At 67.5% G+C, this 51,136-nt stretch carries 70 protein-coding genes, 1 tRNA gene and 1 pseudogene (2 of these 72 only partly in view); 41 read left to right on the top strand and 31 right to left on the bottom strand.

Annotated elements, in window-relative coordinates:
• From obgE to ACFFGH_RS10830, 10 genes are all read left to right on the top strand, one after another.
• On the top strand, positions 1-987 hold the 3' portion of the coding sequence (obgE, locus tag ACFFGH_RS10875) for a GTPase ObgE (protein ID WP_386668110.1). The gene continues 522 nt to the left of window position 1, outside the view; 987 of the gene's 1,509 nt are visible here — the last part of the coding sequence; the start codon falls outside the window, past its left edge; the stop codon is at positions 985-987.
• Complete coding sequence (gene proB, locus ACFFGH_RS10870; protein ID WP_386668108.1) at positions 980-1,810, top strand: glutamate 5-kinase; 831 nt, start codon at positions 980-982, stop codon at positions 1,808-1,810. Before obgE ends, proB begins: the two co-directional genes overlap by 8 nt.
• Positions 1,811-1,858: 48 nt before the next feature.
• Entirely contained in the window at positions 1,859-3,124 is a 1,266-nt protein-coding gene (locus tag ACFFGH_RS10865; RefSeq protein ID WP_386668106.1) for a glutamate-5-semialdehyde dehydrogenase, read from the top strand.
• Between the two features lie 46 nt (positions 3,125-3,170).
• On the top strand, positions 3,171-3,371 hold the full coding sequence (locus ACFFGH_RS10860) for a hypothetical protein (RefSeq protein WP_386668104.1): 201 nt from the start codon (positions 3,171-3,173) through the stop codon (positions 3,369-3,371).
• A gap of 9 nt (positions 3,372-3,380) precedes the next feature.
• Entirely contained in the window at positions 3,381-3,983 is a 603-nt protein-coding gene (gene nadD / locus ACFFGH_RS10855) for a nicotinate-nucleotide adenylyltransferase (protein WP_386668102.1), read from the top strand.
• Between the two features lies 1 nt (position 3,984).
• On the top strand, positions 3,985-5,514 hold the full coding sequence (locus ACFFGH_RS10850) for a hypothetical protein (RefSeq protein ID WP_386668100.1): 1,530 nt from the start codon (positions 3,985-3,987) through the stop codon (positions 5,512-5,514).
• 43 nt (positions 5,515-5,557) lie between these two features.
• Positions 5,558-5,932 carry a ribosome silencing factor gene (rsfS, locus tag ACFFGH_RS10845; protein WP_386668098.1) on the top strand — a complete coding sequence of 125 codons (375 nt, stop codon included), beginning with the start codon at positions 5,558-5,560 and terminating at the stop codon, positions 5,930-5,932.
• Between the two features lie 207 nt (positions 5,933-6,139).
• Positions 6,140-6,463, top strand: coding sequence for a TFIIB-type zinc ribbon-containing protein (locus ACFFGH_RS10840; protein ID WP_386668096.1), 324 nt, complete (start codon positions 6,140-6,142; stop codon positions 6,461-6,463).
• A gap of 79 nt (positions 6,464-6,542) precedes the next feature.
• Positions 6,543-6,618 (top strand) — tRNA-Ala (locus ACFFGH_RS10835).
• Positions 6,619-6,871: 253 nt separating this feature from the next.
• Positions 6,872-7,456, top strand: coding sequence for a hypothetical protein (locus tag ACFFGH_RS10830; protein ID WP_386668094.1), 585 nt, complete (start codon positions 6,872-6,874; stop codon positions 7,454-7,456).
• Positions 7,457-7,478: 22 nt separating this feature from the next.
• Here the strand turns inward: ACFFGH_RS10830 and ACFFGH_RS10825 are convergent, their stop codons facing one another.
• Together ACFFGH_RS10825 and ACFFGH_RS10820 are read right to left on the bottom strand one after the other, a co-directional pair.
• Complete coding sequence (locus tag ACFFGH_RS10825; RefSeq protein WP_386668092.1) at positions 7,479-8,702, bottom strand: tyrosine-type recombinase/integrase; 1,224 nt, start codon at positions 8,700-8,702, stop codon at positions 7,479-7,481.
• 14 nt (positions 8,703-8,716) lie between these two features.
• Positions 8,717-9,019, bottom strand: coding sequence for a helix-turn-helix transcriptional regulator (locus tag ACFFGH_RS10820; RefSeq protein WP_386668090.1), 303 nt, complete (start codon positions 9,017-9,019; stop codon positions 8,717-8,719).
• A gap of 184 nt (positions 9,020-9,203) precedes the next feature.
• On the opposite strand from ACFFGH_RS10820, the gene ACFFGH_RS10815 reads away from it, so the two are divergent.
• Both ACFFGH_RS10815 and ACFFGH_RS10810 read left to right on the top strand, forming a co-directional pair.
• The gene (locus ACFFGH_RS10815; protein ID WP_386668088.1) at positions 9,204-9,566 is read left to right on the top strand and encodes a hypothetical protein; all 363 of its coding nucleotides are present in this window, start codon (positions 9,204-9,206) and stop codon (positions 9,564-9,566) included.
• On the top strand, positions 9,563-10,018 hold the full coding sequence (locus tag ACFFGH_RS10810; protein ID WP_386668086.1) for a hypothetical protein: 456 nt from the start codon (positions 9,563-9,565) through the stop codon (positions 10,016-10,018). Before ACFFGH_RS10815 ends, ACFFGH_RS10810 begins: the two co-directional genes overlap by 4 nt.
• A gap of 54 nt (positions 10,019-10,072) precedes the next feature.
• Here the strand turns inward: ACFFGH_RS10810 and ACFFGH_RS10805 are convergent, their stop codons facing one another.
• Positions 10,073-10,489, bottom strand: a complete 417-nt coding sequence (locus tag ACFFGH_RS10805) for an HIT family protein (RefSeq protein ID WP_386668084.1) — start codon at positions 10,487-10,489, stop codon at positions 10,073-10,075.
• 247 nt (positions 10,490-10,736) lie between these two features.
• On the opposite strand from ACFFGH_RS10805, the gene ACFFGH_RS10800 reads away from it, so the two are divergent.
• Together ACFFGH_RS10800 and ACFFGH_RS10795 are read left to right on the top strand one after the other, a co-directional pair.
• Entirely contained in the window at positions 10,737-11,120 is a 384-nt protein-coding gene (locus tag ACFFGH_RS10800) for a hypothetical protein (RefSeq protein ID WP_386668082.1), read from the top strand.
• 219 nt (positions 11,121-11,339) lie between these two features.
• On the top strand, positions 11,340-11,684 hold the full coding sequence (locus ACFFGH_RS10795) for a hypothetical protein (RefSeq protein WP_386668080.1): 345 nt from the start codon (positions 11,340-11,342) through the stop codon (positions 11,682-11,684).
• Positions 11,685-11,786: 102 nt separating this feature from the next.
• On the opposite strand, the gene ACFFGH_RS10790 is transcribed toward ACFFGH_RS10795, so the two are convergent.
• Positions 11,787-11,969: a hypothetical protein gene (locus ACFFGH_RS10790; protein ID WP_386668078.1), complete on the bottom strand. Its 183-nt coding sequence runs from the start codon at positions 11,967-11,969 to the stop codon at positions 11,787-11,789.
• A 153-nt stretch (positions 11,970-12,122) separates the two neighbouring features.
• On the opposite strand from ACFFGH_RS10790, the gene ACFFGH_RS10785 reads away from it, so the two are divergent.
• Positions 12,123-12,662 (top strand): hypothetical protein, encoded by a 540-nt coding sequence (locus ACFFGH_RS10785; RefSeq protein ID WP_386668076.1) that lies wholly within the window; start codon positions 12,123-12,125, stop codon positions 12,660-12,662.
• 6 nt (positions 12,663-12,668) lie between these two features.
• Here ACFFGH_RS10785 and ACFFGH_RS10780 read toward each other — a convergent pair whose 3' ends face one another.
• Positions 12,669-13,067, bottom strand: a complete 399-nt coding sequence (locus ACFFGH_RS10780) for a hypothetical protein (RefSeq protein ID WP_386668074.1) — start codon at positions 13,065-13,067, stop codon at positions 12,669-12,671.
• A 347-nt stretch (positions 13,068-13,414) separates the two neighbouring features.
• On the opposite strand from ACFFGH_RS10780, the gene ACFFGH_RS10775 reads away from it, so the two are divergent.
• Entirely contained in the window at positions 13,415-13,639 is a 225-nt protein-coding gene (locus tag ACFFGH_RS10775) for a hypothetical protein (RefSeq protein WP_386668072.1), read from the top strand.
• A gap of 15 nt (positions 13,640-13,654) precedes the next feature.
• Here the strand turns inward: ACFFGH_RS10775 and ACFFGH_RS10770 are convergent, their stop codons facing one another.
• Both ACFFGH_RS10770 and ACFFGH_RS10765 read right to left on the bottom strand, forming a co-directional pair.
• Positions 13,655-14,152 (bottom strand): hypothetical protein, encoded by a 498-nt coding sequence (locus tag ACFFGH_RS10770; protein WP_386668070.1) that lies wholly within the window; start codon positions 14,150-14,152, stop codon positions 13,655-13,657.
• Between the two features lie 1,280 nt (positions 14,153-15,432).
• Positions 15,433-15,660, bottom strand: a complete 228-nt coding sequence (locus ACFFGH_RS10765) for a hypothetical protein (RefSeq protein WP_386668068.1) — start codon at positions 15,658-15,660, stop codon at positions 15,433-15,435.
• A 33-nt stretch (positions 15,661-15,693) separates the two neighbouring features.
• On the opposite strand from ACFFGH_RS10765, the gene ACFFGH_RS10760 reads away from it, so the two are divergent.
• Both ACFFGH_RS10760 and ACFFGH_RS10755 read left to right on the top strand, forming a co-directional pair.
• Positions 15,694-16,530 (top strand): hypothetical protein, encoded by an 837-nt coding sequence (locus ACFFGH_RS10760; protein ID WP_386668066.1) that lies wholly within the window; start codon positions 15,694-15,696, stop codon positions 16,528-16,530.
• A 127-nt stretch (positions 16,531-16,657) separates the two neighbouring features.
• Positions 16,658-17,083 (top strand): hypothetical protein, encoded by a 426-nt coding sequence (locus ACFFGH_RS10755; protein WP_386668064.1) that lies wholly within the window; start codon positions 16,658-16,660, stop codon positions 17,081-17,083.
• A gap of 12 nt (positions 17,084-17,095) precedes the next feature.
• On the opposite strand, the pseudogene ACFFGH_RS10750 reads toward ACFFGH_RS10755, so the two are convergent.
• Positions 17,096-17,329, bottom strand: a pseudogene (locus tag ACFFGH_RS10750) (HNH endonuclease); the annotation flags it as partial.
• 162 nt (positions 17,330-17,491) lie between these two features.
• On the opposite strand from ACFFGH_RS10750, the gene ACFFGH_RS10745 reads away from it, so the two are divergent.
• Entirely contained in the window at positions 17,492-17,707 is a 216-nt protein-coding gene (locus ACFFGH_RS10745) for a hypothetical protein (protein WP_386668062.1), read from the top strand.
• A 100-nt stretch (positions 17,708-17,807) separates the two neighbouring features.
• Here ACFFGH_RS10745 and ACFFGH_RS10740 read toward each other — a convergent pair whose 3' ends face one another.
• A complete protein-coding gene (locus ACFFGH_RS10740; RefSeq protein ID WP_386668060.1) occupies positions 17,808-18,359 on the bottom strand; it encodes an Rv1352/Rv1906c domain-containing protein in 552 nt (183 codons plus the stop codon).
• 460 nt (positions 18,360-18,819) lie between these two features.
• Positions 18,820-19,614, bottom strand: coding sequence for a hypothetical protein (locus tag ACFFGH_RS10735; RefSeq protein ID WP_386668058.1), 795 nt, complete (start codon positions 19,612-19,614; stop codon positions 18,820-18,822).
• 197 nt (positions 19,615-19,811) lie between these two features.
• Here ACFFGH_RS10735 and ACFFGH_RS10730 point away from each other — a divergent pair, with 197 nt between their 5' ends.
• From ACFFGH_RS10730 to ACFFGH_RS10715, 4 genes are all read left to right on the top strand, one after another.
• Positions 19,812-20,261 (top strand): hypothetical protein, encoded by a 450-nt coding sequence (locus ACFFGH_RS10730; RefSeq protein ID WP_386668056.1) that lies wholly within the window; start codon positions 19,812-19,814, stop codon positions 20,259-20,261.
• Positions 20,258-20,464, top strand: coding sequence for an NfeD family protein (locus tag ACFFGH_RS10725; RefSeq protein ID WP_386668054.1), 207 nt, complete (start codon positions 20,258-20,260; stop codon positions 20,462-20,464). The genes ACFFGH_RS10730 and ACFFGH_RS10725 overlap by 4 nt, the downstream gene beginning before the upstream one ends.
• A gap of 241 nt (positions 20,465-20,705) precedes the next feature.
• Complete coding sequence (locus ACFFGH_RS10720) at positions 20,706-21,158, top strand: hypothetical protein (protein ID WP_386668053.1); 453 nt, start codon at positions 20,706-20,708, stop codon at positions 21,156-21,158.
• A gap of 59 nt (positions 21,159-21,217) precedes the next feature.
• On the top strand, positions 21,218-21,385 hold the full coding sequence (locus ACFFGH_RS10715) for a hypothetical protein (RefSeq protein WP_386668051.1): 168 nt from the start codon (positions 21,218-21,220) through the stop codon (positions 21,383-21,385).
• 432 nt (positions 21,386-21,817) lie between these two features.
• On the opposite strand, the gene ACFFGH_RS10710 is transcribed toward ACFFGH_RS10715, so the two are convergent.
• The 5 genes from ACFFGH_RS10710 to ACFFGH_RS10690 all read right to left on the bottom strand — a co-directional run bounded on the left by ACFFGH_RS10710 (position 21,818) and on the right by ACFFGH_RS10690 (position 23,542).
• Positions 21,818-22,132: a hypothetical protein gene (locus tag ACFFGH_RS10710; protein ID WP_386668049.1), complete on the bottom strand. Its 315-nt coding sequence runs from the start codon at positions 22,130-22,132 to the stop codon at positions 21,818-21,820.
• Positions 22,129-22,314, bottom strand: coding sequence for a hypothetical protein (locus tag ACFFGH_RS10705; RefSeq protein WP_386668047.1), 186 nt, complete (start codon positions 22,312-22,314; stop codon positions 22,129-22,131). The genes ACFFGH_RS10710 and ACFFGH_RS10705 overlap by 4 nt, the downstream gene beginning before the upstream one ends.
• The gene (locus ACFFGH_RS10700; protein ID WP_386668045.1) at positions 22,311-22,709 is read right to left on the bottom strand and encodes a hypothetical protein; all 399 of its coding nucleotides are present in this window, start codon (positions 22,707-22,709) and stop codon (positions 22,311-22,313) included. Before ACFFGH_RS10700 ends, ACFFGH_RS10705 begins: the two co-directional genes overlap by 4 nt.
• Before the next feature lie 147 nt (positions 22,710-22,856).
• Entirely contained in the window at positions 22,857-23,141 is a 285-nt protein-coding gene (locus ACFFGH_RS10695) for a hypothetical protein (RefSeq protein WP_386668043.1), read from the bottom strand.
• Between the two features lie 251 nt (positions 23,142-23,392).
• Entirely contained in the window at positions 23,393-23,542 is a 150-nt protein-coding gene (locus ACFFGH_RS10690) for a hypothetical protein (protein ID WP_386668041.1), read from the bottom strand.
• A 216-nt stretch (positions 23,543-23,758) separates the two neighbouring features.
• Between ACFFGH_RS10690 and ACFFGH_RS10685 the strand changes: the two genes are divergently transcribed.
• Together ACFFGH_RS10685 and ACFFGH_RS10680 are read left to right on the top strand one after the other, a co-directional pair.
• Entirely contained in the window at positions 23,759-23,965 is a 207-nt protein-coding gene (locus ACFFGH_RS10685; protein ID WP_386668039.1) for a hypothetical protein, read from the top strand.
• Positions 23,962-24,381, top strand: coding sequence for a hypothetical protein (locus ACFFGH_RS10680; protein WP_386668037.1), 420 nt, complete (start codon positions 23,962-23,964; stop codon positions 24,379-24,381). Before ACFFGH_RS10685 ends, ACFFGH_RS10680 begins: the two co-directional genes overlap by 4 nt.
• Before the next feature lie 6 nt (positions 24,382-24,387).
• Here the strand turns inward: ACFFGH_RS10680 and ACFFGH_RS10675 are convergent, their stop codons facing one another.
• The 8 genes from ACFFGH_RS10675 to ACFFGH_RS10640 form a co-directional block, all read right to left on the bottom strand.
• Complete coding sequence (locus ACFFGH_RS10675; protein ID WP_386668035.1) at positions 24,388-25,020, bottom strand: hypothetical protein; 633 nt, start codon at positions 25,018-25,020, stop codon at positions 24,388-24,390.
• 25 nt (positions 25,021-25,045) lie between these two features.
• Positions 25,046-25,168 (bottom strand): hypothetical protein, encoded by a 123-nt coding sequence (locus ACFFGH_RS10670; RefSeq protein WP_386668033.1) that lies wholly within the window; start codon positions 25,166-25,168, stop codon positions 25,046-25,048.
• 395 nt (positions 25,169-25,563) lie between these two features.
• Complete coding sequence (locus ACFFGH_RS10665) at positions 25,564-25,824, bottom strand: hypothetical protein (protein ID WP_386668031.1); 261 nt, start codon at positions 25,822-25,824, stop codon at positions 25,564-25,566.
• Between the two features lie 112 nt (positions 25,825-25,936).
• The gene (locus ACFFGH_RS10660) at positions 25,937-26,212 is read right to left on the bottom strand and encodes a hypothetical protein (protein WP_386668029.1); all 276 of its coding nucleotides are present in this window, start codon (positions 26,210-26,212) and stop codon (positions 25,937-25,939) included.
• A 211-nt stretch (positions 26,213-26,423) separates the two neighbouring features.
• Positions 26,424-26,960 carry a hypothetical protein gene (locus tag ACFFGH_RS10655; protein ID WP_386668027.1) on the bottom strand — a complete coding sequence of 179 codons (537 nt, stop codon included), beginning with the start codon at positions 26,958-26,960 and terminating at the stop codon, positions 26,424-26,426.
• A 3-nt stretch (positions 26,961-26,963) separates the two neighbouring features.
• On the bottom strand, positions 26,964-27,563 hold the full coding sequence (locus ACFFGH_RS10650; protein WP_386668025.1) for an RNA polymerase sigma factor: 600 nt from the start codon (positions 27,561-27,563) through the stop codon (positions 26,964-26,966).
• 419 nt (positions 27,564-27,982) lie between these two features.
• On the bottom strand, positions 27,983-28,231 hold the full coding sequence (locus tag ACFFGH_RS10645) for a hypothetical protein (RefSeq protein ID WP_386668023.1): 249 nt from the start codon (positions 28,229-28,231) through the stop codon (positions 27,983-27,985).
• Positions 28,232-28,904: 673 nt separating this feature from the next.
• Positions 28,905-29,381 (bottom strand): hypothetical protein, encoded by a 477-nt coding sequence (locus tag ACFFGH_RS10640; protein WP_386668021.1) that lies wholly within the window; start codon positions 29,379-29,381, stop codon positions 28,905-28,907.
• A gap of 401 nt (positions 29,382-29,782) precedes the next feature.
• Between ACFFGH_RS10640 and ACFFGH_RS10635 the strand changes: the two genes are divergently transcribed.
• On the top strand, positions 29,783-30,832 hold the full coding sequence (locus ACFFGH_RS10635) for an alpha-hydroxy acid oxidase (RefSeq protein ID WP_386668019.1): 1,050 nt from the start codon (positions 29,783-29,785) through the stop codon (positions 30,830-30,832).
• A 147-nt stretch (positions 30,833-30,979) separates the two neighbouring features.
• Here ACFFGH_RS10635 and ACFFGH_RS10630 read toward each other — a convergent pair whose 3' ends face one another.
• Positions 30,980-31,435 (bottom strand): hypothetical protein, encoded by a 456-nt coding sequence (locus ACFFGH_RS10630; protein ID WP_386668017.1) that lies wholly within the window; start codon positions 31,433-31,435, stop codon positions 30,980-30,982.
• An 82-nt stretch (positions 31,436-31,517) separates the two neighbouring features.
• A complete protein-coding gene (locus tag ACFFGH_RS10625) occupies positions 31,518-32,162 on the bottom strand; it encodes a hypothetical protein (RefSeq protein WP_386668015.1) in 645 nt (214 codons plus the stop codon).
• A 181-nt stretch (positions 32,163-32,343) separates the two neighbouring features.
• Here ACFFGH_RS10625 and ACFFGH_RS10620 point away from each other — a divergent pair, with 181 nt between their 5' ends.
• The 3 genes from ACFFGH_RS10620 (at position 32,344) to ACFFGH_RS10610 (ending at position 34,854) form a co-directional block, all read left to right on the top strand.
• Positions 32,344-33,228, top strand: a complete 885-nt coding sequence (locus ACFFGH_RS10620) for a hypothetical protein (RefSeq protein WP_386668013.1) — start codon at positions 32,344-32,346, stop codon at positions 33,226-33,228.
• Positions 33,229-33,706: 478 nt separating this feature from the next.
• A complete protein-coding gene (locus ACFFGH_RS10615) occupies positions 33,707-34,414 on the top strand; it encodes a DUF4062 domain-containing protein (protein WP_386668011.1) in 708 nt (235 codons plus the stop codon).
• A gap of 5 nt (positions 34,415-34,419) precedes the next feature.
• Entirely contained in the window at positions 34,420-34,854 is a 435-nt protein-coding gene (locus tag ACFFGH_RS10610; protein ID WP_386668009.1) for a hypothetical protein, read from the top strand.
• 125 nt (positions 34,855-34,979) lie between these two features.
• Here the strand turns inward: ACFFGH_RS10610 and ACFFGH_RS10605 are convergent, their stop codons facing one another.
• Complete coding sequence (locus tag ACFFGH_RS10605; RefSeq protein WP_386668007.1) at positions 34,980-35,867, bottom strand: ATP-binding protein; 888 nt, start codon at positions 35,865-35,867, stop codon at positions 34,980-34,982.
• Positions 35,868-36,517: 650 nt separating this feature from the next.
• Between ACFFGH_RS10605 and ACFFGH_RS10600 the strand changes: the two genes are divergently transcribed.
• From ACFFGH_RS10600 to ACFFGH_RS10585, 4 genes are all read left to right on the top strand, one after another.
• Entirely contained in the window at positions 36,518-36,970 is a 453-nt protein-coding gene (locus ACFFGH_RS10600) for a hypothetical protein (RefSeq protein ID WP_386668005.1), read from the top strand.
• Positions 36,971-37,064: 94 nt separating this feature from the next.
• Positions 37,065-37,250 carry a hypothetical protein gene (locus tag ACFFGH_RS10595; RefSeq protein ID WP_386668003.1) on the top strand — a complete coding sequence of 62 codons (186 nt, stop codon included), beginning with the start codon at positions 37,065-37,067 and terminating at the stop codon, positions 37,248-37,250.
• Between the two features lie 105 nt (positions 37,251-37,355).
• The gene (locus ACFFGH_RS10590; RefSeq protein ID WP_386668001.1) at positions 37,356-37,685 is read left to right on the top strand and encodes a hypothetical protein; all 330 of its coding nucleotides are present in this window, start codon (positions 37,356-37,358) and stop codon (positions 37,683-37,685) included.
• A gap of 31 nt (positions 37,686-37,716) precedes the next feature.
• Positions 37,717-38,028: a nucleotidyltransferase family protein gene (locus ACFFGH_RS10585; RefSeq protein ID WP_386667999.1), complete on the top strand. Its 312-nt coding sequence runs from the start codon at positions 37,717-37,719 to the stop codon at positions 38,026-38,028.
• Between the two features lie 978 nt (positions 38,029-39,006).
• Here ACFFGH_RS10585 and ACFFGH_RS10580 read toward each other — a convergent pair.
• Positions 39,007-39,621, bottom strand: coding sequence for a hypothetical protein (locus ACFFGH_RS10580; protein ID WP_386667997.1), 615 nt, complete (start codon positions 39,619-39,621; stop codon positions 39,007-39,009).
• 222 nt (positions 39,622-39,843) lie between these two features.
• Between ACFFGH_RS10580 and ACFFGH_RS10575 the strand changes: the two genes are divergently transcribed.
• Together ACFFGH_RS10575 and ACFFGH_RS10570 are read left to right on the top strand one after the other, a co-directional pair.
• Entirely contained in the window at positions 39,844-40,614 is a 771-nt protein-coding gene (locus ACFFGH_RS10575) for a hypothetical protein (RefSeq protein WP_386667995.1), read from the top strand.
• An 18-nt stretch (positions 40,615-40,632) separates the two neighbouring features.
• Positions 40,633-41,307, top strand: coding sequence for a class F sortase (locus ACFFGH_RS10570; RefSeq protein ID WP_386667993.1), 675 nt, complete (start codon positions 40,633-40,635; stop codon positions 41,305-41,307).
• A gap of 6 nt (positions 41,308-41,313) precedes the next feature.
• On the opposite strand, the gene ACFFGH_RS10565 is transcribed toward ACFFGH_RS10570, so the two are convergent.
• The gene (locus ACFFGH_RS10565) at positions 41,314-41,871 is read right to left on the bottom strand and encodes a dihydrofolate reductase family protein (RefSeq protein WP_386667991.1); all 558 of its coding nucleotides are present in this window, start codon (positions 41,869-41,871) and stop codon (positions 41,314-41,316) included.
• Positions 41,872-42,051: 180 nt separating this feature from the next.
• On the opposite strand from ACFFGH_RS10565, the gene ACFFGH_RS10560 reads away from it, so the two are divergent.
• Positions 42,052-43,632, top strand: a complete 1,581-nt coding sequence (locus ACFFGH_RS10560) for a sodium-dependent transporter (RefSeq protein WP_386667989.1) — start codon at positions 42,052-42,054, stop codon at positions 43,630-43,632.
• A complete protein-coding gene (locus ACFFGH_RS10555) occupies positions 43,629-43,796 on the top strand; it encodes a methionine/alanine import family NSS transporter small subunit (protein WP_386667987.1) in 168 nt (55 codons plus the stop codon). Before ACFFGH_RS10560 ends, ACFFGH_RS10555 begins: the two co-directional genes overlap by 4 nt.
• Positions 43,797-43,804: 8 nt before the next feature.
• Here the strand turns inward: ACFFGH_RS10555 and ACFFGH_RS10550 are convergent, their stop codons facing one another.
• Entirely contained in the window at positions 43,805-46,078 is a 2,274-nt protein-coding gene (locus tag ACFFGH_RS10550; protein WP_386667985.1) for an ATP-binding cassette domain-containing protein, read from the bottom strand.
• Between the two features lie 257 nt (positions 46,079-46,335).
• On the opposite strand from ACFFGH_RS10550, the gene ACFFGH_RS10545 reads away from it, so the two are divergent.
• On the top strand, positions 46,336-46,635 hold the full coding sequence (locus tag ACFFGH_RS10545; protein ID WP_386667983.1) for a DUF4190 domain-containing protein: 300 nt from the start codon (positions 46,336-46,338) through the stop codon (positions 46,633-46,635).
• Between the two features lie 99 nt (positions 46,636-46,734).
• Positions 46,735-47,127, top strand: a complete 393-nt coding sequence (locus tag ACFFGH_RS10540) for a VOC family protein (protein ID WP_386667981.1) — start codon at positions 46,735-46,737, stop codon at positions 47,125-47,127.
• Between the two features lie 29 nt (positions 47,128-47,156).
• Here the strand turns inward: ACFFGH_RS10540 and ACFFGH_RS10535 are convergent, their stop codons facing one another.
• Positions 47,157-47,540, bottom strand: a complete 384-nt coding sequence (locus ACFFGH_RS10535) for a hypothetical protein (RefSeq protein ID WP_386667979.1) — start codon at positions 47,538-47,540, stop codon at positions 47,157-47,159.
• Positions 47,541-47,625: 85 nt separating this feature from the next.
• On the bottom strand, positions 47,626-48,315 hold the full coding sequence (locus ACFFGH_RS10530; protein ID WP_386667977.1) for an RraA family protein: 690 nt from the start codon (positions 48,313-48,315) through the stop codon (positions 47,626-47,628).
• Between the two features lie 169 nt (positions 48,316-48,484).
• Here ACFFGH_RS10530 and ACFFGH_RS10525 point away from each other — a divergent pair, with 169 nt between their 5' ends.
• Both ACFFGH_RS10525 and ACFFGH_RS10520 read left to right on the top strand, forming a co-directional pair.
• Positions 48,485-50,398 carry an Hsp70 family protein gene (locus tag ACFFGH_RS10525; RefSeq protein WP_386667975.1) on the top strand — a complete coding sequence of 638 codons (1,914 nt, stop codon included), beginning with the start codon at positions 48,485-48,487 and terminating at the stop codon, positions 50,396-50,398.
• A gap of 24 nt (positions 50,399-50,422) precedes the next feature.
• Positions 50,423-51,136 carry the start of a LuxR C-terminal-related transcriptional regulator gene (locus tag ACFFGH_RS10520; protein WP_386667974.1) on the top strand. The gene runs 1,815 nt beyond the window's last position, so only the first 714 of its 2,529 coding nucleotides appear in the window; it begins with the start codon at positions 50,423-50,425; its stop codon lies beyond the right edge, outside the window.

Here is a 51,136-nt window from a genome sequence, read left to right as displayed (position 1 = left end):
CTCATCGCGGCGATGTCGGCAGCACGACCCAAGATCGCCGACTACCCGTTCACCACGCTGCACCCGAACCTCGGCGTGGTGGAAGCGGGCTCCGTGCGGTACACGGTCGCAGATGTGCCCGGTCTCATCGAGGGCGCCAGTGAGGGCAAGGGTCTCGGGCTGGAGTTCCTCCGCCACGTGGAGCGGTGCACCGCCCTCCTGCACGTTCTCGACTGCGCGACCCTCGACCCCGGGCGCGACCCGCTGAGCGACCTCGACGTGATCCTCGGCGAGCTCGCCGCCTACCCGGTCCCGGATGGGCAGACTCCGCTGCTGGAGCGCCCGCAGCTGATCGCGCTCAACAAGGTGGATGTGCCCGATGCGCGCGACCTCGCCGCCATGGTCCGCGGCGAGCTCGAAGGGCGCGGGTATCGGGTGTTCGAGATCAGCGCGGTGAGTCGCGAGGGGCTCCGCGAGCTGTCCTTCGCGCTGGCCGAGCTGGTCGAGGCGGATCGTGCACGGAAAGCCGCCGAGCCGGCCGCTCCGCGGATCGTGCTCCGGCCGAAGCCGGTCGACGCGCGGGACTTCACGATCCGGGTCGAGGGCGGCAGCGACGGGCCCGTCTACCGCATCCTGGGCGCGAAGCCCGAGCGCTGGGTCGCTCAGACCGATTTCACCAACGACGAGGCCGTCGGATACCTCGCCGACCGGCTGGCGAAGCTCGGCACAGAGGAGGAGCTGTTCCGTGTCGGAGCGGTGCCCGGCTCGACCGTGGTGATCGGCGAGGGCAACGCGATCGTCTTCGACTGGGAGCCGACCCTCACCTCCGCCGCGGAGCTCATCACCAGCCCCCGCGGCGCCGACGAGCGGCTGCACCCGAACCTCCGTCCGACGCGCAACCAGCGTCGTGAGGAGTACTTCGATCGGATGGACGCGAAGGCCGAGGCGCGCGCCGAGCTGCTGCGTGAGAAGGAGGCCGGTCTGTGGCGGGAGGACGACGGTGGGTGATCTGGGCCGCAATCGAACCGAGGTCGTGGCGTCGGCGCGACGCATCGTCGTGAAGGTCGGCTCGTCGTCGATCAGCGGTGAGAACGTCGGGCAGATCACCCCGCTCGTCGACGCCCTCGCGTCGGTGCACGGCAGAGGCGTCGAGGTCACCCTGGTCTCGTCCGGCGCGATCGCCACTGGAATGCCGCACCTGCAGCTGGACTCCCGGCCCGCCGACCTCGCGACCCAGCAGGCGGCGGCGGCCGTCGGTCAGAACCTGCTCATCTTCCGCTACCAGGAGAGTCTGGACCGGTACGGCATCGTCGCCGGACAGGTGCTGCTCACCGCCGGTGACCTGGAGCATCCGACGCCCAGAAGCAACGCCCAGCGTGCGATGGAGCGGCTGCTGTCGCTGCGCATCCTGCCGATCGTCAACGAGAACGACACGGTCGCCACGCAGGAGATCCGCTTCGGCGACAACGACCATCTGGCGGCGCTCGTCAGCAAGCTGCTGCACGCGGACCTGCTGGTGCTGCTCTCGGATGTGGATGCGCTGTACACGCGTCCGCCGCACGAGCCGGGCGCCGAGCGCATCGAGCACGTTCCACTCGGGGACGACCTCGCCGGCGTGAAGCTCGGCGACATCGGCAGTGCCGGCGTCGGCACCGGGGGAGCCGGCACGAAGATCGCGGCCGCGAGGCTCGCCACGCAGAGCGGCACCGCCGTGCTGCTCACCTCGGCGGCGCAGGTCGGCGCGGCGTTGTCGGGCGCGCACATCGGCACCTGGTTCGACGCAGCACCCCGCACCCACACCGGCTCCCTGTCGACGGTGCCCGCGCACTGACCACGCCCACCCGAGCAGGGGTGCGGGGGCATCGGTAGCATTGACGGCATGCCTGATGCCGCCGTCCAGACGTCGCTGATCGAGAAGCTCGAGCGCTCCCGGATCGCGGCACGCGCACTCGCCACGCTCGCCGCAGACCGCAAGAACGCGGCACTCGAGGCCATCGCCGGTGCGATCCTCGAAGGAGCGGATCGCATCTTCGCCGCCAACGCACTCGACCTCGCCAATGGCCGCGAGAACTCGCTGAGCAGCGGGCTGCTCGACCGGCTCAGCCTCGATGCCCGCCGGCTCCATGGCCTCGCGGACGCGGTCCGGCAGGTCGCCGCACTCGTCGACCCCGTCGGGGAGGTCGTGCGCGGCAAGGTGCTGCCGAACGGGCTGAAGCTCACGCAGATTCGCGTGCCGTTCGGTGTGGTCGGCGTCATCTACGAGGCGCGCCCCAACGTCACCATCGACATCGCGGCGCTTGCCCTGAAGAGCGGCAACGCGGTCGTGCTCCGTGGCGGCAGCGCAGCCGAGAACACGAACCGGGTGCTCGTGGAGCTGATCCGGGAGGCGCTGGAGTCGGCAGGGCTCCCCGCCGACGCGGTGCAGACGATCGACGAGTTCGGGCGTCAGGGCGCCACGGAGCTGATGCAGGCCCGCGGCTACGTCGACGTGCTCATCCCGCGGGGGAGCGCCGGCCTCATCGACACGGTGGTGCAGGAGTCGAAGGTGCCGGTCATCGAGACGGGCGCCGGTGTCGTGCACATGTTCCTCGACGCCTCCGCGGACGACGCGATGGCGATCGACCTCGCCGTGAACGCGAAGACGCAGCGGGTGAGCGTGTGCAACACGCTCGAGACACTCCTGGTGCATGCCGATGCGGCGGATCGGCTGCTGCCCCCGGTGCTCTCCGGGCTTCGCGCCAAGGGCGTCACGATCCACGCCGATGACCGCACCGCGAAGATATTCCCGGACTCCGTGCCGGCAACCGATGAGGACTGGGCTGCCGAATACCTCGACCACGACCTCGCGGTGCGCGTGGTGGACGACCTCGACGGCGCCCTGGAGCACATCCGGCGCTGGTCGACCAGCCACACCGAGTCCATCGTCACGGCGGATCTCGCCAACGCGGAGCGCTTCCTCGCCGAGGTCGACTCAGCTGTGGTGATGGTGAACGCATCCACCCGCTTCACCGACGGCGGGGAGTTCGGGTTCGGCGCCGAGGTCGGCATCTCCACGCAGAAGCTGCACGCCCGCGGACCCATGGGACTCAGCGAGCTGACCAGCAGCAAGTGGACCGTTCGCGGCACGGGTCAGGTGCGGGGCTGAGCGCTGAAGCGCCATTAGACTCGAACCCGTCTGAAACGGAGAATCCATGACGCAGCTCGCCCTGTTCCTCACCGCAGCCGCTGAGCACGAGTCCGCGCCGCTCATCGCGCCGCCGCTCGTCATCGCTCTGGTCATGGCGATCTTCTTCACGGTCATCGCGCTCATCACCTACAGCTACCGGGATGTCGCGAACCGCCACGCGGGCAAGTCGCGCGGCGCGTCCCAGAGCCAGGACACCGCCCACTAGGCGGCGCGCGTGACCGACACCGGCGTCACTCGCCGTCCTCGCGTCGGGATCATGGGTGGCACCTTCGATCCCATCCATCACGGGCACCTCGTCGCCGCCAGCGAGGTGGCGCAGAACTACGACCTCGACGAGGTCATCTTCGTGCCCACCGGCCAGCCGTGGATGAAGACCGGCGTCAGCTCGGGCGAGCACCGGTACCTGATGACCGTCATCGCGACGGCCGCGAACCCCCGCTTCACCGTGAGCCGCGTGGACCTGGAGCGCGGTGGCCCCACCTATACGATCGACACCCTCCGCGACATCCAGGCCGAGCGACCGGACGCGCAGCTGTACTTCATCTCCGGAGCGGATGCGATCGCCCAGATCCTGGAGTGGAAAGACCACGAAGAGCTCTGGAAGCTCGCGAAATTCGTCGCGGTCTCTCGTCCGGGACACGCGCTGTCTATTCGCGGATTGCCAGAGCAGAGCGTAAGCTCAATGGAAGTCCCCGCGCTGGCGATCTCTTCATCGGATTGCCGCGCGCGGGTCAACGGGGGGTATCCAGTTTGGTATTTGGTGCCGGACGGCGTCGTCCAGTACATCACCAAGCACCATCTTTATCGGGGAGCGTGAGATGACGACCTATCAGGACCCGCCACCTCTCTCGAGGCGGGCGGCGCGGCAGAGTGAACGCGCACAGGCCGAGGCCCGCGAGACCGCTGAACGGTCCGCCGAGGAGCACGTGCTCCGCCCGGCGAGCGGTCGCCGCGCGCTCACCCCGGAGCCGAACGCTCCGGCCGAGCCGCTCACCTACGTCACCCAGTCCCGCCCGAACCTGCCGACGTATGCCGGCCGCGCCCGCTCGCTCACTCCCGTCGATGCCGGTGATGCGATGCCGCCGACGCAGGCGCTCGCAAAGCAGGATCACCCCTCGTACCGCTCCCGCGACTACAGCCCGGAGGCACGACCGTCGTCGGCGTTCTCCGCGCCCCAGCCCCGCACCGGGACCGACCTCGACTACTTCACCCAGGGCGGCCCAGGGCAGCTCACCATGGAGCGCCCGCAGGTGAAGACGGAGGCCGCACCCGCACCCGCTCAGCTTCCGGTGGCGCCCGGTGCGGCGGCGACCGACCCGGTGCCGAACGCCACCCTCACCCGCCGCGAGCTCCGCGCCCTGCGCGCCGCCGCGCAGTCGAAGATCCAGGCGGCGCAGACACCTGAGCAGCCGCCCGCCACGGAGGCAGTCGACTTCCTCCTCCGCTCCGGACCGATCGATCTGCCCCGCCCGGCGCGCGCCACGTCGAGCACGCCCGTGTCGGCGCTCGATGCCCTCTCCGCTCACGGCGTCGCGCTCACGGCCGACGCCGTGGCCGCCGCGACCTCGGGCGGGTCGGCCACGCCGCCGCCGCTCGTCGAACCGGAGCCGGCGCAGAAGTACCCGTCGTTCACCGACCTCATCGGCATTCAGCGCAGCGCGCGGGCCGAGAAGGACCGCGCCGCCGAGAGCGCGTCCAAAGCGGAGGCTGCCGCAGACGTTGCCGACCAGCAGGGCATCGAGTCGTTCTTCGACGACACGAACACGCCGACCGCGGTCGCGCCGGTCGTCCCGCAGAGCCCGGCACCGAGCGTCCGTGCCAAGAAGCCCGCCGAGAAGCCCGAGCCGCCGGTTGCGGACCGGGAACCGCTCCGCAGCGGATCCGCCTTCCCGCACTGGAGCCAGTCCGAAGTCGAGGACGACGCGTTCCCATCCGGGATGTCACGCGGGTTCGCCAGCGGATCTACCGGGTCCACGCCCGCGTCGCTCGTGCTCCCCTCCGTGCCGAACCCGAGCGAGCTCAGCTACTCGCTGAGCACCGGCGAGATCCTGGTCACGGGCTCGATCGACCTGCCGCGGAGCCTCGGCGCAACCGGTGCCCACCCCGACACGCTCGACGACGCCATCGACCACCTGCTCGACGCGGACGACGAGGAGATGAAGACCACCGGTTCCACCCCGGTGCGCGCCATCCGTGCCGTGAGCTCCCACACGTCCACCCGCGGCATGATCGCCGCACGCAAGCCGAAGAGCAACCGCCTCCCGACGGTCCTGGCGATCTCGGCGTCGGCGATGGCCGCGGTCGTGCTCACCCTCGGCATCGTCAGCGTCGCCACCGGGAGCTTGTGAGATCCTGGGCGCTCGCTCAGTGGCACCGGGTACAAAGGACACCGTGACAGCATCGCAACGCGCCCTCGAGCTTCTGAGCACCGCGGCCAACGCAGCCGACGCGAAGCAGGGCGCGGATCTCGTCGCGCTGGACGTCTCGGAGCCGTTGCCGCTCGCCGACATCTTCCTGCTGGTCACCGGCCGGAACGAGCGCAACGTCGTGGCCATCGCCGAGGAGATCGAGGACAAGCTCCTCGAGACCGGCGTGAAGGCGCTGCGGCGCGAGGGCCGCGCCGAGGGTCGCTGGGTGCTCCTCGACTTCGGCGACCTGGTCGTGCACGTCTTCCACGAAGAGGACCGCATGTACTACTCGCTCGAACGCCTCTGGCGGGACTGCCCCGTCATCCCGCTCGAGCTCGCGAACGAGCGCACCGCCTGACGCAGGTCGGTCGCTGATCCGGTCGAAGCGTCCGCGCCCCGCCGACGGTGCCGATCGGCGGACTTCCGTCGCGACACGCCGTACTCAGGCGGTCGCTCTCCCGGCGTGTCGCGCCGGAAGTCCGACGACTCGGACCGCATCGGACTGCCAGCGCGGTCAAAGTGCGCTCTTCAGCGCGCCCATGGCCGCATCTGATTTGCTTGACGCATGAAGTGTCCCAATGATGGCGCCACCCTCGTGATGAGCGAGCGGAGTGGCGTCGAGATCGACTACTGCCCGGAGTGCCGCGGGGTGTGGCTGGACCGCGGAGAGCTCGACAAAATCATCGACCGGGCGGACGCCGCACCGGCTGCGGCCGGGGGATACCCGTCGCAGGTCCCGCCCGCGCAGGTTCCGCCGATGCCGCCGACCCAGCCGTACGGGGCACCGCAGTTCCCGACACCGAGCTACGGCGACCAGCGCTACGGCAGCTCCGACGGCTACTACCGCAAGAAGAAGAAGGACAACTGGCTGAGCGAGCTGTTCGACTGACCTCTCGCGGAGGCCTCCGGCGTTCCGACTCATCCCCACGGATGTAGTAGCCTGTACTGGTTGCCCGCGAGGGTGACGGGGGCCTGTGGCGCAGCTGGTAGCGCACCTGCATGGCATGCAGGGGGTCAGGGGTTCGAATCCCCTCAGGTCCACCAATGAAACCCCCGGTTCGCCGGGGGTTTCGGCGTTTGTTCGGGTGCCATTCGCGGAGCGATTTCCGTCGCGATCACACATTCGTCACACACTCCTTGTTGAGACCTGCTCCCTGCCGGGCGTTTGAGCCCACTCCGACGACGGACTCGCCGAGCGCAACCGGACGATGTCGGCGGAGCACCGCATCATGGTTTACGGGGTGAAGGCACGATGACTGACCGGAGGGCGCGGCGTCGACGGAGTCGAGTGGCGGCAGTGATCACGCCTGACTTGCGGCGACTGCGAATGGCTCTAGGGCTACAGGTCCAGTCGGCGGCCGCGTTGCTCGGTGAGCCGGCGAGTCTGTTGGAGAACCAAGAGAGTGCGCGCTCCGCAGATCCGGTGTTCGTGGCGTCGGTTCTCTCGAAGTACCTGGACTATGGGAGCGCGCTCAGTCGGGAAGGAACGATGCCACTGATGGCAACCGTTCGCCGCACGACAGCCGTGTACGAGCTCCGGCTCTCACTCGGCTTACGGCCAGATCGCGCGGCGCTGATTCTCGGTATCTCGGTGTCGGAGCTGGATGCGATCGAGTCAGCCGGCGCGGAGACGCCCAAGAGCCGGCGCGACCGAGCTTGGTCCACCTACATTGACTGGGCGATCAGGCGCCGTCGACGGCTTGATCGTCGTGCAAGAGTTCAGCGCCGCGTCGTTCGGCGGGGAAACAGCAGCGAGCGAAACATGCTGGTTGACCCCACGGCCGAGCTTCGAGAGATGCACAAGTTGGCGTACGCGCCGCGGCTGTCACCCGCCCAGGCGGAGGCGGAGGTCTGGAAGTATCTGGACTCCGGCACCGTTTAGGCGGTTCTCGGAGCGCCACGTCTCACATCCCGGCGGCTTCCTCGTCGCCCTCAACCTCAGGGTGCGCGGCCCCAGCGAGGTGCGTGACAGTCCCGAGCTGTTCCAGGATGTGGGACGTGTCTGGCGCGAGGTTGCTCGGTGCGACGTAGTAGCGGCGGGTGATTTCCTCCGATGCGTGGCCGAGCTGCTTCGCCGCTGTGGCGGTGTCGACGTTGGCGTCGAGGAGTGTCGCGACGGTCTTGCGGAATGTGTGAGGGGTCACCCACTCCCACTCGGTGCCCTTGCGCATGCTGCGCCATGCCCGGTGGACATTCTGCGTCTGACGCAGATTCCCGTTGGCGGCGGGGAACACCCACTCCGAGCTGGCTCGGTTCTTCCCGCGGCGGCGAAGCACCTCGACGAGGAACGGCGGGAGCGAGACAGTCCGCTCGCCTGCGGAGCTCTTCGTGAACTCCTGGCGGAAGTAGCCCTTACGCTTCACGTAGACCACGGTGCCGTTGAACTCGGCGGTGGGGAGCGGCCCGGTCAGGACGAGGTCGCGCCAGCGGATGGCGAGGGCTTCCCCGATTCTCGCGCCGGTTCCCAGCATGAAGTCGATGATGTCGGGCAGTTCGGACGTCGGCGGCGGTCCCATGACGCCCGGGCCGGTCCGGAACGCACGAGAGTGCCCGCGGAGCCGGAGGGCATCTTCGATGGAGAGAGCCTTCGGCTCTTTCTTGGCCGGCGTTTCGGGGAGCGTTCCCGCTACTGGATTGACCGGATAGAGACCGTACCTGACGGCAACGGCCAAGATTCGCGACATGAGGGACCGGATGTTCCGGGTCTCGTTCCGGGCTTCCGGCCGAATCCTGTCGAAGTACTGCGCGAGTCGGTCTGCCGTGATCTGCCGCAGCGTGAGCTCCTCGAAGGCAGGCATCAGCCACTTCCGAAGCTGCCGTTCCTGCTCGGCGACGTACTGCTCCTTCACCTTGCCGGTCGCAACCCGCTGCTCCGACTCACGACGCCACCGTTCTACGAGCAGCGGGAACTTCGAGTCCACCGTCAGGTCGAGCTGGGAAGGGTTCGTGCGCTCGCGGAGCTTCTGCAACAGCCGCTGCTCCTGGGCACGCTTGCCGGGACCGTAGGCGTTGACGGGACGCAGCTTGCCGTCGACATCGCGGTAGCGGGTGGAATACCGCCACGAGCCGTCCGGCTGCTGCTTTCCGCTGATGGCGCCGTGCCCGCCGATGGGAATCTTGCTGGTCATGGTCTTTCCTTCGTTCAGTTGGCGATGAGGTTGGCGAGGTACGTGCGAACGTCGGATTCACGCCAGCGGAGGAGCCGGCCGAGTTTCACGGCGGCGATTCCGCGGCCCTTGTATCGCCAGTCGTAGATGGTGAGGACGCTGACACGGAGAATCTCGGCGACCTCGTTGATGTCGAGGAGACGGTCGCCCGTGTAGCTGTCGCTCGGAGCGGTCTTTGTGGAGGCGTGCGACTGGAGCTCGTGCGGTCGGCGCGAGCTCACCGGTCGCCGGGCGTGCGGTCCTGCTGGGGTGCCGCGTGTGCGGGCCTTGCTGGTCATCTGTTTCCTTCCGAACCGTCGTGGCCGGATGTCTGTGGCAACCGGTCCGAAGGCTCTATGCACGAGCCCCTGAACCGGCTGGGACTGACCGGAACTCGTTCACCTCCGTTCCCTCTCAGGCGTGCAGTGAGGGACTTGTTTGAGTGAGCGAACCTGGCTTGATCCGGCCGACTCCACCCCTCCTATGCGCGGCAATGCAGCCGTTTCGGAACGGACCCATGCCGCGCATAGGGATGACGTGTACGACACAACGAAGAGCGAGTTGCCCGCCCGCCTCACCCGCTTGATTCATCAGGCGCCGGGGTGGGAAGCAACAATCCGCGAGGCCTGGGATGCCGCGTTGGACATCGACCCGGACGTGCAGGTGCGCGCGGCGAAGCGCGACGGGGATCGCATCGTGCTCGTCCTGGTGGGGTCCACGGTGGAGCAGACCGCGGAGCTGCGAGAGCTCGTTCAGGACGGTGTTGAGCCGCAGGCTGCGGCGACCTGCCCAGAATGCGCACGGCACAGACGAGCTGACGCTTGGGTGTGCCCGGACCACGGATGATCGCGGCATACGGGCCGGCGCTCGGCGACACCGCCGCCGGGATCTTCCCCAGCCGCTCGCAACTGCTGCGCGCGGTGGCGCCGGAGATGTACGCCGACTACTCCGACGACCACGACTGGCACCAGCTCCGCGGGCAGCAGGTTGCCGGGTTGCGCGATGCGGCTGTCCGGCTCACCGTCATGCGCCGCGAGATGGAGCTGCTCAACCACGCTCACGAGTTCGAGGCGCTGACCACAGACCAACAGGAAGCACTCCTGCTCGACCCGGCACACCCACCGGTGGTCAGAGCATGGGAGGGCAGACCGCGGTTCGTGTACTGCCGGCAATGGCATCCCGGACGCGGGGCGCCGCGAGTACACGGGGACGCCGTGGAGATCGACGCCCGCACGCCGGGCGCACTGCTGAGGTCGTTACGCAGCGCGGGGCTGCTCAGCTACACCGAACTTCACTAGGTGCGCCGGTCAGAGACCGACCTTCCGCCGCGGCCAAGGGCGCATACGCAACGGTCAAGTGAGGGCAGTACGGATCGCTGCGTACGGGTCGCCAGCGACCACATGTGCGGAGCGGTCCTGTGGCCAGAATGAGGCGTCGTCGTCCGACCAACACGGCATCACGTGGAAATGCGTGTGCGGAACCGTACCGCCCGCGTCCGGCCCACTCGCTTGAACGATGAACGTGCCGGTGCTGCCGAGTCCAACACGCATGGCAGAGGCCACTCGTCGAACCAGGTCCATCACCGCGGCGAGTTCTGCTTCGCTCGGTCCGAATAAGCCCTCGCGGTGCTCCCGTGGGATGACCAGAGTGGCGCCCGGTGCGAGCGTGTCCTCCGGCAGGGGCTCAAATGCGAGCGCGTGATCTTCGACCGCGACCCAGTTCGCGGAATCGTCACGGATGAGATCGCAGAAGACGCACTCTTGATTCATGCGGCGACCTTATCGAGGGTCGACGATGCACGACCAGCGTCATCGGCTCGCTATGGACGCCAGCGGGTGCCGTGCCACGGCGCCGCCCTTCGGCACCGAGCCGGGTGGTAACCACGGCGGTCCAGCCACCGTTTCGTCAGCACAGCGCCTGCGCAGTGCGCCGGCGCCTTTCAGGCCTACGCGGCGCTAGAAGGAGGGTCTCGTGGCGCACGGAACCATCTCATAGAGCGGCCGATAGCCTCTGAACGTGAAGATCGGCGACTGGCAGTGGCTCGACTTCGAGAATGTTCCTGGAGTACTCGATTGGACTGCCTTCGTTCTCGGAGCATTGGGAATCGGATTCGCGATCTACCAGCTCACGCGAAGCAGGAACGCCCTCACCGCGGCACGTGACGCGCTCGTCTCGACTCGGAAGTCGCTGGTCAAGAACCAGTTGGTAGCCGTTCTTCCTCGGCTGGAGGAGATCGACCATGCGCTCGACGACGCGCTCGTCGCTGACGATCGCGAAGGCGCGGGCTCCGCCCTTGTCCGCTACCGATACTTCACCGCAGAGGTGTCAGCGCTTCTCGGCGGCGGGCTGCATTCGTCACGAGACCACTATGCGCCGCTGCTGCGAAGTAGTCGCTCCTGATGTCCTAGGTCGGCTGGAGCGCCAGCCCTCTACCGACGCGGACGCCGCGGCCGGTTCAGCCACCGTTTCGTCAGCACAGCGCCTACGAGCGCCGACCAAGCCTTGTCCAGGTCAGGCACGGCATGTGCGAAGCGGTCCGCGTCCGCGCCGAACGCGTCTGACCGCCCGGCGGCGCCCACAGCCTAGCCGAAACCGCCGGATAGCCCCTATTGTGCATCCATGTCGGACAGCAGCGCATGGGTGACGATCGCCCGCCGGGCACATGAGGTGGACGAGGGTGGGCTTGCCACGCTCTGCGGGCTGCCCGTCGGCACCCGGGTAGTCCGGGCACGGCGTCGCGGCGGCCGATGCCCGAACTGCATGTTCGTGCAATGGCAGAGCACCCGCCCGGAGGAGAAGACCCGCCTCATGGACCTCACTCCGGAGCAAGAGAAGATCCGGAGAAGGCTCAACGCCGAGGCGAGCAGAAGGGCGTACGCGCGCACCCCGACGACAACCGCGACCGGCTCGGCGTCTGTGTGGACGGTGTCCGGCGGGCTGCCGACACTGGGCAAGCGACGGTGACGGGCTGACTGTGTGATCTGGGCCGCGTTGCTCAGACTGTGAGTCACCACGGGTTTCGGTTTGGGGCTCCGATCGGGTAGTACCGAGCGCATCGAATGCCGGTCAGAGCTGCTCGACCACCCAGTCGTGGATCCGTTCAGCGATCCGGTCCACCCGCGCCTGTTCCGCAGCGGTCATCTCGACGTGCCCGGCGTCGGCGACGTCGGCGAGCTCGTTCAGCCACACCTCACCGTCGCTGTCGGCGAGCTCATCCTCGGCGAAGTCCTGGTAGATACACGTCGTCATCGAGGATGTGCTGCCCGCCGCCGCCGGATGGCGTCCTCGGCCGTGGCGAACAGGTCGGGGGAGTACTGGCTGCACGGGTCGGCCTCCACCGCGCCGCCCTTCGCCTTCCTCCGGGCGCCGCGGGCTTCCTGGTCCGCGCCGACAAGCTGCGCGGTGAGCTTCGCGATCTCGCTGCGCGGCGGCGAGGGCGAGTTGCGTCTCCTGGAGGGCCTGGCGGGGCTTTTCCCGGGTGTCGTTGTGGGCCGGCTCGGTGATCACGTCGATCGGGCCGGTGGAGGTCTTCACGGTTGCGGCGGCGACCGCTGCGAACCCGGACGGCTTCGGAACCTAAGCGACCGGCGTTGCGGGGTGCTCGGGCTGCACCGGGGTGGGTGCGGTCACCGGCGCCGTCACCAAACCGCCAGGCCGCCCGGTCGCGGCGCGGTGATCTCGAACGGGATGGCCGGCGCTGCGCGTACTGCGGCGGCCGCGGCACCACCGTCGACCACGTCCAGCCGCAGTCCGGCGGAGCCGGAGTACCTGGGCGAACGCGGTGACCGCATGCCTGACATGCAACAACCGGAAAGCGGACAAAGACACCAGCCGAAGCGCGGATGCCGCTGCTCTCGGCCATGGGTCGTCACCGAACCGGACACCATCATCCTTGCGATCGCATCCACCGGTGCCGACGTCGCCGAGCTCGGGCTGGTCTGAGCCGGGCTACTCGGTCGGCTCCTTCATCACCAAGGTGCCGGCGAGACTGCCCCGGACGTCGCGGACGTCGGAGGCGTTCACGATCCAGTTCGGGCCGACGAGCAGGTGCAAGCCGAGCATGTCGGCGTACTCGTGGAGCCCCTCCACCGCCGCATCGCGATTCTCCTCGGAGGTGAAGGTCATCAGCACCGCGTCGCCGTCGGCGCAGTTCCCGGATTCGGCGGACAACGTCACGAGGTTGGTTTGCTGCCAGTCGTTGCAGGGCCCGCCGCCGGCGGCGAGGTAGGCGTCAAGGAGGTCCTCGACGCTGCCGTACTCCACCGGTCCGGGCTCAGATGAAGCGCAGCCGGCGAGCATCGCGACGGCAGACAGGGTCAGGGCAAGGGCGGGGACTGCGACACGCATGACCGACACGGTAGTGGCGACCATCGCGTTCGCGGGGCAACATCCCGGTCCCCAATCCAGGGGGTATGCCCGCCGCATCCGACCAGGTAGCCCGCGGGATCATCCGAAGCCTCTGGGCCGACCACCTGAGGCACGGTTTTCCGAAGGCCCCCTGGCTCGCGCGACGCCAGCGCGGTGCCTGGATCAAGGCTCCGGCTTCGTACACCTGAACGGTTCCTACACGCAGGTCCGCGCAAGCCAGCCCGTACCGCCGGTGGACTGCGCGGCGGCCGCCCGGCGAGCCGGTAGCTTGGTCCCGACGGAAGGGCGAGATGGCTGAGCTGACCGAGCCGGAGTGAGCGCAGATCGTGAGCGAGGTCGCCGCGAGCTGGTACAACATCCTGCGCGCCTCCACAGACGGGTTCACCGCCACGGTGACGTTCATTTCGAACTCGAAGAAGAGCAAGTGGCGGGCGCGATATGAGTTCGATGAGAAGACGGGTGATTTCGTCGCCTATGTGTCGTACTACGGTGCCGGGGTCGGGTTCGGTAGGGACACCCAGGAACGGGTTCGGGCGGTGCTCGCGCGGTGACCCTGATCGCTGTCGCTACGCGGGCAGGCTGATCAGGTCGATGCCGAACGGCCGCAACCCTTCGTAGGTGAGGGCGTAGACGACGTATGCGGTGTGTCCGTTTGGCTTCCACACCTCGTTGAGGATCGGGACGTCCTGGAACCAGTACGGCGGCTTCGGTTTCCACGGCCACAGCACCGGCTGGCCGCCGATGGTGAGCATGTGAGCGGCCACGCGAGCGCGGCGGCGCCGGTGACGTAGCCGAACGCTCGGTGCGGGTTCGGCATGGCCCTTCGCGCGGGTGTTCGGGCCCTCCCAGAACAGCCAGCAGGTGAACGCCGCGAGCAGCAGCGTGAGCACCGCAAGGATGATCGACACGACGTCCTGGAACAGCGAACCCTCGAACCCGAACTTCCGCGCCGCCATCGCCCAGAAGACGTTGACCAGCCCGCCGAGCCCGACGACGAACACCGCGTACACGACTGCGCGTGTGATCTTCACTCCGACCGACTTCGAGCTGTTCCCGACCGACATGTCCAGCCCTTCTGCGGCCGACGCGGAGATGCGCGGCTCTACACAGTCAGATGCGGCGAAAAAGGGGAGGGGCTGAAAGTGAGAACCGAGATTCCTGCCACGAAAATCGCCCATCCTGTCGAACCAGGCGCCGCGCGCCTCCCTCCGGTCTCTCGGCTTCGCCTCGTTCTCGTCGGGAGTTGATGGCTGATTCGATCTTTGGTTGGGGGTCCAGCCTTCACTTCGCTCCGACAAGTCGTCGCTGCGTTGCGGCCGGGCTTGCCCCGGCCATCTCCGCCCCGCCTTGGGGGCGGAGCTGACCTGTGCTGCGCGCAGGGCTCCGCTTCGCTTCGCCCTGCCGTCGGCGTTGCGTTCGCGGGTCGCCGGCGACGCGTTGCGCGACGGTTCGGCGTTCCCGGTCCGTTGGCCCTGCTGCCTGCGTCGTCGTGCCCCGCCCCGTCGCTCGTCGGCTTGCGTCTCGGTCAACGCGCCGTCCGGACCTCGAACCGAGGAGACACTTCCGTCCGGTGTGACCCGCGAAGCGCGGGTCAGCCTCGGACATGGTCGGCGCCGGACACGTCCCGCCTCCGAGACACTGCGCCTCCGCTGCGATGCGCCCCGACGGACGCCGCGATGCGTCCCGTGTCCCATCAACCCCAGCCACCAGGCACCGTGACGATCCCCGTCAACGCGACCCGACGCGAGGACGCCCCGTATCCGAGCAGCGGCGCGCAGCGCCGCTCGCAAGGGAAAGAAGCGAGACGACTGACGGGTCGATGCGCGCAGCGCATGACCCGACTGGAGTCGACCGGTGACCCATAGAACGCAACCACCCCGAGAACCCGAGCGGACGCGCAGCGTCCGCAAGAGCAGGCTCCGCGACGCTCCGACGATCCGCGTCACGATGCTGCGTCGGCGGCCTGGGGCCGCCGCGCGACGCATCGCTCGCGGATCGTCTCCGCACCGCTGCGCCCGCGCCACAGGCGCGGGGAGTTGCGCCACGAATCCCGAATCGAGAACGCCCCGTTCCCGCGAAGGAGCGAAGCGACGAAGCGCGCGAGGCCCGCCAGAGCCGAGCGCCCCTACCTATCGGCTCGCCGCCCCACCGCACCGCCCCGCCTAGCGGCGCCGGGACACCCCGTACCGCTACGGGTCGGCACACCGGCTCCGCCGACTGTCCAATCGGAATGCGTCCCGGTGTCGCCGAGCGGAGTCATCGGTGGCCGGCGCAGGTCTAGTTCCCCCTTCTGTTCACCGTGCGGGCCTGAGAAGCTGGATCGCGAATCGAAGGGGTCTCGGTGTCACTCGAAGAGGAAATCAGCCGAATCTGTCGTGAACGCGACGACGCCTCGATCGCGGCTGCCCAGGCAGCGGTCGAGGAGGCTCGACGTCAGCAACTCGCCGGGGCAGCGCTTGCGAAGATCGGCAGGGACGCAGCCGAAGTCCTTCGCAACGAGCGGGTTGCGATGTTTGGCAGGATGACGTTGCGGCATCACAGGTCGCGACTCATCCCAGAAGTCAGCGGTCAACGGCTATGGGTTCTCAACGACTGGCATGTCGGCATGGGCATCGACGGGGAGGGGCGGATGTGGGAGAACCTTGGGTGGGTGTGGCGACGGGGTGAGGACTCCGCGTTCCGGCTCGACGGCCGGGCCTACAACGTCAAGGGCATGAACCCACCGGTCGAGGCCGCGAAGCGAATAGCGGAGCGGGAGGCGTCACACTACGGGGTCGCCGGCTGGTTTCCATCCGCAGTCCTATACCGCCCCAGCGGCACACGCCCCACCGGATCATCGGGGATGGTGTCTCGCGCTGCATCCGCTGTGTCCCTGCTGCTTGTGGCCGGGCTCGTCTCCGGTTGCTCGGCCCCGGCAGTGGATGATGCGGCACCGGTGACGTCGGCGCCGCCGGCGGCATCGGGTGAGCCGTTGGAGACCGAGGCTCCGGAGTCGGAGTTCACCGACGAGGCGTTGGCCGCCGAGGGTGCGCTGACGGTCGATGACTCGTTCCTGGTCCGGTTCACCGCGAACAAGATCGACGAATGCCGGATCTACTACGCCGCGGACCTCGCCGGGGTGGATGAAGGCTCCGAGGGACCGATCGCGGACTGCTGGGCGCTGATGGATGACTTCGGCCAGATCGCGGAGGACTTCTCTGCGAAGCTGGAACCGTGGGTGATGAACTCCGACGGGCTGAGCGAGGACAACACGACGTTGGTGAACACGTCGTACGGTGCGATGCTGACCTGGCTCGGCACCGACATCCCGGACGGCTGCATCAGCGAACCCGGCGCTGCGGCCGATGACTGCGAGGAGCCGTTCTTCACCCGGATGGATGTGTCGAACATCTGGCTCGACCGGCTCGCCGACCAATGGGCTGACGAAGCTCTCGCCGGCTGATCCGCGCCCGGTCTCCTTCACCGGCTTCGGAACGCAGGGCGCGAGTACCGGATGCCCCCCGTGTTGGGGTGACGACACTGCCGGAAGTGGCCCCACGCCACGATCTCCCGCCGCTACGGTGTCGGTCATGCGCCTCACAGCCCCTGCCATCGCCCTGTCCCTGGCCGCCGTCGCGTTGCTTGCCGGCTGCTCATCGCCTTCCGCCGCGCCCGTCGCTCAGGCGACGCCGACTCAGGAGGCTCCGGCCGGCCCAGTCGAGTACGGCAGCGTCGAGGAGCTCCGTGACGCCTATGTGGATGCCGGCGGCTCCTGCGATGCGTGGGTGCAGGAGAACCGCGTCACCCTCGCCGCTGAGTCCGGCGACTGCAATGACTCCACAGTGCTCATGACGTTCATCTCCGAGTCGAACCGGGACGAGCTCGTCGCGACACAGAAGGAGATGGGGTTCGAGGTGAGCCTGCTCGTCGGCCCGAACTGGATCGTCAACGCCGATGACATCGAGACGGTTCAGGAGACCCTCGGCGGCACCCTCGTCATCCAAGAAGCCGAGTAGCACCGCGCCAGCTCAGACCAGCCCGCGCTCCGCGACATCCGCACCGGTCGATGCGATCGCGAGGATGAGGGTGTCCCGTTCGGTCACGACCCGCGGCTGGTACAGCAGCGGCATCCGCGCCTCGGCCGGGGTCTTGTCCGCCTTCCGGTTGTTGCAGGCAAGGCACGCGGTCACCGTGTTCGCCCAGGTGTCCTGACCGCCGCGGGAGCGGGGGAGGATATGGTCGATGGTGGTGCCGCGGCCGCCGCAGTACGCGCAGCGCCGGCCGTCCCGTTCGAGGACACCGCGCCGCGACCAGGTGCCGGTACGGCACCTTCACGTACCGGACGAACCGGACGACGCGGGGGACTGGGAGCTGGGAACCGCCGTGCATCGCTCGGTGCGGTCACACCCCGCCAGTCGCCCTGGTTGGAGCGTCTCGGCGCCACTATCTACATCGAGGCCGGCATCGCTGTCACCGGCGAGCAGCCGGAGTTCACCTTCACATTGCAGAAGCGGACGAACCCCACCCCGCGGGACCTGCGGATGCAGGCGGAGGCCAAGCTGGACGCGGTTCGCGCCGTGCTCGACGGCCAGCCGGACAGCGACCTTGCCGCCGAGCTTCGCGCGGTCCTCGACGGCTAGGTCAGCCGACCTTCTTCCACGTCCCGCAGTCGCTGGTCTCGAAGTCCTGACCGCCGGAGATCGTGACGGTCAGCACCCCGGTGGAGCCGAGGTCGTTGGTCTAGATGTCGTCGTAGTTGGTCCCGGACCGGTAGATCGCCCAGTAGCAGCGGCTGCTGCCGCTCTCCGTGCGGTACGTGCCCGGCTCCATCGACACACCGACCGTGTACGTCCCGTCGGACAGTGACGTCTCCCGGATGTAGGCCTCCTTGTCGTCGACCGCCTTCTCCCGCTCGTCCAGCTCTGCTTCCCGCGCCGCTAGCTCCGCCTCGCCTTTCTCCACCGCCGACTCCCGACCGGAGATGTTCAGCACCTCGTTCTGGTACTCGTCACGGGACGCGGTCATCTCGTCGAGGTCGCCCTCCAGCGCTGACGCGCGCTCCTGCTCGTCGGCCAGCGACGCTTTCACGCTCTGGTAGGCGCGGTTCCAGTTCCCGTTGTCGGCGAGCACGATGCCGAACGCGGTCCATCCGGCGACGGCTAGGACCGACACGACAATGAATGCGATCGCTGTCCGGCTCAGCCGGCGCGACTTCTTCGCCGCTGGTACCTGGGCCTGCTCGGGCGAGCCGGGCTCGATTACGTCGGTGTGGGCCGTCTGTTCCGTGGACATCTCGGGTGGGCCTTTCGGTGCGGGGAAGTTGACGGCAACCATAGCGGCGGCCCGGCGCTCGTGGGGGCCGAAGTCCGCTTCGGCACGGGCGCGCTCCGCGAACTGCCCGCCTGCGGGGGTGCCGGCCGGGTGCCGGGTGATGAGCTCATTGTTGGACGCGCTGCGTCCGCGGAAGCAAGCGCACCGACGCTTCGTCGACCCGCGACCAGATGCGAAGCGACGGCGCCTCCGGCGCCGCACGCCAACGCATCGGTCACGGCTCGACTCCGCACCGCCGCCGCCCGCGCCGCAGGCGCGGGGAGATGCGTCACGTCGCCACATCGGCAACGCACCGCCACGGGGGAGGACGGAAGCGATGAGCGCGCGAGCGAACGAAGTGAGCGAGCTACTGGTGGTGGGCTCTGCACGCGGCGCTCGGAGCGTTGCCGCTAGCGCGGCGCGGCGACATCGAAACCCACATTCACGAAATCGCATGCAGGATGAAACGGATCGCGCCCACTGTCGAGTGCATTCGAAGCTGGGCTTCCGATTCGCTACTAATGCCGGGATGAGAGCCGTTCGTGTGGCTCATGCCCCACAGGCCTTTCAGGTAGTTGTATTCGTGGTCGTCGATCGCCTTCTTTCCGCGGAGAACATCGAGCGCCTGCCCTCCCTTGTCGCCAGTCCAGCCGAACTTCCTGGCGAGCTCAACGAGCACGTTCTCGAATGTCGACCGCAGCTGGCCGTTCGCGGCCTCCCACTGTCCGCCGGTCAGCGACTTGAACGCTTGATCGAAGTGATTCGCGGCTATGTCCAAGCCGCGGGATTTTAGGTCTCGGGCTAGAGCGGTGGCGGTTACCGCGAGCGGCATGTCCTCTTCACCGAGGGGCAGAATCCTCCATGTGCGCGTCACGGAGGGCGGCCCCCAGAACCCCCCACTAGCTTGCTCAACTTCGTTCGAGACTGCGTCGTATCCGTCGGCCCGCAACGAGACCACGAGTTCGGCTGCCCAGGAGGGCGCGTCACCGGAGGACGCGAGCAAGTTGAGCACAGCTTCGGCTAGCGCTAGCAACTCGTCCCATTTGCGGTGCGCGAGGCCAGCTTTCACAGCAGCAGCGGCGCGCTTGTCGCGTGGAATCGACTTTCCGGTGCGGTCAGTCTGGCCTGGGTCCCCGTCCCCCAGCCCCGCCTTCAAGAGCTCGGTCGTGAGCGGGGCATGCCCGAGAATCGCTGACGCCTCGCCGATGAGTCCCACCGACCGCTGTGAGAGGGGCATGACGCGGATTCTATTGACCGTGCCCACACGCCGATGCACAGCCAGTTGACCAACGAGATGTACTTCTGGTTTTCAGAGCCCGCTGTAGGGTTTCGATCGACCCGTCTGGCCTCGGGGTTGCTCGTGGCATGGCGTCTGCTCGATGTTTCCTGATACAAGTTGATCGACCCGAAGCACCTCAACCCGAATGAGGCGAAATGGACGAGCCCATCCCCGGCCAGGGCGAAGCCCGCAAGATGTCGGACGCGTCGAGACGCTGGTTCTACTGGATTTGGATGTCCGGGCCGGCGTTGATCCTGCTTGGGCTGACTCTGAGTTGGGTGCTCGATCTGCCGTGGGGTGGATGGTTCACAACGGCCGGGCTCGTCATTCTGATGGTTCAAAGCTTCCGACTCCTGTGGTTCCAGTCGAAGGGTGTCGCGCTGGACTTCACATCATTCGGTGTGACCGCTCCGTTGCTGCTGGCGGGTGCAGCACCACTCGTGGTGGGACTCCAGCTAGCGCTCGGCCCACTCGTCGACGAGTTCCCGTTCCTGCCCTTCGTTGGCTACTCCCTCGCCCTTACCGGCGCAGGTTTGATTATCGGCACGGTGCTCCATCAAGTGCGGCGCTGGAGCCGGCGGCGGCAGGAAGGTGCGCCGAAATGACCCGGCCGGTCAGGATCCACCTGTTCTTCATGCCTCTAGCTGCGGCGGCGGTCGTATTCCTCGGGCTCGGATGGTTCATCCCGGCCGCACTCTTCGCCGCCGGCGCCGTCGTTGTCCTGGTGATGTCCAGACGCGCGGTCCGCACACAGTTCAAGGACGACGCGATACGCAACAACGATCTTCTCGACGGCGACAAGCCGTGACCAAGCCAACCGACGAGGCAACGCGCCGCGCCCACCGGCGAGGCGGACTCATCCTGCTGTGGACGGGCGTCGGCTTGGTCGCTGCGGGGCTTGTCACCGCTCTCCTCGGCTGGAATGGGAGCGGCGGACTGGGCGGGCCGGGGTTGGTCCTTGCCCTCATGGGCGGGCAGATCCTTTACGAGCAAAGGAAAGAGGACGCCGGCGAACCTCGGACACCAGGGCGGGAAGGCAACACCACACCATGAGCCGAGCCACCCGCATCACCCTTCTTGCCACCGCGGCGGCAGTTGTCCTCGGCTTCGGCAGCATGATCGTGTTCGGCTTCAACGCAGCTAGCCTCGCCGTGCTGGTCGTCGCCGGCCCGATCCTGCTCGTCGCCGTGGCGGTGGCGGCGGCCCAGTGGGGGATGAGCCGTGAGCGCCTTCCGAAGCTGTTCACGGCGCTCGGCTGGTGCAGTGTCATCACCGGCGTTGTGTCAGTGATTCTCGGAGTAGTGCGTATTCCGTTCAGCTCGTACGTCGTCGACGTGGTCTTCGCGCTGGTTGGAGGGCTGTGCGGAATCGGCATGGGTGTCACCTGGCTGCGCATCGCATGGAAGATGCCTGTGCGGAAAACAGCTCTGGGCGGACGGGCCAGGCGCCGGCACCGCCGGAGTGAGCGGACACGGGTCTGGTTAGCTGCGCGGCGAGACTGATTCTCTTGCGCCATACGACCACAACTCCCCGTGTCGGCGGCTACCCCTATCGTCACGCCATGGACCTCAACTTCACCCAGCTCTTCTTCGAAGGAGCCGTCGTCGCCGCGGAGCGGGCAGCAGAAGCGATCGCCGCAAACCCATGGCCGTACATCGGCATCACAGCGCTCGCCATCGCTGGAGCGCTCGTGCCGAAGCGGGGACGCCGAGCGACGTACCGGCGGTAGGGCAAGGTGCTCGCTTCGCGTGATCCATCAAAGTCGCTCCCCGTGGTAGTGGGAGGAGCCAACATCGTCTCCGCTACGCAAGCCCGGCACACGAGGAGCACCGAACGGGCTCCTTCGGGCGCCGGCCTAGGTGCTTCTCACTCGTGTTTCAGCTCGGCCGCGAGGACGGCGCGGACTAGTCGTCCGCGGGTTCAATGTCGGCGAATACCGTGGGGTAGTTGTCCGACCCTGCCGCCATGCGGCGAGCGTGTCTTGCTGTTTCATGGGGGAGCGTCGTATGTGCCGACCGGTGCGGCCGGCTCGGCGAGCTGCAACTCCCCTTCCGGTGCGGGAGCGGCCTGAACTGACCGCCGCAGGGGTGCCGCGGCGGGCGCGGGGCTGCGCGGTCGAAGTAGACATACCCCGCATGTGCGCGAGGTTGCTCAGATCGGGTCAGGAGAACTGCTCGTCCATGTCGAGGATGGCCGTAAAGCCTTTCGCGGTAAGCAGCGTCCTATCGTCGACGCTTTCCAGGAACCCTAGCTTCTCCAGTGAAGCAAGGGTCGCCGATACGCTCCGGCCGCGAAGACTCCACGGCTGGCGCTGACTGAACAGCTTGCGGTCGACAACCTTGCCGAGCAAGCTGACCAACCTGGCGTTGTCGCTCTGAGAGTTCTTGCCGTGGCCGTCGAGGTTGTATTCCCAGATCGCCCAGAGAACGCAACGTTGGAAGTCGTCCAGTCCATCAGACGGCGTACTCGTCGTCACTTCCTGGCCCACTCCTGCTCCGCGACGGCGAGCACCGTGTCGTTGTCGGCGTGGGTGATGGCGGTGTGGTCACCACTCTGCGATGTCGAGCCGGCCAGCTCCGCCGGGTGAGGCGCGAACTGCCCGCGGGCCGGCTGGCCCTGCGGGTGGCGCGGCATGGTCATCGGGGGCGCGGCAGTCATCGTTCGACGCCGATGGTGGCTTGGCAGGATGTCTGCTCGCCGGCTTGGAGATCCGTCTCGATCTCGCAGCGCGCGTCGGTGTCGTCGATGGACACGGAAAGGTTCACCGATTCGACGTCGTCGATGGCGGTGACGAACAGAAGCGCCTTGGCGGGCCCGCCGGGTGGGGTCGGGAACTCCGAGATGCCGTCCCATGCTTGTCCGGGCTCGGAGTCGTTGAGGTCCATCGCTCCGTCCACCTCGATGCCGAAGCGCACCTGGACGGGGTAGCTGCTCGCTTCGACGGAGTATCTCGCCACATAGGTCACCGGCTCGCTGGCGGTGCCGGTGCACCCCGCGAGCGCGGCTGCGACGGCTGCCGTGGCCACCAGACCGGGAGCGGCGAGGCGGGTCATGGCGCCAGCTTGACAGCCGTGACGTACCGCGGCGCGATCGTCTTGCCGCGGAAGCCGCACGACGACATGCAGGCACCTCCTGGCCGACCGCAACCTCGATGGTGTCAGGGAGCTGCTTCTCATGCCCGCAGGCGAGGGTGACCTTGATCACCGGGTGCTCCCGTACAGGGTGAGCAGCAGCAGGCCGCTGACGAGGGTGAGCAGTGTGGAGGTGATCCCGCCGGTGATGAATCGGTCCTCTCTCCAGATGGAGAAGCACAGCCACCAGGAGGCGACCGTGGCGATCCCGCTTCCGAAGCCCGCGGCTGCGAGCATCGCCATCGACTCGGAGGTCTGGCTCTCGGATGGCTGGGTTCCGAAGAACGGCGCCGAGTGGATCATGGCGACGAAGACCAGCAGCGGCGCGATGAAGACCACGGTGGGAAACAGCATCACCACGGTCATCTTCCGGCCGAGAGCCGGTCGTTCCCCGTCACGCGGTTGACGGCGAGGACGTTCCTCCCGCTCCGGTTCCGTGTAGCGGAAATGTGGGTAGCTCACCGGCCGGCTTCCACTTCGGCGGCGTTGACCAGCGCGTCGTCGGGCTGGGCGACCCCGCCGGTGTTGGTGTGGATGGTCGCTTCTTCCTCGATCGTGCGGACGCGAGCTTCGAGCATAGCGATTCGGTTGCTCGCCGCGAGCGGTCAGGCGACGCCGCGGGCGATGTCTGCGTTCGCTTGGCGCACCCAGCCGGGGATGAGGAATAAAGCGATGAACCACCAGATCCCGGCGCCGGCAACCACCAGAAGTCCGATGCCGACTCCGTTGAGCAGCCAGCCGCCCCACCAGAACACGAGGACGCGACTCGCCTTCGCGGGAGCGCTCCTCCCGAAGCGGAGGCGCCGAGCGACGTACCGGCGGTAGCTGGCTCGCCGGAGCTGCCGGGTCCCAGCCGCAGCTGTGCCGGTCTCGTGTGTGGGCGGTCGTGGGCGGCCGGGCGGTGTTGGAACCGTAAGCCCTTCTCCGGCGATACCTCTTGTGGGAGCGCGTACGCTGACGAGAGGACACCGGTGCACCCGACCGAAACGATCAACCCCGACATCCCACCCCTGTACGACTTACTCTGGACCGGCGGGCTCATTGTCATCATCGTGCTCGTCGCCGCGTTCCTGCTGCTGCTCTACGGCGTCGTCAAGCGCGCGGTGCGGAACGGGATGCGGGAGCATCGGGAATGGCTGGAGTGGAGGCAGCAAGACCGTGCGGATGCGCCGCAGTGAACCGGCTTGGTGTAGCGACCGTCCTGCCGATAGCCGCAGTGGTGGCGCTGCTCATGTCCGGTTGCGCCGCCGATCGTGGTGAACCTGACCGGCGGGAGACGTTTCGGGTCACCGAGGGCGAATGCACGGCGTCGTGGTGGCTGGAACGGCTTGTCGAGGACGTCCCTGCGGAAGCCGAGGCGGTGGCGCGTGACGCGCTGATGAACGCCGTGGTCACCGACGAGGCAACGGCCGAGTGGCAGGTCATCATTGAGGACTCGGACTCCAGTGACGCGGAGATCCGGCAGGACCGTCTCGAAGACCAGGCACACATCGAGGTGGTCCGAGAGCAGGTGCGAGTCGCACTGGACGCTGCTGGCTACCCGGACGCGCCGACACGGGTCATCGAGGTGTACTCCGCTCTGAGCTGCTCGTGAACCACGTCACCGTCTCGGCGCTGCTGGAGCGTTACCCGGCGGCATCGTCCCGAACAGTTCCAGCCGGGTTGAGTACCTGTCGGTGTCCTCGCGGGTCATTTCGGCGATGAGCAGGTGATGCGGTCCGCCTTGTGCTGACCAGTGCCGTGCGAACGGCAGTGTGACCACGGTACGGAGTCCGCGCTGCCACGCCCCGATTAGCGCGGGGAGCGCCCGCCGTTCGGGTTGCTCGTCGAGGGGTCGGTGGTGACGATCGGGCGGGCGGAGTGCTGAAACCCAGGCGTTGTACGCGTCGCGGTCGAATCCGGCGTCGCCCCACACTTGGGTGAACGGCTTCGGCATCTGCCCGACCCAGTCGCGGAACCATGCCTTCGCCGACTCGGCGTCCGCCGGCGGTTCAGGCTTCACTCCGGCGGCTGCGACCGCTTGACCCCACGCGTCCCGCCACCGTAGTCGCCATTCGTCGACCGTCGCCGTGTCTGGCCGGTGTGAGCCGCCGACGTCGGGTGGCGGGTTGAGGGAAGGGATGCGCGTCGCCCGCAGTTGCCACGCTTCGTTGATGAACAGCAGCGGGAGCAGCAGATGGTCGCCGTCGTTCACCGCGATGACCATGTCGTGCGGCCACGGGTCACTAGGCATCGGTCGGTTGGATCGCATGGCTCGCCTATTCCGGCCGCAGAGCGACGCTGACGACCAGCAAGACCCACAGCGCCAGGATGCCGTAGCCGACGACGAGTCCGGTGATCGCCAGCCACTGGCCGAAACCGGATCTGGGCGCAGCTGCCACAGCGCCAGGTGGCCTCACAGGAGGGCGGCGGCTGCGAGGACCGGGATGCGGCCGTCCCATCACATCAAGTACACAGTGAGCCCAGCGGTGACCGCCGATGCGATCGCCAGGAGGTTCCCTCGAAGCCTGGCTGCCCGGGCTGCCTGTTCGGTGACGTTCACGGCCACAACCCATGTCGGTCGCTGTTTCGGCTCCGCCCTCCGGCGTGGTGTAGCAGAGCCAGTGCGCTCGGGGCAACGGCACCCACTGGGTGTGCACCGACCCGTTCCCGGGGAGGCTACGGACGCAGGCGTTGTGCACCGGCTCAGACCACGCGAGCGGCAGCAGCGTGTAGACGACGGCGGCGAGACCGACGATCACTATCACCCCGCCGACTCGCGTCGTGCGGGTGCGGGTCATCGGGGCCATGCGAGGCTGATCCCGGTAAGCACGTCGATGACCTGCGGGAGTGCTGGCAGGGCGTACGCGGCCAGCGAGATCACACCGAGGGTCACTCCAGCCGCGGGGAGGGCGTGGGTTCCACCGTGGCCGCCCAGGGCCTGCCAGCCCAGCAGGACGGCCAGGGCCCCACCGACCAGGGCGGTGAGCAGAACCGCGACGTCGAGCACCCCGGCAACCGGGTCGTACTCGATGAACGTCGCGTACCGGTACTGCATGGGTTCAGCCCCTTGTCGGTACTGCATGAGTATCCACGGCACCGCGGAGAGCACACCGGCCCAGAAAGCCGCGGCGCCGTGCCGGCGCTCCGGAGCTGAGTGGAATTCGGCGTCATCGCTGCGTCCCGACCAATCGCTCCCGGATGAAGACGACTGCTGCGGTGACGACGCCTGCGAGCACCAGTGTGCCGCCGCCGATCATCAGCCACCGCTCCGCGACGGTCGCCCGTGAAACTTCAAGGTAGTAGTCGTGGCGGGGGCCGCCAGCGAGATGGTCGACCGAGGAGAATCGGGCTGCGTACGGACCGAATCCAGTGAGCGCCAGGAGCACACCGCCGAGCACGGCCGCCGCGGCGATCAGACGGACGAGTCGGACTCTCGCCCTCACCTGTCGGTCAATCCTCGTCGAACGTGATCTCGACGGACACCGTCCCGGTTTCGGTGATGGCAGCCGGGTCGACAGGTTTCCCGAGCTGGACGGTGCGGGGGTTGAACATTCGGATCTCCTTCGGAGTCATGGCGCGAAACGATAGCCTTCGCCGACTCACTTGCCGCACAGGCTGACAAGGTTCCACGACCCCGAGCCGACTCGACTCCGATCAGCCTTCGAGCGGTCGAGCAAGCCCAAGCCGCGTGCACACCTCCTCGTCGCCGGGGACGACTGCGGCGGTGCCGTCACGCATCACGCATACGGTGAGTTCGGGAGGTACCGGGCTGTTCCGGTCAGGGTTCGGTGGCGGCGGGGGAGTGCCGTTCCCGCCGGTCGCACCGTCCTCGTCCGCGGGGTCCAGCATCCCGTCCTGCCACAGCAGCGTGCACGCGGCGATGGCGTCCTCGATCGCGACGATGACATCCGACCCTGCGTTCCCGAAGGCGACTCCGCCTCCCGGGTAGCTGCCGTCATCGCGAATCTCGGCGCGGGCGAAGCAGTGCACAACGTTCTGGTTCGTCACCGGAAGCAGCAGTGCCAGCGCGCCCGTGACGACGGCGCCCACGAGCACCAGACTGGGCACGATGAAGATCCACGGATTCCGCCTCCTTCGACGGGTGTCCTTCTCCACCTGCCGCGTGAGCCTGTCACGGGTGCGGGCCCGGTGATCGGCGGTCCACTCGATGTCATCTATCGGTTCGAACATCCTTCACCCCCTTCCTTCGCCGGCCGGATCAGCTCGCAGGGCGGACTCGGTCTCGATCAGGTTCCGGAGCCGCTCCTTCGCGCGGGACAGTCGGGACTTCACCGTTCCCGGTCTGATGCCGAGCGCTCGCGCGACATCAGCCTGTGGCAGCTCCTCCACCACGCACAGCAGCAGGATCGTCTGCTCATCCGCGGTGAGCCTCGCGAATGCCGTCCAGGTCGGCCCAAGTCGACCCTGTTGTTCGATGCGCTGCTCGGCGACCTCCGTCGCGCTGACATGCCAGACTTCCGGCCGCAGCTTGGCCAGGAAGGTCCGGTACCGGCCGCGGCCGCGCCGGTAGGTGTTGCAGACGTTCACGGTGGTGGTGAGCAGCCACGGCCAGACGCTGCCATCCACCTCACGGACGTGATGCCGTCTGGACCAAAGCGTTTGAAATGCGATCGCCGCGGCGTCCTCCGCGTCCTCACGGTGCTGCACGATCCGCCAACAGACGTTCAGTACCCGCTTTTCGTACCGATCGAACAGTGCGGTGAACGCGGCACTATCTCCCTCGATCGCCGAGCGCAGCAACACGATGTCGTCGCCCGCGTGATCTGCACTCACCGAAGTCCGTTCCCATAGCCATGGTTGAACCCACAGCTGTCCGAAATGGGCGCTCGGTCCGTTCGGACCAGCCGGTGCCGTGATTGGAGCAGCGCGCCACATACCCGTGCCCCTTCATCCTGTAGAGCCGCGGCCAAATGGCGCAGCTCACCCATTGAATGGCCGCATCCGCGCGGAAGGTTCCGGACCGGGGTGCTAGCGCCGTTCAGGTGCAACGGCCCCAGGCCGTGAGCAGAACCGTACGTCGGCATGGTCGGCACCATAGTGGCGGGCCGACACCGACCCATTGAACGTGATGCGCGAGCCAGCCGACCAGCCGCACTACTTCTCAACAGCCATACCCCACGTCGCCGTCCCCTGCTTGGCGGAGGACCGGGGGCGGGAAGGCGATGCCGAACACCGTACCGACAGTCACGCCTCTAGGGCTTCGATACGCCGTTGCGGCGCGCCCAGCCGACGGCGACGAGCACTACCCCGGCGAGAAACATCCCGAACCCCGCTTGAACGGTAAGACCGCCAGCGGAGAAGATGCTGCCGCCTGATCCTCCCGGTCCGGCGGCGTCAACGGCGTCCATTTCCGCCCAGATGGTGAGCTGGCCGCCCGCCATCGCCAGCACCGCCAGAAGGAGGAGTGCTACACCCAGGATTGCTGTTCGCTTCGGCGTCATGACCGACCGTCCCTTCTTCGCCCCGTCGTCAGGGCTGTCACCTACGTAGTTGCCGGAGCGGCCGGGATGGTTCCCAGTTCTGCTGATCAACATCGACCAGTCAAGCTATCGCCAAACCCGTGGCCGTACATCGGCATCGTCGCACTCGCCGTCGCCGGATCGCTCGTGCCGAAGCGACGACGCCGAGCGACGTACCGGCGGTAGGCAACGTTGGTCTGCATCACACGGGCGACGTCACGACGGATCGGCCCCTCATCGGGTATGCATCAGTCATTCCGCCTGTGCTGCATTGACTCGCTTAGGGCCACCACCCCATGTCTGTCGCCGTTTCCATTCCGCCCTCCGGTGTGGTGTAGCAGAGCCAATGCGCCCGGGGGAGCGGTACCCACTCGGTGTGCGCGGACCCGTTTCCGGGAAGGCTACGGACGCAGGCGTTGTGCACCGGCTCTGACCACGCCAGTGGGAGCACGGCGTAGAGGGCGGCAGCAACGACGACGGCGATCACTGCCGCCGCCACACCGGCACGACTCCTGGCGACGACGCCACCGTTTGTTGTCACGACCGCACCGAGGCCGGCGAATACCGCAGCTCGGCCGAAGCTCGCCTTGATCTCAACCGGCGGAGGTGAAAGCGAACATGAGCCGCTCTAACGCTGTCGGAAATGCCTCGCAAGTCAGCGGTCCCCTGTTGCGTCTCCGCCATGAGATCCCTGCCAAGTGATGTCGAGCTGGAGGTACTCACGTTCGTAGCATTCCATGGAGACGCCAGACTCGACGGCGGCGTTCGGGATGCTGTAATCAATGAACTGCTCGTCGCCAACGAACTCACCTGATGGCTTGTCCACGCCCGGGTTGAGTGGGTAGCCGGCATCTGCAAGACACGCACTGAATCGCTCGAAGCCGGCCTTGTACTCCTCCACGTCGACAACGCCGTCAGCCATCGCCGCGGCCTGCTCGTCCGACATCCTGTCCGCGACGCTCGCAGGGTAACCGTCTGGATGCATTGCATACGCAGGCGGTGTGGGATCTGCGGCCGGCGCACCTGTCTCGATGGACGACCCCTCTGAACTCGAAGCACATCCCACAAGTAGGAGCAGGAGCGCAGCGGCGCCGAGGTTTGAAATTGAAAGCTGCAACGTGCCCGTGCCCATGATTTCCCCGATCCACGACGCGTGTTTGGTTGACCTTAGCGGTAGGGGTGTCACCTTGCTGGCGTTTTCGCTCGTGTCTCCCAGGTGTGGGGGGCGGTGCCGCGGGACAGGCCGCCGGCGCCTTCGCCGCAAACCCGTGGCCATTCATCGGCATCACCGCCCTCGCTTTGGTCGCAGCGCTCGTTCCGAAGCGGAGACGCCGCGCGACGTACCGGCGGTAGGCGTCGACCTGCGCCAGCCCATCGCCGTCGAGGACTCGGTTCACCAGTCTCCGGCACCGGCCGACGGAATCTCTTGTCGCTCGACGCGAACGCTGGGAAGGCAGTTCAGGGTCGCGTACCGGCAGCAGCGGAGTTCCTACACTCTTCCCGCGTGTCTCGATGACGAGATAGCTTCCATCTATGGCCGCCAGTGACGCGAGAACCAGCGCCCAGTTCGAGCTGGAGGCCAAACAGGTCCTGCCCCAGAAGGTCTTCGATTTCGTGATGGCCGGGGCTGGCACCGAGCGGACGGTGGCGGCCAACGAGGCCGCGTGGCATCAGTACGAGATCGTCCCGCGGGCTCTCGGCGGCGTGGCGTCCGCTGATACATCGACCCAGATCCTCGGGACCTCTTACTCTGCTCCCATGGTGCTCGCGCCGGCCGGCCGGCAACGTGCGCTTCATCCGGACGGCGAGATCGCTGCCGCTTCCGCCGCAGAGCGGTTCGGCACCGCGTATTGTCTAGCGACATCCGCGACCACGGACCTGCACGACCTGCGGAGCGGACACCGGTGGTTGCAGCTCTACGTCAGCACGGACAGGGCTTGGACAGAAGGCGTTGTTGGGGGAGCGGCGTCCTCTGGTTACGAGCTGATCCTCGTCACGGTTGATCGTCCGACTGAGGCGCATCGGCCGCGTGCCGCCCGCCACGGCGGGCTGGGACCATTGCCACCAGGCGTTCATGTCACCAGCCACCGCGGCGACGGCACGACTCGATCTGATGATCCAGGCGTTTGGGACCCGCTGATCGGCTGGGATGACATCCGATCGTTGCGATCCCTCACCTCTGTGCCGATCGGCGTCAAAGGGATACTCCGACCCGATGACGCGCTCCGCGCGGTCGACGCTGGCGCATCGACCGTCGTCGTCTCCAACCACGGCGGCCGACAGATAGATGGTGCGATTGCAACTGCTCGTGCCCTTCCAGCGATCGTCAGCGCCGTCAACGGGCAGGTCCCTGTCCTCGTGGACGGCGGCATCCGTACCGGCGGGGACATCTTCCGCGCCCTCGCGCTCGGTGCACGCGCAACGCTCATCGGCCGGCCCTACCTGTGGGCGCTCGCATCCGGGGGAGCGCCAGCAGTTAAAGCGCTTCTCAGTCAACTCCGCGAAGAGCTCCGCGAAGTCATGGCACTCTCCGGATGTGCAGCTCTTGGCGACATCACACCTGACCTGGTCAGTCGGTTGTAAGCGCTGTTGCTGGACCCCCAAGCGGTGGCCGGGAGGTACCATCCCCGTGCCTGTGCACAACCCTCTGAACGAGCCTGGCGGCGGCGGGAGCGCTCGTGCCGAAGCGAAGACGCCGAGCGACGTACCGGCGGTAGGCAGGGCGGGGCCTCAGCGGGCTTCTTGGATGTCGGTTCTTCCGGCGGCAGAAGTGGGTCTCCAGATTGCCAAGGACCCGATGACTGCCATGACTCCCAAGATCGCGGGGTGAATCGGTCCTTGGCTGAGGAGCTCACCCGGCAGTCCCAGCAGGACGAATCCGAGGGTTGCACCCGCTGCGGCCGCCAGCGCGATCACGCCAAGCCGCCCGCGCCGCCCGCGAAACACTGCCGCTGGGAGCAGAGTCGTTGCGAAGACGATCAGCGCCCAGACCGTGTGCACAACGATGATCGCGAGGAGGCCCATGATGCCGAACCCAGTGAAGGCGCCTTCGATGCTGTCGACGCCATTGACGATCGCATTCTCCGCCACGGCAATGGTCCACTGCGCGGCTCCCAGACCCGCTCCCATCGCGGCATGCACCGCGAAGACCGGCAGGAGCGGTCGGTAGAGGATGGGGCGTCGCATGGTCACGACCATACCGACGTGGCGGGCGAAGTCGGTTCGACCTCGCCCGCCGTGGGGTTGATGGCCCGGTGGTCTGTTTCGGTCAGGACCGTCGGCTCATGCCGGCGTTAATCTGCGCGGACGTGTTCTCCCACGAGCCGATGGGCACCTCGACCTCCTCGTACATGACGTGTCCGCCGAATCCTCCGATGGCGGTGATGTCGTCCTTCTCGGTGCTGTACATGGCGGTGTGGAAGTCGGCGCCGCTGGCCCACTCGTCCTCGCTGTTCCACTCGGCGTAGCGCCAGACCAGCAGGTGCCCCTTCTTCGCCGGGTCGGCGGTAGGGATGGTCCGGTGCTGGACGTCCACCCAGGCGGCGAGCAGCTCCGGCTCGATGCCGCGGTGCAGCGACCATGCGACGTTGGGGCGGTTCTGGACGACGTCCTGGAGGGCACAGTCGTGGCCGTACTCGGTCATCAGGAGGAGTGCGACGGCCGCGCTGTACTCAGCCTCCGACGGGCGCCGGCCGAGCACCTTCTCGCTGTCGAGCGGGACCGGGTCGAAGTCGAACACCGGCTTGGTGAATCCGTGGATGACCCACAGCTCGCGGATGTGGGCTGCCAGGACGGTGATGGGCGCGTCCTTCACGGGGTGGTGCCTCCTGGCCCCGATGGGGGACCGGCGGGCGTGGGTGGTCGCCTTCCTGGTGCCGTTCTTCTTGGTGGACTTGTTCCTCTTGCTGGCCATGGTTGGCCTCCGTTCTGCTTGCCTTCGGTGTCCGCGTGACGCGGAGCGACGGTTGCCGCTGAGTGTCTATGCACGACGGTTGCAACCGGCTGGGACTTCTGCATCGAGGGCGGTCCCGACAGTGCCGACACGTCCTACTGAACGGGCGCGGGGTCCGAGGTCGAGAATCTAGGCTCGGCTCATGAACGAGGTCGTCGGGCTCAGGCTGGGGAATCAGCCGAGACCTTGCGGCGTGTGCGGAACCGTCCGGAAGCTCAGCCGCACTCATGTGCCGCCGCAGGCGGCGGGGAACACCGGCCCGGTCACTCGCAAGTACATGCTCGGCGGTTCGGAGGGCTACCGGTCAGGTCGAGAGTACATCGGTGAGTACATCGGTGGGATCTGGGTGTACGGGCTGTGCATGGACTGCAACAGCCTCTCCGGCGGGCGCTACGACCGTGCCTACGCAGACTTCGCCGCTGGCATCGAGCGGTGGTTTTCGGTTGCAGGTCGGGTCTGGCATCCGGACATGCCGGCCATCCGTCTTGCGCCGGGCCTAGTGACGCGGTCGGTGCTGTACGGGATGCTCGCCATCAGCCCCAACACCCGCGTGATGCGCCCTTCGCTGGCCGAGCAGTTGCTGGCTGGCGGCCCGGTCCGGCTTCCGGGTGAGCTTTCCCTCAGGGTTGCGACCTATCTCGGCCGGCGGGCGCTCCTTACCGGCCCGATCTTGACTGCGAATGTGCTCGGGACGCGGAGCGAGGTGAACACGCTGGCTGCATTCACGTTCAGGCCGCTCACCTGGGCTCTCGCCGCCGGTGACAGCCGGGAGTATTTCGATTCCCGCCGGTGGGCGGACGCGACGGAGTGGCTGCTGTACGAGGACGATCGGGTCGACGTCGATGTCCGATGGCTCACCCGCTCCTCTGCTCGAACCGGCGATGTGCTGCACGCTCCAGGAGACGAGCTCCTCCAACTGTTTTCCAGCGAGATCGCGCCCATCGTCGAAGGCCGCATCCCGGGCCGAGTACCCCTTACCGGCCGGGCACACCGCGATACCCCATCGCCGATGATGAGGCCCACGTAACCTTCCGGCGGATCATAGACGTTAGTTCGCCCTTGATCGTCCTGACTGCGCGGCACGCGAGTCGGGCCCGGGGTAACACACCGCCGGTTGACGGGCGTCGGAGTGCTTCTAGAGCTGCACCCTGACCGCGCCGACCTGAATCCAGCGCCCAAGCCGCCGCGACGCAACTCGTCAGCTACTCGGCGCTGGAGCTCCGCCACGTCGAAACGCTTCATGCAATCGCAGCGCCCCATAGGGCCGAGCGTGACGCCGGAAGAGCCGCCACCGCCGGGCGAGCAGCGAAGCGGTTCCGGTACCTCTCTGTCAACCCGAAGGCACAACTCCAACTCCTGGCGGTGCCTGCTGCACTGGACCCTGGTACTTACGTAGTTGTGCGGCCCCATGCGTGACTCCATCCTCTCCGTTCGAGCATGGTGTCACGGGCCGCCGACACCGCGGCGCTCGGCCCGGGCAGACAAGATGTGCTGGACTTCTGAGTATGCAGACCGAGCAGCAACTCCTCATCGACGAACAAGCGGCGGCCATTCCCATCGACGACCGGGAGCGTGTGGCGTGGGCAACGGGACAGCAGGTGTTCGTAAGCAGCCTGATCGGCGACATGCGGGCCGAGCGCGACGCAGTTAGGCAGGCGATCCTCCGTGTGGGCGCCAGCCCGGTCATGTTCGAGGAGGACCTCGGGGCGCAGGACATTCCTGCGGAGCAGGCTTACCTAGCGGGGGTGCGACGCTCGGACATCTACGTCGGTTTGTTCGGACCGAGATACGGACAGCGGATGGCTGATGGCTACTCGGCCACCGAGGCGGAGTTTCGGGAGGCCGAGCGCCGGGGCCTTCGGCTATGCCTGTTCGTGAACGGCCTCGATGGTGGCGACATGGATGGTGCCCAACGCGACCTCATCGCCGGAGTTCAGAACCGGTACACGACCAGCCCCTGGTCCACATCGGATGACCTTGGCCGCCGGGTCGAGCAGCGGTTGGCCGCCCTGGCCGCTGAGGCACTGGCTCCATGGGTGCGGGTGGGTCGCACCATCTTTCGTGCTCGCCGTATCCGCAGCGCGGGGTCGAGGTCGAGCTCCAAGCCGACATCCGCAGCGGCCAGGTCTATGGAGAACTACAGGCCATGCGGGAGCAGATGGCCAATGACGTTCGATTCGCGTCGACCTGGGGTGCCCGGAGGTTGCAGATGACGGGCATGACCACCGAGTCCACAACCGCCTCTCAGCGGCACGTCACGATCACCCTGGCCGACAGGGGCCGGTCGAACCAACGCGGCCTTCGCGTGGGAGTGAACAACATGTCCGCCGAAGAACTGGGCCGGCGAGCGCTCTCCGACGGACTCTTCGGCACAGACGATCTTCCTCGCGACTGGATATACCGTGCCGTGGACCCGCTCTCTGGGCTTCGCGGTCGCGGTCTCGCCGACGCAGTGGCCCGTCCGGTCGCACACCTGTTGCTCGCGGAGCACCTACTCGCCTCGGAGGAGGCCGCGACGGTTGATGAGTTCCGACTCGGGCCTTCGCGGGCCGGCAGACGAAGCCTCCGTCTCACCTGGACCCCCAGGCGGCAGTACGTCAACGCGCCCGACCCGGAACACATCACAATCGAAGGGGAGGTGAGCGGAATCTAGCTTCGAAACGCCGCGAGGATGCCGCCTGCCGGCGGCTCATCGGCCCACGAGCGGTACAGCGCAGGCCTCGCGACGGTGAGCGTCCCCACGTGGCGGTCGCCGGGCAACATCGTTGAGCTCACCGTTCAATGAGAGGCGCCGGGCGTCGGAGCACCCTGTTCGAGAATCAGGAGGGACTCGTGGTCGCGGAAGTTCTCCCACTGGAGGTACCCGGTGAAGTTGAAGCTAGGTGCCTGGATGCCGGCTCGCATGTCGTACAAGACAACGCCAGACGGGTCGCACAAGTACAGCTTGCGAGGGACGTCTATCTTCCACTCGACAATGCGCAGTTGCGCGGTCGGCGGTGTGGCCTCCGGAACGGTGAGGACGACGATTTCGCTTCGCTCTTGCAGTGTCTTCGGCCGAATCTCCTCTCCGTCGAAGCTGATCGCCACTCCGTAGTGTTCGATGTACGCGGCGTATTCGATGCTGAGATCGGTGAACGGTGCGCTCGATTCGAAGTACTTGACAGCAGCGTCCGTCGGGTTGCTGACGATGACGGTCGTGCCGGACCGTTGATCAGCGCCAGCCTGATCGGCATCGACTTCAAACGTCCGAAGGTCAGACTTGTCCCCGAGTATGCGGACGCGGCGCATATCGCCAGTCACGCGCTCCGCGATCGAGTCCCAGACGGCCGTGGTGCCCAGTCCGTAGGCCGCCCAGCGGCCACGACCGCGCTCCCCATGCAGCTTCCTACCACCATCGCTGACGTGCGCGCGCGCCTTCCACGAGTCGCCAAGTTTCTCGAACTGCGACTCCGCCCGTTCTTCCGTGATGCCTGTCCCGTCGTCGACGATGACGAGCGACTCTAGGCTTCCGGTGCTGTTCCTTCGGAACGAAATCTCGACGCGCTTCGCGTCGGCGTCCAGTGCGTTCCACACCAACTCGAAGATTCCGGTCTTGGGCGACTTGACGAGTTGTAGGAGGTGATCGTGCGCGACGGTGACAGAGATCCGCCTGGTCATGGTGGTCATCTTGACATGAAGTCGGGACCACCAGGAACCGAGGAGTATCCGTTGAGGTCTTGAAGGTACCCACTGCGAACGCTCGTGGTTTTCGCGTTTTGAACGGGCCGCGCCATAGCTGCTCCAAGTCGGTTCGTTGCTTGAAGCATCGAGGCGACCCCCGACATGAGTCTGACCGGGGGTTACGTGTGAGCCGTGCTTCTTGGGGGAAGGGCAGCGGAGTGTTCGCATCTCCTGTGAGTGCCGCGCACAGGGGTGTTGAAAGGAGAGACGAATGTATCCACAAGAACCCAACAACAACGCCCACTTGTGCGCCCACTCCCGCTCGCGCCAACGTGGGCATGCTGCGCCTCCCAAGGGAGGAGATGAGTGACCGGCCCCGGTGACATGATGCCTCGGCCCGCTGCGTACCGGGCGCTGGCCCGCGCTATCCGTACCCGCGACAAGGACGCGATCGTCGAGCTGGTCACTGCCCGACCAAATCGGGACGAAAGGAACGGTTGCTTGGTGTGGACCGGTGCAGGCAATCGGAACGGCTACGGATTCGTATTTCGCAACCCTGGCGTGTACGTCCACCGTGTGATCGCGTGGTCGAACGCTGGATTTCCCGGCGAGCTCGCCCAGTTCCCACCCGTGCATCACCTGTGCGCGAACAGCGCGTGCGTCTACGGACCCCACCTCACCCCCGTCGCCGCGCTCGCGAACTCGCTCGAAGCATCGGTGCGAAAACGCTCCTGTCGCGGATCAAGGCGCTGGAAGCGGAGATTCTCCGCCTCGACCCGAACAACCAAGTCGTCCGCGAGTGGCCGTCCATCGAGGGCGGCGTCTCGCAGAGCCAGATCCAGGCTTGGCGGCGCAAGAACATGTCGATGGGCGAGACCTTGCGCCTCCAGCGGAGGAGGGAGGCTTACGCGGCCGCCCTCCGGGAACGGCGGCAGATGCGATTCGAGCAGGTGCTCGCAGTTCGGCGGCTCCTCGCGAAGGGAATCACCAAGCGCGACGCCGTCAAGCAGGTCGGGATTTCGTACAGCGTGTTCGACGACTGGAACCGGCGCTACCAGGATGAGGTCGACGGTGATGACCACCGCCCGGTGAGGAGGCGCACCGAGTGAGTGAGGAGCCCATCGAGTGGCGGAGGGATGACCTGGTACCCCGGGCGGGCGCGGGTACGCAGGCATTCAGGCACGGATGCGAGAAACGGCACGCATGAGTAGCGGACTGTTTGAGTGGCTTGCCGAGCTACTCGACCGTCTGCTCTGGCGGCTCGACCCGGATCGCGACGGGACGCGTCACCGAGATCCGCACTACCTGCGCTCGCGTGTGAGGCGGATCGCATGGAGCTACTGGTGGCGCATCCGCAACGCGTGGGATCGGATGCTCGGTCGGCTGTAGTGCGATGTCACCAGCGACGATAAATGGCGCGAGAAGTCAGTCGAGACTCCTACGCTGAGTGCCGCAGCGGCCGGGCTGCTCCAAGTAACTTCTTCTGGAGCACCGTTGGCCGACTGGCATCCGATTTCGCTGGCCGTACTGACCGGTCCGAACACGTGGCTTGTTCGCAACCCTCGCTCCACCGACCATGCGCTTGGCCGCATCGACCGGCTGGAGTTCGGGCTGTTCCGCGAGGTCTGGTTTCGAGCCGCCGTGCACGACGGACAGGGCCCACACGTCCTTGGCTACACCCGAAACGCCGAGGCGGCCGCTGATGCCATCCGGCAGCATAAGCGAGCCGACTCGCACACGAAGCCGCACCCCGGCTATCCGACCATGGCGGAGAAGCGGCGCGCGCCGATGCACGCATCGCGCACCGAACCGCGCGACGGATGACACAGCTTGCGCTGAGCGGCAGGATCACCTCATGACCACGGAGAGTGACGACCCGACCCCGGCGCGACCGTCCGCCGTGCTTCGCGCCCACCGCGACCTGGTGCGTGAGATTGTTCGCAGGCATCACGGCATTGATGTTCACGTGTTCGGGAGCATTGTGAAGGGGGATGACATCGTCGGATCGGACATCGACCTGCTGGTCACGCTCGACGGGTCTGCAAGCCTCTTCGACTTGGTGAAGATGGAGGACGAGATCCGAGAGGCACATGGTATCCCGGTCGACATCGTCGAAAGGGGGTCTGTCCGGAATCCGGAAATCTTCGAGAGTGCAGTGCCGCTGTGATGGCGCGTCCGTCGTCTGGTGCAGGATCACTCCATGAGTCCACGAGGCGTCAACGAAGGATGGCCGGTCAAGCTGGGGGAGCGGGTGCTGATCGTCGCGCCCGACATCGGCACGGCACGCCGCATCGCCACGGAAGCGAACTTGTCGCTCAGGGATTGGGCGCCCGTGTTCAGTGACATTCCCCGCCGGGAAGGGGTCGGTGTACGTGCCGCTGCCGTTCGGGTTCTTGCCCTACGACGCCCGGGTCGTCGCCGCCGAGGAGCTTCTCTGGCGGCCACCGCGCTCCGGAGCGCACTAGCGATGTGGTGCAGGCAGGCCCCGGCAGCCGGAACCGCCACCGCGGTACGCACCGGATCTTGAAGAGCGGGTGCTTGCCGCCAGGGTACGGGTCGCCGCCGACCGGAAACGGGGGAGGGAGACACCGCTCTGGATTCGCGAGCTGGCCGCGCCAGCACACGGAGGGCCGGGAACAGCGGTGACCGAACACGAGCCGGCTTGGCGGCCTCTCGCTACTCGGCTGCGGGCGACTATCGCGTTGGGCCGACGGCCTTGCGGGTTGACGTGCGAACGATCGTTGTCTCCGTGCGCGTGCTGCCGTCACACACTTGCCACACACTCTCGTGCCGAATCACACAGTAGGTGACATGAGTCTGCATGAAATGAAGCGCACGGCGTCCCGCGTAGACGCTGGTCAACGTGCCGGAACTGCCTGGATTCACGGCCAGGAATGGAACTGGAGCCTCTGACAGGGGGTCAGGGGTTCGAGTCCCCTCAGGTCCACGAATGAGAAGAGCCGCCCGACAGGGCGGCTCTTCCCATTCGTGCAGCCGAAGGATCGAGAAGCCCTTCGCGGGCCCACAAGCTGGGCGCGCGAAGCGTGTTCAGCTTGGGGCGTCGAGTCCCCTCAGGTCCACGAATGAGAAGAGCCGCCCGACAGGGCGGCTCTTCTCGTTCTGCGCGAATCGGCCCGACCCCGCCTCAGTCGTGCTCGACCCAGCAGACCAGTACCGCGGAGGCCACCGCATACGCGGCGTCATGCCGGCTCTGTGTGCCCTTCACGCCCAGCTCGTCCGGCAGCGCCGTGGCGTCGACGAGGAGCGTCTTGCCGTCGCGGAGGAATGCGACGACGCCGTCGCCGGTCGAGAATGCCGGCAGCCCCAGGCTCGCGAGTCCCTCGATCTCCCTGGTGCTGCCGAAGCCGTCCCGCAGCTCGGCGAAGTGCTCCTCGCCCGTCGGCAGGTCGGTGGCGTCATGGACCGAGAGCACCAACGGCATCCCGTCCACCTCGTACGTGCAGTTGAACATCGGCGCATCCCACCCGGACGTCGGCGAGGGGTCGTCGGCGAGGGCGAGGATCTCGCGCACAGCCGCAACAACCTGACCGGCGCAGATCATCTGGGCGGCCTCCGACGGTCCTTCGGCGTTCCCGGCGTGGTGCCCTTCGTGCTCCGATCCGGGCATCACCGCGCCGTCGGGCATGGTGTGGGATGCCTCAGGCTCAGCGTTCTCCGGGACGACGGCGGCCGACGATGCGCAGCCGGTCAAGAGCAGCGAGGCGACCGCGATGCCGGCCAGCCAGGTCGTGCGATTCATCGTGTCTCCACATCCGTCGGAAATCGTGCCCTGGTGATTCGTCGGCCGAGGACGAAGCGTTTGGTCGTGCTCCGATCCGGAATGGAGCGCGGTTGTTGCACGTCGCGTTCCTGAGAGTTCTCCCGTCTCGCCAAACGACGCACCGCAAGGCTCCGAACCCGCTTCGTGAAACGCGAGAGGCCCAAGATCTGGGCTTTGGACAATGCCATTGGAGGCATACCCATGAAGAAGAAGATGCTCTTGCTCCCTCCAGCCCTGGCCATGGGCATGATCGCGCTGTCGGCGGCGCCGGCGATGGCCGACCATGCCGAGGGCATGTACGGAGTGACCCTCAACGAGCTCAACAGCAGCGGTGCTACAGGTGAAGCGTGGATCGAGGTGGTCGGCTCCGAGGCGACGGTCACGCTGACCGCGTCGGGCCTGGCCGAGGAGTTCGACGGCAACCCGTATCCGCACGTGCAGCACATCCACATCGGCGCTCAGGGGCTCTGTCCCGACATGGACGCGGACGAGAACGGCGACGGCATCATCTCCACCACCGAGGGCGGCCCGTCCTATGGCGACATCGGCACGACGCTGTCGGTCGGCGATGGCAACAAGGAGCCGGACGCCGGAGTGAATCTCGAGGTCGCGCCTGCCGGCTCGACGATCGAGTACGAGGAGACCTTCGAGCTCAACGAGGCCACGCAGGACGCGCTCGCTGACGGGACCGCCGTCATCGTGGTGCACGGCCTCGACCCGGCGACACAGCCTGAGGGCGCGACGGAGCCGAGCGACCTGGTTCCCGAGCTGCCCCTGGCGGCGACCTCCCCGGCTCTCTGCGGGACCCTTGAGATGCAGCCTGCCGGCGGCGCTGACACCGGTGTGGTGACCGCGGCAAGCTCGACCGACGGTGGCTCCGCGACCAGCATGCTCGCCCTGGGTGGCGCGCTGGTCCTCGCCGCAACCGGTGGAGCGTTCGTGCTCGGTCGTCGCGTCAAGGCGACCAAGTAACGGTTTCCGCTCTCGATGATGTCCACCGATACGGGTCGCCACCTCCGCCTCACGGCGGGGGTGGCGGCTCTCGTCCTTCTTTTGACCGGTTGCGGTGCGACCGCTCAGCAGCCCCAGGCGGAGACCACCTCGACCGCGGCGCCGAGTCCGGAACCGACGCGGACGGCCTCGCCCGAGCCAGAGCCAGAGCCCTCGCCCGAGCCCGATCAGCCGCCCGAGGTCGAGCTCGCTCTGGACCGGTCCAAGCCGGTGAAGCTGAGCATCCCGAAACTCGACGTCGACTCCGAGCTGATCGAGACCGGTCTCCGGGACGACGGCACCCTCGAGGTCCCGCCCGGCGATGAGGGATCGCCGGCCAGCTGGTACACGGGGTCGCCGACGCCGGGATCAGCTGGGCCGTCGGTGCTGCTCGGACACGTCAACTCGCTGTCCGATCCGAGCGGCATCTTCTACCGGATCCGTGAACTGGCAGCCGGCGACCGGGTGACGGTGACCCGTGAGGACGGGTCCACCGCGATCTTCGAGGTGTACCGCAACGAGTCGTTCGTCAAGGATCAGTTCCCGACCAAGGAGGTCTACTTCCCGGTCAGGGGCGCGGAGCTGCGCATGATCACCTGCGACGCGTACGTGGCGTCGGCGCGACTCTACGAGAACAATCGGGTCGTATTCGCGAAGCTCGTGGAGACTGCGTAGCAGCGTTCAGGGGAGAACGTCGTAGACGGCCTTCACCACACCGTTCGAGTACGCCTCGTGCTCGGTCAGCCGCAGCCGCGCCTTGATCCCGACCGAATCGTCGAACAGGCGCTTGCCCGTACCGAGGACCACGGGGAACACGAGGAGGTGGAACCGGTCCACGAGGCCCGCGGCGACCAGGCTCTTCACCAGGCTGCCGCTGCCGTGCACCAGGATGTGGCCGCCGTCGGCGGCCTTCAACGCCGCAACGTCATCCAGCGAGCGGAGCACGGTGGTGTTGTTCCACTCGGGGTCGGAGAGGGTGGCCGACACCACATACTTCGGCATCGCGTTGTACTCGGCGAACTCCTCCATCTGCGGCCAGACCGGTGCGAACTCGTCGTAGCTTCGCCGGCCGAGAAGCAGCGCGGTCGCCTCCTCCTGCTCGCGGCCCTTGATCTCGTAGGCCGACTCGTCGAACTGCACGTCCTTGAACGTCCAACCGGCGTGCGGGTGGGGGCCGCCGCCGGGAGAGTCGATGACGCCGTCGAGGGAGATGAACTCGGTGACGATGATGGTGCGCATGATGTGGCTCGCTTCCGTTGAATCGGTTCCTTCGATAGGGCGTCGAACGGGAACCAACCGGATCGACATCGACGCAGGAATTCTCCGAGAACGGCAAGGGGTCACCCGAACCGCTTCGCCCTCGCCGGAATCCGCTGGTACCGTTCCTGCAGGGTTCATCGGTATCGGAGGAGTTGCCGCATGTCGACGCCAGCAGAACGTGCAGCGGCGCGCCGGCCCAGGGAGCAGTGGACCGGGCAGGCGGGGTTCATCCTGGCAGCGATCGGGTCGGCCGTCGGCCTCGGCAACATCTGGCGGTTCCCCGGAGTCGCCTACGAGAACGGCGGCGGGGCGTTCCTCATCCCATACATCGTCGCGCTGATCACCGCGGGAATCCCGATCCTCTTCCTCGACTACGCGATCGGGCACCGCTTCCGCGGGTCGGCCCCGCTCAGCCTCCGCCGCCTCGGCGGCAAGGGGCTGGAGTCGCTCGGCTGGTTTCAGGTCGCCATCGCGTTCGTGATCTCCCTGTACTACACGGCGGTCATCGCGTGGGCGCTGAGCTACTTCATCTTCTCCTTCGACCTGCGCTGGGGCGACGATCCCGCCGGATTCTTCCAGGGCGAGTACCTGCAGGTCAGCGATCCTGGCGTCAGCCTGCAGTTCGTGCCCGGCGTGCTGATCCCACTGGCGATCGTCTGGATTGCGACGCTGCTCGTGCTCGGCGCGGGCGTCGCGAAGGGGCTGGAGCGGGCGAACGTGATCTTCCTGCCCATCCTGGTTCTCGCGTTCCTCGTGCTCGTCATCCGCGCCCTGTTCCTGGATGGCGCGACCGAGGGTCTCAACGCACTGTTCACGCCGGACTTCGCGGCCCTCGGCAACCCGAACGTCTGGATCGCGGCGTACGGTCAGATCTTCTTCTCGCTGTCGATCGCCTTCGGCATCATGATCACCTATGCGTCGTACCGCCGTCGGCGTTCGAACCTCACTGCCCCGGGTCTCGTCGTGGCGTTCGCGAACTCGTCGTTCGAAATCCTGGCCGGCATCGGCGTATTCGCGACCCTCGGCTTCTTCGCGTTCCAGCAGGGCATCGCGGTGGGGGAGCTCGAGGGACTCACCGGTGTCGGGCTGTCGTTCGTGACGTTCCCCGCGATCGTCTCGCAGATGCCGGGCGGCCCGCTGTTCGGTGCGCTCTTCTTCGGGTCGCTGACGCTCGCCGGCTTCACGTCCCTGCTCTCGGTGCTGCAGGTGGTCTCGGCGGGGGTGCAGGAGAAGTTCGGACTCACACGGGTGAAGGCGACGCTCGGGATCGGCGGGGCGGCCGCGGTGCTGTCGATCCTCCTGTTCTCCACCACGACGGGGCTGATCGCGCTCGACGTCGTGGACAACTGGTCGAACAACATCGGGATCGTCGCGTCGGCGGTGCTCACGACGGTCCTCGTGATCTGGGTGCTGCGGAAGGGCCCGGAGCTCCAGCATCACCTCAACACCGTCTCGACCTTCCAGCTCGGCCGCACCTGGGTCGTGCTGGTCGGCGGGCTGGTGCCGGTGCTGCTCGGCTACATGCTCGTGTCGCGCATCGTCGCGCTCGCCGTCGAGGGCTACGAGGACTACCCGGTCGGCTATCTGGGCGTCTTCGGTTGGGGCACCATCGGCCTGATCGTCGCCGCGGCGGTGCTCCTCCCGTTCGTGCGATGGCGATCGCACCGTGAGCCGTTCACCGCCTGGCCGCCCTTCGACCGGAGCGCCGTCACGGCGACGCGGAACGGGGGCCGGCGATGACCCCGATCGCGATCGTCTTCCTGGTGCTCGCCGTGCTGGTGGTGTGGGGCGGACTCGTCGCGAGCCTGGTGTTCCTCCGGCGCAGGCCCGAGCGGGCCGGCTATCCGGAGGGGGGAGTCGACGACCACCGGGACGACGAGGCTCCGCCGATCCGCGACACCTGACGGCCCGCCTACACCGCCCCGACGTACTCCGCGAGGTGCTGACCCGTGAGCGTCGAGCGGTCGGCGACGAGCTCCGCGGGGGTTCCCTCGAAGACGACCCGGCCGCCGTCGTGTCCGGCACCCGGCCCGAGGTCGAGGATCCAGTCGGCGTGCGCCATCACCGCCTGGTGATGCTCGATGACGATCACCGACTTGCCGGCGTCCACCAGGCGGTCCAGCAGCCCGAGCAGCTGCTGCACGTCGGCGAGATGCAGGCCCGTCGTGGGCTCATCGAGCACGTACACGCCACCCTTCTCCGCCATGTGGATGGCGAGCTTCAGCCGCTGACGCTCGCCGCCCGACAGGGTGGTCAGCGGCTGCCCGAGCGTGAGGTAGCCGAGCCCGACGTCCGCCATCCGGTCGAGGATCGCGTGCGCTTGTGGCGTGCGGACGCGGGAACCGAAGAAGTCCTCAGCGTCCTGCACCGACATCGCGAGCACCTCGCTGATGTCCTTCCCCCCGAGCTTGTACTCCAGCACCTCCGCCTGGAACCGTCTGCCCTCGCACAGCTCGCAGACGGTCGCGACCCCCGCCATCATGGCCAGGTCGGTGTAAATCACGCCGGCACCGTTGCAGTTCGGGCAGGCGCCCGCGGAATTGGCGCTGAAGAGCGCGGGCTTGACACCGTTCGCCTTCGCGAACGCCGATCGGATCGGGTCCAGCAGACCTGTGTAGGTCGCCGGGTTGCTGCGCCGGGACCCCCTGATCGCTGACTGATCGACCGACACGACGTCGGCACCCTTGGGAATCGAGCCGTGGATCAGCGAGCTCTTGCCGGAGCCGGCGACGCCGGTGACCACCACGAGCACGCCCAACGGCACGTCGGCATCCACGTTCTGGAGGTTGTGCCGAGTCGCGCCCCGGATCGCGAGCTTGCCAGTTGGGGTTCGCACCGTCGGCTTCAGCGCAGTGCGGTAGCCCAGGTGTCTGCCCGTCAGCGTGTCGCTCTCGCGCAGCGCGTCCACGGTGCCGGCGAAGCAGATCTCGCCTCCCTCCGACCCGGCGCGGGGTCCCAGGTCCACGACGTGGTCGGCGATATTGATCGTCTCGGGCTTGTGCTCCACCACGAGCACGGTGTTGCCCTTGTCTCGGAGGCGCTGGAGCAGGTCGTTCATCCGCTGGATGTCGTGCGGGTGCAGCCCGATCGTGGGCTCGTCGAAGACGTACGTGACGTCGGTCAGGCTCGAGCCGAGGTGACGGATCATCTTGGTGCGCTGCGCCTCGCCGCCCGACAGGGTTCCGGAGGGGCGGTCGAGGCTGAGATAGCCGAGCCCGATCTCCACGAAGGAGTCGAGGGTCTGCCGCAGCGTCGCGATGAGCGGGGCGACGCTCGGCTCATCGATGTCGCGCACCCACTCGGCGAGGTCGCTGATCTGCATGGCGCACGCGTCCGCGATGTTGATCCCGTCGATGCGCGATGCGCGTGCTGCCTCGTTCAGGCGAGTGCCGCCGCAGTCCGGACAGGTCGTGAAGGTGACCGCGCGGTCGACGAACGCCCGGATGTGCGGCTGCATCGCCTCCTTGTCCTTCGTGAGGAACGACTTCTGCACCCGCGGCACGAGGCCCTCGTAGGTCATGTTGATCGTGGCGATCTTGACCTTGACGGGCTCTTTGTACAGGAAGTCGTGGAGTTCCGTCTCGGTGAACTCGCGGATCGGCTTCGCCGGATCGAAGAACCCGGACTCGGTGAAGATGCGCACCTGCCAGCCGTCGACGTTGTAGCCGGGGATTGTGAGTGCGCCGTCGGCGAGCGACTTGTCTCGGTCGAACAGTTCGTCCAGGTCGATGTCGGTCACGCTGCCCATGCCCTCGCACCGCGGGCAGGCGCCGTTGGGGAGGTTGAAGCTGTAGTAGAACGAGGGTCCGGCGGAGGGGACCCCGAGTCGGCTGAATATGATCCGGAGCATGGCGTTCGCGTCCGTCGCCGTGCCCACCGTCGACCGCGAGTTGGCGCCCATCCGCTCCTGGTCGACGATGATCGCAGTGGTCAGGCCCTCGAGCAGATCGACGTCCGGCCGGGAAAGGCTCGGCATGAACCCCTGGACGAACGCGCTGTACGTCTCGTTGATGAGGCGCTGTGACTCGGCGGCGATCGTGCCGAACACGAGCGAGCTCTTGCCCGAGCCGGAGACGCCTGTAAAGACCGTGAGGCGTCGCTTCGGAAGCTCCACGCTGATGTTCTTGAGGTTGTTCTCGCGGGCACCGGAGACGCGGATCAGATCATGAGTGTCGGCGGCATGCATCCCGCCACGGTAGCGCGAACCGGTGACAGGGGCTGTCCGCGATCGCGAGCGCCGCACAGGCCGGTGCTGCCGCTCGATCCTCATCGCGGTAGGCGCAACCACTGGAGGTCAGGGGTTCTCAGGTAAGCATCAGGCTTCGCTCAGCCCCTTGAGGGCGGCGGCTCGGCGGTGCTATCCCATTGGGTACCCGAAACCTCTACCCGAACGAGGTTGCTTCACCCCGCGCTCCTGCGCGTTCGAACAGGAAGGCCATTCCGATGACCCACAGTTCCGCCCCCGCCACCACGTCCAGCGCGACGACGTCGTCGAAGACCCTCGGGATCATCTCCCTCGTCTGCGGCATCGTCAGCGTCGTGCTGTTCCTCTTCCTGCCGATCATCTGGCTCATCGTCGGCATCGTCGCCGTGGTGCTCGGCTTCATGAGCCGCCGGCGTGAGCCCGCCGCTCAGACGCTCGCGCTCTGGGGGATCATTCTCGGCTTCGTCGGCATCGCGCTGAACCTGGCGAACATGATCTTCACGGCCGTGCTCGTTTCACAGGTGATGGGCAACGCCTGATCCGCATCAGACGCGGCCGATGCCGGTCGACACTGCAACCGGCTGCGCGGAGGGGAGCGCCGCTTCCCCTCCGCCGCGGTCCGGTCGTAGGGTGCTGGCATGGAGCCGCGGGTCTTTCCGATCATCAACTGCGCCGACATCCTGAACACCCGCTCCTTCTATCAGCGGGTGTTCGGCGCCGAGCAGGTCTACCAGTTCCCGGACGAGGGAGACCCGGTGTACCTGTCGCTGGCGGTCGGCGGCGGCCACATCGCGCTCGGTGTCGGCACCGGCCCGGCCATGTACGGTGCGACGCCGCTGCCGGCCACCGGGCACGCGGTCGACGTGTGCGTCTACGTGCCGGATCTGGACGGGGTGCTCGAAGCGGCCCCCGAGCACGGCGGCACGCTTGCCGTGCCGGCGACCGACACGCCGTGGGGCGAGCGGGTCGCCTACGTGCGCGACCCGGAAGGCACCATGCTGCTCGTCATCCAGGAGGACCCGGACGACTGAAGCCGGCCGCCTTCCCGGCGGGAGGTGGATCAGCGGCGGTGCTTGCCCTGGTCCGGGTTCACGTCGGGGTCGACCTTGTCGGCCCTCTGCAGGTGCTCGTCGACCTTGGCCCGCACCCCGTTCGCCTCGTTCTGACGCTCCGCGCCCTCGCGGCTCAGCCGTTCGGCGCGCACCTTGGCCGCCTGCGCGTCGGCCTCCGCGCGCTTGGCCTCAGCCTGCACGCGGGCCGCCTCGGCTTCGCGCTCCCGGGCGGCCAGGTCGGTCTCCTGCGCCTCCGCGCGGATCTCGGCGGCCTTTCGCCGGTTCGCGTCGGTGCGAGAGGTGCCGCGCTTCCCGAGGAAGATCACGACCCCGATGATGACGGCGACCACGACGATGGCCACGATGATCCAGATCAGCACATTCGTATCCATGACGACTCCTCTCGTGTCGGCACGAGTCAATCGCGGATCAGCAGCGGAGAACCGAACGCACAGGAGGTTGTCGGCTCGCGGGGGCTCACACTTCGATGGCGCTGCCGAGTTCGAGCAGGTGCTGGCGCAGGGTGAGCTGGGGATCCTGAGCCTGGCGCCGCCGGTACCCGGCGAAATCGAGCTGCTCGCGGAGGCTGGCGCCAGCGGCCATCCGGTCTGCCTGCCTGGACTCCGTCTGCAGGATCCCGGCAGCGAGCTTCAAAATCTCGTCGCGCCGCTCCGGACCGACGAACAGCACCCCATCGTCGTCCGCGACCACGAGATCCTCCGCTGTGACGGGCACGCCATCGAGCACCGCGGAACGCATCGGCCGCCCGGCCGGCGGCACCCGCAGCGGGCCGAGCGGGCACGCTCCGCGGCTGTACACGGGCAGGCCGATCTGCCGGAGCTGCGCGGTGTCGCGGTGGCGTCCCCAGACCACAAGCCCAGCGAGGCCGGCGAGCTTCGCCTCCAGCACGACGAGATCCCCGACGCACGCCTCGTCGTCGCGCCCGCCATTGTCGATCACGAGGACACTGCCGGGCGCCGCGTCGTCGATCGCGTCGAGGAAGACGTCGACGCTGCCGAGGTGCGTGACGGGCTGTGCCATGCCGGAGAACGCTGCGCCGGATGTCACCGGAAGGAGCGTGACCGGTGCGAGCCGGACGGGCACACGCAGCCGTAGGGCTGCGTCGGCGACCGCCGCGGTCGGCGGCTGGTTGGGGGAGTGCTCCATGAGGTTCTCCTTCGCGGGGTGAGTGCGCCCCCACCGTGGGGGCGCGCGGTGTCCACCTAATAACCCACATTGAACATCGTATTAAGCCCCCTATCTCGTACCCCCCGAAGGTGTTACCGTAAGCCGCCTGAGGGGTCAGTGAAGATCCCTCAGTTGGAGGGGTACCCGAATGCCGTATGCGCTTGGCGTCGATGTTGGAACGAGCTTCACAGCCGCAGCGATCTCGCATCACGCGGCGGACGGCCAGGTGACGCGCAGGGTGCTCAAGCTGGGACAGCGCACCGACTCCATTCCCTCCGTCGTGTTCTTCGGCGACGACGGCCGGCTGCTGGTCGGAGAGGCGGCGGAGCGACGGGGGCTGGAGCATCCCGACCGGCTCGTCCGCGAGTTCAAGCGGCGGATGGGGGATGACGTCCCGATCATCGTCGGAGAGCAACTCGTCCCTCCGCAGGACATTCTGGCCGCGATCGTCCGCTGGGTGGTGGACCGTGCGGAGGAACGGGAGGGCGAGGCGCCGGCGGGCGTGACGCTGACCCACCCCGCAGGCTGGGGCCGCTACAAGACCGGCCTCATCCGGGAGGCCCTCGACCGGGTCGGGCTCCCCGAGGTCGCGCTCATCAGCGAGCCGGAGGCCGCCGCGCTGCACTATGCCACCGAGGAGCGCGTGGAGGCGGGGAGCCTCGTTGCGGTGTACGACCTCGGCGGCGGCACCTTCGACATCGCGCTCCTTCGGAAGACCGGCACCGACTCCTTCGAATCGATCGGCCGGCCCGCTGGACTCGAGCGGCTCGGCGGCGCGGATTTCGACGAGGCGGTGTTCCGTCACGTCCTCGCGAACATCGGGGAGGCCGTCGCGGACCTGGACGCAGAGGACCCCTCGGTGCTGATGGCACTCAGCCGGCTTCGCCGGGAGTGTGTCGAGGCGAAGGAGGCGCTCTCCTTCGACAGCGAAGCGTCGATCCCCGTGCTGCTGCCGGGGGTCCAGCGCCAGGTCCGGCTGGTGCGCTCAGAGTTCGAGCGGATGATCGAGGACGACCTCGGCGAGACCGTCGCCATGGTCGTGCAGGCGACCGAGGCCGCGCGTGTCGAGCCCTCCGAGCTCACGGCGATCCTGTTGATCGGAGGCTCGTCGCGAATTCCTTTGGTGGCAGAGCTGCTGTCGGCCGAGCTGCGGCGGCCGATCGCCATCGACGCCGACCCGAAGGCGTCGATCGCGCTGGGTGCCGCATTCGCCGCTGGCGCACCGCTCGCCGCGGCCGCGAGTGCGGCAACGGAGGCCGCCGCCGACGAGCCGGAGACGGCGGTCCAAGACATCACGTCGGATGCGCCGCTGCGCGGACGGTTCGGCGGGGCGTTCACCGCGGACGGGCGCGGCCATGTCTCACCGCCGCGCCACCCTGTGAAGCTCATCGGCACGGCGGCCGCCGTCGTCGCGGGACTGTTCATCGTGGCGGGTCCCGGCTCGCCCGTCTCGGTCGGCTTGAGTGCGCTGCTGTCCACCGAGACCGGCTCGAAGGAGTCGCCGAGTCGCGGTCTCGGATTCGGCGACGGGGCGAGCCCCGCGAACGCCGATACCGGGGCGCAGCCCGATGCCGGGCCCGGTGAGGCGGACACCGTTCTGGATGAGGACGGCCCCGGCGGGGGCGGCTCACCCGCAGAGCCGGTGAAGTCGCTCGGGGACACGCCCACGGCGGACAGCACCGACTCGCCGTCGGCGAGCCCGGATCCCACGGCGAGCCCGGATCCCACGGCGAGCCCGGATCCCACGACGACCCCGAAGCCGTCGACGACCCCGAAGCCGACCGCGACGCCGAAGCCGACCGGCACCGCGACGCCGACGCCGACCCCGACCCCGGATACCACCCCGACGCCGACCCCGACCCCGACGCCCGACCCGACCCCGACCCCGACGCCCGACCCGACCCCGACGCCCGACACCACCCCAGAACCGCAGCCTGATCCAGCGCCCGCTCCCGATCCGGCGCCGGCGCAGGACCCGGCACCCGCGACTGATCCGCCACCGGCGACTGACACGCCACCGGCTCAGACGGGAACAGAGCCTGCGGCTGGAACGGCGGCGTGACGAGTGGCTTCGGACTGGTATACGATGACCGGCCCCATCACCACCCTCCGCGGAAGCACCGCGACCGAACTCCTCGCTGAAGTCGCGACCGCACGCAACTCGCGCCTCATCGCCGCGGTGTCCGGCGCCGGAGGTTCCGGCAAGACGGTCCTCCTGCACGACATCGAAGCCGAGTTCCGCGCGGTGGGGGTGCCGGTGCATCGTCCGGACCGGAACATCGAGCACCTGGACTTCGCCGCCGGCGCCATGCTGGTGGACGACGCGCACGACCTCAACGAGGCTGCACTCACGCGCATCCACTCGCTGGTCGGCCGCGAAGACCTCAACCTCGTCGTCGCCTACCGCCCGTGGCCGCATCCGCCGGCGCTCCGGCGTCTCGCGGGGGCGCTGGAGCAGCACCGGCCCGCCGTCGTCCTCGGTCCCCTGTCGCGGATGGAGATCGCGAACGCCGCTGCGGCGGTGATCGGTGCGGCACCCGCCCCGGCGCTCGTGGATCAGGTGTGGAATCAGACAGGCGGGATGCCGTGGCTCGTCCACCGGATGCTGCGGACCCTGCAGGACGAGGGGGCGGAGCCCGGCGCCGAGTCGCACATGCTGAGGCGCATCATGCAGCGGCTCGGGTTCGAGCTGTCGGAGCTGGAGCCGGAGCTGCACGAGCTGCTGCTCGCCATCGCCGTCGGCTTCGATCTGTCAGAGCACGTGCCCGCCGCGCTGCGCTTCGATGAGCGGCACATCGAC

The sequence above is a fragment of the Lysobacter korlensis genome (assembly GCF_042434515.1).
This window is presented reverse-complemented; position numbering and strand designations above follow the sequence as displayed.

Bases quoted from the DNA above. Each gene is read 5' to 3' on its own strand.
- ACFFGH_RS10865 (WP_386668106.1), top strand. From the start codon at position 1,859: ATGCCTGATGCCGCCGTCCAGACGTCGCTGATCGAGAAGCTCGAGCGC.
- ACFFGH_RS10860 (WP_386668104.1), top strand. From the start codon at position 3,171: ATGACGCAGCTCGCCCTGTTCCTCACCGCAGCCGCTGAGCACGAGTCC.
- ACFFGH_RS10850 (WP_386668100.1), top strand. From the start codon at position 3,985: ATGACGACCTATCAGGACCCGCCACCTCTCTCGAGGCGGGCGGCGCGG.
- ACFFGH_RS10840 (WP_386668096.1), top strand. From the start codon at position 6,140: ATGAAGTGTCCCAATGATGGCGCCACCCTCGTGATGAGCGAGCGGAGT.
- ACFFGH_RS10825 (WP_386668092.1), bottom strand. From the start codon at position 8,702: ATGACCAGCAAGATTCCCATCGGCGGGCACGGCGCCATCAGCGGAAAG.
- ACFFGH_RS10820 (WP_386668090.1), bottom strand. From the start codon at position 9,019: ATGACCAGCAAGGCCCGCACACGCGGCACCCCAGCAGGACCGCACGCC.
- ACFFGH_RS10815 (WP_386668088.1), top strand. From the start codon at position 9,204: ATGCGCGGCAATGCAGCCGTTTCGGAACGGACCCATGCCGCGCATAGG.
- ACFFGH_RS10810 (WP_386668086.1), top strand. From the start codon at position 9,563: ATGATCGCGGCATACGGGCCGGCGCTCGGCGACACCGCCGCCGGGATC.
- ACFFGH_RS10805 (WP_386668084.1), bottom strand. From the start codon at position 10,489: ATGAATCAAGAGTGCGTCTTCTGCGATCTCATCCGTGACGATTCCGCG.
- ACFFGH_RS10795 (WP_386668080.1), top strand. From the start codon at position 11,340: ATGTCGGACAGCAGCGCATGGGTGACGATCGCCCGCCGGGCACATGAG.
- ACFFGH_RS10790 (WP_386668078.1), bottom strand. From the start codon at position 11,969: ATGACGACGTGTATCTACCAGGACTTCGCCGAGGATGAGCTCGCCGAC.
- ACFFGH_RS10780 (WP_386668074.1), bottom strand. From the start codon at position 13,067: ATGCGTGTCGCAGTCCCCGCCCTTGCCCTGACCCTGTCTGCCGTCGCG.
- ACFFGH_RS10770 (WP_386668070.1), bottom strand. From the start codon at position 14,152: ATGTCGGTCGGGAACAGCTCGAAGTCGGTCGGAGTGAAGATCACACGC.
- ACFFGH_RS10760 (WP_386668066.1), top strand. From the start codon at position 15,694: ATGGGCATCGACGGGGAGGGGCGGATGTGGGAGAACCTTGGGTGGGTG.
- ACFFGH_RS10755 (WP_386668064.1), top strand. From the start codon at position 16,658: ATGCGCCTCACAGCCCCTGCCATCGCCCTGTCCCTGGCCGCCGTCGCG.
- ACFFGH_RS10740 (WP_386668060.1), bottom strand. From the start codon at position 18,359: ATGTCCACGGAACAGACGGCCCACACCGACGTAATCGAGCCCGGCTCG.
- ACFFGH_RS10735 (WP_386668058.1), bottom strand. From the start codon at position 19,614: ATGCCCCTCTCACAGCGGTCGGTGGGACTCATCGGCGAGGCGTCAGCG.
- ACFFGH_RS10730 (WP_386668056.1), top strand. From the start codon at position 19,812: ATGGACGAGCCCATCCCCGGCCAGGGCGAAGCCCGCAAGATGTCGGAC.
- ACFFGH_RS10725 (WP_386668054.1), top strand. From the start codon at position 20,258: ATGACCCGGCCGGTCAGGATCCACCTGTTCTTCATGCCTCTAGCTGCG.
- ACFFGH_RS10720 (WP_386668053.1), top strand. From the start codon at position 20,706: ATGAGCCGAGCCACCCGCATCACCCTTCTTGCCACCGCGGCGGCAGTT.
- ACFFGH_RS10715 (WP_386668051.1), top strand. From the start codon at position 21,218: ATGGACCTCAACTTCACCCAGCTCTTCTTCGAAGGAGCCGTCGTCGCC.
- ACFFGH_RS10705 (WP_386668047.1), bottom strand. From the start codon at position 22,314: ATGACTGCCGCGCCCCCGATGACCATGCCGCGCCACCCGCAGGGCCAG.
- ACFFGH_RS10700 (WP_386668045.1), bottom strand. From the start codon at position 22,709: ATGACCCGCCTCGCCGCTCCCGGTCTGGTGGCCACGGCAGCCGTCGCA.
- ACFFGH_RS10695 (WP_386668043.1), bottom strand. From the start codon at position 23,141: ATGCTGTTTCCCACCGTGGTCTTCATCGCGCCGCTGCTGGTCTTCGTC.
- ACFFGH_RS10675 (WP_386668035.1), bottom strand. From the start codon at position 25,020: ATGCCTAGTGACCCGTGGCCGCACGACATGGTCATCGCGGTGAACGAC.
- ACFFGH_RS10665 (WP_386668031.1), bottom strand. From the start codon at position 25,824: ATGCAGTACCGGTACGCGACGTTCATCGAGTACGACCCGGTTGCCGGG.
- ACFFGH_RS10655 (WP_386668027.1), bottom strand. From the start codon at position 26,960: ATGTTCGAACCGATAGATGACATCGAGTGGACCGCCGATCACCGGGCC.
- ACFFGH_RS10645 (WP_386668023.1), bottom strand. From the start codon at position 28,231: ATGACGCCGAAGCGAACAGCAATCCTGGGTGTAGCACTCCTCCTTCTG.
- ACFFGH_RS10640 (WP_386668021.1), bottom strand. From the start codon at position 29,381: ATGGGCACGGGCACGTTGCAGCTTTCAATTTCAAACCTCGGCGCCGCT.
- ACFFGH_RS10635 (WP_386668019.1), top strand. From the start codon at position 29,783: ATGGCCGCCAGTGACGCGAGAACCAGCGCCCAGTTCGAGCTGGAGGCC.
- ACFFGH_RS10630 (WP_386668017.1), bottom strand. From the start codon at position 31,435: ATGCGACGCCCCATCCTCTACCGACCGCTCCTGCCGGTCTTCGCGGTG.
- ACFFGH_RS10625 (WP_386668015.1), bottom strand. From the start codon at position 32,162: ATGGCCAGCAAGAGGAACAAGTCCACCAAGAAGAACGGCACCAGGAAG.
- ACFFGH_RS10620 (WP_386668013.1), top strand. From the start codon at position 32,344: ATGAACGAGGTCGTCGGGCTCAGGCTGGGGAATCAGCCGAGACCTTGC.
- ACFFGH_RS10615 (WP_386668011.1), top strand. From the start codon at position 33,707: ATGCAGACCGAGCAGCAACTCCTCATCGACGAACAAGCGGCGGCCATT.
- ACFFGH_RS10610 (WP_386668009.1), top strand. From the start codon at position 34,420: ATGACCACCGAGTCCACAACCGCCTCTCAGCGGCACGTCACGATCACC.
- ACFFGH_RS10605 (WP_386668007.1), bottom strand. From the start codon at position 35,867: ATGACCACCATGACCAGGCGGATCTCTGTCACCGTCGCGCACGATCAC.
- ACFFGH_RS10595 (WP_386668003.1), top strand. From the start codon at position 37,065: ATGAGTAGCGGACTGTTTGAGTGGCTTGCCGAGCTACTCGACCGTCTG.
- ACFFGH_RS10585 (WP_386667999.1), top strand. From the start codon at position 37,717: ATGACCACGGAGAGTGACGACCCGACCCCGGCGCGACCGTCCGCCGTG.
- ACFFGH_RS10580 (WP_386667997.1), bottom strand. From the start codon at position 39,621: ATGAATCGCACGACCTGGCTGGCCGGCATCGCGGTCGCCTCGCTGCTC.
- ACFFGH_RS10575 (WP_386667995.1), top strand. From the start codon at position 39,844: ATGAAGAAGAAGATGCTCTTGCTCCCTCCAGCCCTGGCCATGGGCATG.
- ACFFGH_RS10570 (WP_386667993.1), top strand. From the start codon at position 40,633: ATGTCCACCGATACGGGTCGCCACCTCCGCCTCACGGCGGGGGTGGCG.
- ACFFGH_RS10565 (WP_386667991.1), bottom strand. From the start codon at position 41,871: ATGCGCACCATCATCGTCACCGAGTTCATCTCCCTCGACGGCGTCATC.
- ACFFGH_RS10560 (WP_386667989.1), top strand. From the start codon at position 42,052: ATGTCGACGCCAGCAGAACGTGCAGCGGCGCGCCGGCCCAGGGAGCAG.
- ACFFGH_RS10555 (WP_386667987.1), top strand. From the start codon at position 43,629: ATGACCCCGATCGCGATCGTCTTCCTGGTGCTCGCCGTGCTGGTGGTG.
- ACFFGH_RS10550 (WP_386667985.1), bottom strand. From the start codon at position 46,078: ATGCATGCCGCCGACACTCATGATCTGATCCGCGTCTCCGGTGCCCGC.
- ACFFGH_RS10545 (WP_386667983.1), top strand. From the start codon at position 46,336: ATGACCCACAGTTCCGCCCCCGCCACCACGTCCAGCGCGACGACGTCG.
- ACFFGH_RS10540 (WP_386667981.1), top strand. From the start codon at position 46,735: ATGGAGCCGCGGGTCTTTCCGATCATCAACTGCGCCGACATCCTGAAC.
- ACFFGH_RS10535 (WP_386667979.1), bottom strand. From the start codon at position 47,540: ATGGATACGAATGTGCTGATCTGGATCATCGTGGCCATCGTCGTGGTC.
- ACFFGH_RS10530 (WP_386667977.1), bottom strand. From the start codon at position 48,315: ATGGAGCACTCCCCCAACCAGCCGCCGACCGCGGCGGTCGCCGACGCA.
- ACFFGH_RS10525 (WP_386667975.1), top strand. From the start codon at position 48,485: ATGCCGTATGCGCTTGGCGTCGATGTTGGAACGAGCTTCACAGCCGCA.